This window comes from Chitinophaga sp. 01L420 (assembly GCF_056399985.1).
This window is the reverse complement of record NZ_JBFTSK010000059.1, coordinates 1-52,363: the sequence shown is the minus strand read 5'-3', so window position 1 is coordinate 52,363 and position 52,363 is coordinate 1. Positions and strand designations below refer to the sequence as shown.

General features: G+C 46.1%; 24 protein-coding genes. 15 read left to right on the top strand and 9 right to left on the bottom strand.

Annotation, left to right across the window (positions count from 1 at the left end; all coding sequences use genetic code 11):
* From AC1DP6_RS32950 to AC1DP6_RS32935, 4 genes are all read left to right on the top strand, one after another.
* Positions 1-2,859, top strand: a 2,859-nt coding sequence (locus AC1DP6_RS32950) for an RHS repeat-associated core domain-containing protein (protein ID WP_477058672.1), incomplete at its 5' end; no start/stop codon positions are given.
* Complete coding sequence (locus AC1DP6_RS32945; protein WP_477058673.1) at positions 2,783-11,599, top strand: Tc toxin subunit A-related protein; 8,817 nt, start codon at positions 2,783-2,785, stop codon at positions 11,597-11,599. The genes AC1DP6_RS32950 and AC1DP6_RS32945, both read left to right, overlap by 77 nt.
* Positions 11,600-11,638: 39 nt before the next feature.
* Positions 11,639-13,507 carry a hypothetical protein gene (locus tag AC1DP6_RS32940; protein WP_477058671.1) on the top strand — a complete coding sequence of 623 codons (1,869 nt, stop codon included), beginning with the start codon at positions 11,639-11,641 and terminating at the stop codon, positions 13,505-13,507.
* A gap of 11 nt (positions 13,508-13,518) precedes the next feature.
* Complete coding sequence (locus AC1DP6_RS32935; protein ID WP_477058670.1) at positions 13,519-14,049, top strand: hypothetical protein; 531 nt, start codon at positions 13,519-13,521, stop codon at positions 14,047-14,049.
* A 124-nt stretch (positions 14,050-14,173) separates the two neighbouring features.
* Here the strand turns inward: AC1DP6_RS32935 and AC1DP6_RS32930 are convergent, their stop codons facing one another.
* The 3 genes from AC1DP6_RS32930 to AC1DP6_RS32920 all read right to left on the bottom strand — a co-directional run bounded on the left by AC1DP6_RS32930 (position 14,174) and on the right by AC1DP6_RS32920 (position 16,601).
* Positions 14,174-14,680, bottom strand: coding sequence for a cupin domain-containing protein (locus AC1DP6_RS32930; RefSeq protein WP_477058669.1), 507 nt, complete (start codon positions 14,678-14,680; stop codon positions 14,174-14,176).
* A gap of 79 nt (positions 14,681-14,759) precedes the next feature.
* On the bottom strand, positions 14,760-15,329 hold the full coding sequence (locus AC1DP6_RS32925) for a Crp/Fnr family transcriptional regulator (RefSeq protein WP_477058668.1): 570 nt from the start codon (positions 15,327-15,329) through the stop codon (positions 14,760-14,762).
* 57 nt (positions 15,330-15,386) lie between these two features.
* The gene (locus AC1DP6_RS32920) at positions 15,387-16,601 is read right to left on the bottom strand and encodes a winged helix-turn-helix domain-containing protein (RefSeq protein WP_477058667.1); all 1,215 of its coding nucleotides are present in this window, start codon (positions 16,599-16,601) and stop codon (positions 15,387-15,389) included.
* A 291-nt stretch (positions 16,602-16,892) separates the two neighbouring features.
* Between AC1DP6_RS32920 and AC1DP6_RS32915 the strand changes: the two genes are divergently transcribed.
* Positions 16,893-18,509 carry an Ig-like domain-containing protein gene (locus AC1DP6_RS32915; RefSeq protein WP_477058666.1) on the top strand — a complete coding sequence of 539 codons (1,617 nt, stop codon included), beginning with the start codon at positions 16,893-16,895 and terminating at the stop codon, positions 18,507-18,509.
* Positions 18,510-18,619: 110 nt separating this feature from the next.
* Here AC1DP6_RS32915 and AC1DP6_RS32910 read toward each other — a convergent pair whose 3' ends face one another.
* Positions 18,620-18,772: a hypothetical protein gene (locus AC1DP6_RS32910; RefSeq protein WP_477058665.1), complete on the bottom strand. Its 153-nt coding sequence runs from the start codon at positions 18,770-18,772 to the stop codon at positions 18,620-18,622.
* 378 nt (positions 18,773-19,150) lie between these two features.
* Between AC1DP6_RS32910 and AC1DP6_RS32905 the strand changes: the two genes are divergently transcribed.
* The 4 genes from AC1DP6_RS32905 to AC1DP6_RS32890 all read left to right on the top strand — a co-directional run bounded on the left by AC1DP6_RS32905 (position 19,151) and on the right by AC1DP6_RS32890 (position 23,145).
* On the top strand, positions 19,151-20,614 hold the full coding sequence (locus AC1DP6_RS32905; RefSeq protein WP_477058664.1) for a hypothetical protein: 1,464 nt from the start codon (positions 19,151-19,153) through the stop codon (positions 20,612-20,614).
* A 40-nt stretch (positions 20,615-20,654) separates the two neighbouring features.
* Positions 20,655-21,653, top strand: coding sequence for a beta-ketoacyl-ACP synthase III (locus AC1DP6_RS32900; RefSeq protein WP_477058663.1), 999 nt, complete (start codon positions 20,655-20,657; stop codon positions 21,651-21,653).
* 90 nt (positions 21,654-21,743) lie between these two features.
* Positions 21,744-22,325 (top strand): Crp/Fnr family transcriptional regulator, encoded by a 582-nt coding sequence (locus AC1DP6_RS32895; RefSeq protein WP_477058662.1) that lies wholly within the window; start codon positions 21,744-21,746, stop codon positions 22,323-22,325.
* Positions 22,326-22,410: 85 nt separating this feature from the next.
* Positions 22,411-23,145, top strand: coding sequence for a hypothetical protein (locus AC1DP6_RS32890; protein ID WP_477058661.1), 735 nt, complete (start codon positions 22,411-22,413; stop codon positions 23,143-23,145).
* A gap of 107 nt (positions 23,146-23,252) precedes the next feature.
* Here the strand turns inward: AC1DP6_RS32890 and AC1DP6_RS32885 are convergent, their stop codons facing one another.
* The 4 genes from AC1DP6_RS32885 to AC1DP6_RS32870 form a co-directional block, all read right to left on the bottom strand.
* Positions 23,253-24,434 (bottom strand): metallophosphoesterase, encoded by a 1,182-nt coding sequence (locus AC1DP6_RS32885; protein WP_477058660.1) that lies wholly within the window; start codon positions 24,432-24,434, stop codon positions 23,253-23,255.
* Between the two features lie 187 nt (positions 24,435-24,621).
* The gene (locus AC1DP6_RS32880) at positions 24,622-26,205 is read right to left on the bottom strand and encodes a Na+/H+ antiporter (RefSeq protein ID WP_477058659.1); all 1,584 of its coding nucleotides are present in this window, start codon (positions 26,203-26,205) and stop codon (positions 24,622-24,624) included.
* Between the two features lie 137 nt (positions 26,206-26,342).
* Positions 26,343-26,828, bottom strand: coding sequence for a VOC family protein (locus AC1DP6_RS32875; RefSeq protein WP_477058658.1), 486 nt, complete (start codon positions 26,826-26,828; stop codon positions 26,343-26,345).
* Between the two features lie 61 nt (positions 26,829-26,889).
* Positions 26,890-27,399, bottom strand: coding sequence for a VOC family protein (locus AC1DP6_RS32870; protein ID WP_477058657.1), 510 nt, complete (start codon positions 27,397-27,399; stop codon positions 26,890-26,892).
* A gap of 225 nt (positions 27,400-27,624) precedes the next feature.
* Here AC1DP6_RS32870 and AC1DP6_RS32865 point away from each other — a divergent pair, with 225 nt between their 5' ends.
* The 3 genes from AC1DP6_RS32865 (at position 27,625) to AC1DP6_RS32855 (ending at position 32,788) form a co-directional block, all read left to right on the top strand.
* A complete protein-coding gene (locus AC1DP6_RS32865) occupies positions 27,625-30,807 on the top strand; it encodes an Ig-like domain-containing protein (protein ID WP_477058656.1) in 3,183 nt (1,060 codons plus the stop codon).
* Positions 30,808-30,967: 160 nt separating this feature from the next.
* The gene (locus AC1DP6_RS32860) at positions 30,968-31,939 is read left to right on the top strand and encodes an aldo/keto reductase (RefSeq protein WP_477058655.1); all 972 of its coding nucleotides are present in this window, start codon (positions 30,968-30,970) and stop codon (positions 31,937-31,939) included.
* Positions 31,940-31,981: 42 nt separating this feature from the next.
* On the top strand, positions 31,982-32,788 hold the full coding sequence (locus tag AC1DP6_RS32855) for a helix-turn-helix domain-containing protein (RefSeq protein ID WP_477058654.1): 807 nt from the start codon (positions 31,982-31,984) through the stop codon (positions 32,786-32,788).
* A gap of 11 nt (positions 32,789-32,799) precedes the next feature.
* Here AC1DP6_RS32855 and AC1DP6_RS32850 read toward each other — a convergent pair whose 3' ends face one another.
* Positions 32,800-33,573 (bottom strand): hypothetical protein, encoded by a 774-nt coding sequence (locus AC1DP6_RS32850; protein WP_477058653.1) that lies wholly within the window; start codon positions 33,571-33,573, stop codon positions 32,800-32,802.
* Between the two features lie 918 nt (positions 33,574-34,491).
* Between AC1DP6_RS32850 and AC1DP6_RS32845 the strand changes: the two genes are divergently transcribed.
* The 3 genes from AC1DP6_RS32845 to AC1DP6_RS32835 all read left to right on the top strand — a co-directional run.
* The gene (locus AC1DP6_RS32845) at positions 34,492-36,510 is read left to right on the top strand and encodes an AMP-binding protein (protein ID WP_477058652.1); all 2,019 of its coding nucleotides are present in this window, start codon (positions 34,492-34,494) and stop codon (positions 36,508-36,510) included.
* A 92-nt stretch (positions 36,511-36,602) separates the two neighbouring features.
* Complete coding sequence (locus AC1DP6_RS32840; RefSeq protein WP_477058651.1) at positions 36,603-43,022, top strand: amino acid adenylation domain-containing protein; 6,420 nt, start codon at positions 36,603-36,605, stop codon at positions 43,020-43,022.
* Positions 43,023-52,363, top strand: a 9,341-nt coding sequence (locus tag AC1DP6_RS32835) for an amino acid adenylation domain-containing protein (protein ID WP_477058650.1), incomplete at its 3' end; no start/stop codon positions are given.

The window sequence follows — 52,363 nt, the reverse complement described above, 5'->3', positions numbered from 1 at the left end:
TTCGATAACTTCATCCCGCAAATCACTGCACTGTTAAAACAAAACTGCCTGACAGCGCGCTATGATACAGATATTAGCAGCCGGGTCACCACCGTCATCGATGCACGGTTATATTATTCAAACGTTACAAAAGCAACGGACTACTACAATTTCAGGTATGGTTATATGATGGGAGTACAGGATGCTATACTGACAGACAGCATAGACGCAGGCAAACCGTACAACCTGAATAACATCTTTGGCAACCTGGTGTGGTCCTGGTCTCCACGCAATTACAACCAGTTAATCAGCTATGATCGCCTGCAACGACGTATAGCCCTAAGGGTTAAACAGATGCAGCCGGCCGATAAGACAGCGTTGGCCAATCAGTATCCGCTGGTAGAAGTATTTACCTACGGAGAAACACAGCCGGACCCGGCAGCGAAGAATCTTCGCGGGCAGCTGTACCAGGCAAATGACCTGGCAGGTATAGCGATTCGTCATGCTTACAATATACAAGGTCACTCCCTGGAAGATTCCCGACAGCTTACCAGCGATTATAAATTGCCACCTGACTGGAGCGATCCGTCTTCCGTGCCGATGGCGCCGGAGGTTTATAACATCGCCTATTCCTACAATGCACTGGGACAAACACTGACCCAGCAAACTCCCGATGGCGCTGTTACCACTACTGGCTATAACACCCAGGGACTGATTAACGCCATCTCCGTTACCTACGGCGACAAAACAACCCAACAGGTAATAACGCAGATCGATTATGATGCCAGTTCGCAGCGTACCAAAGTGTATTATGCAAACGGGGTGAGGACAGCATTTACCTATGAAGACACTACCTCACGACTGCTCCTGCTGAAAACTACCAGGCAGAACAACGATGTGTTGCAGAACATCGGGTACACCTACGACCCGGTGGGTAACATCACAAGAATGACGGATACCAGCATCGATATTGTATTCAGTAACAACCAGAAAGTAGAACCGGTAGCGGACTATACCTACGATGCATTGTACCAGTTGATCAATGCCAACGGCAGACAACATCCGGGTATCCTGGCTACTACCTACCAGAATAATGTTGCTGATGGAGATTTCAAGCAGAGTAAATTCAGTCAGCTACCGGCGGATCAATCTTCTCTTGAAAACTACAGAGAGCAATATAGTTACGATGATGCATTCAACCTGATAGCCACCCGTCATACCGCCGTTTCTGCTTCATGGACAAGAAGCACAGCTGTGGAAGATAACTCCAACCGGCTGCAGGGATTTACCTATGACGCATCGGGTAATCTCAGGCAGTTGCAGATCAACGACATGGTGCCTCTTTCCTATAACTGCTGTGAAAACCTGGTGAAAGCAGGTGTCATTGAACGTCCGCAGGAACCGGATGATAGTGACTACTACAACTACAGCAGTGAGGAGATCCGTGTCCGGAAAGTGTCTGAGCTGATGGCTCATGGTGGTGGTGCTTTGAGTATTACAGAGAAAGTATACCTGGGTAATTATGAAGTTAAATACGAGAAGACAACCGGCGCGCAAAATATAATGACCACTACGCTTACCCGGCAAACGCTGCGAATAATGGATGGTGATGCGTGTGTGCTGATCATCCACTACTGGAAGCAGGATGATAATAAGAAAGAAGCCACACCTGGTACCCGGCAACTACGCTGGCAGTTGGGTAACCTGCTGAATTCCGTTACCATGGAACTCGATACAACTGCACAACTGATCAGCTATGAAGAATACTATCCCTATGGTGGCACCAGCATCATTGCGGGCAGCAGCGAGGTAGAAGTTTCCCGGAAGGATTACCGCTATGCAGGAAAAGAATGTGATGACAGTACTGGTTTGTATTACTATGGTGCGCGGTACTATGCCCCCTGGTTGGGACGATGGCTGAAACCCGATCCTGTCGGGCCTGTTGATGGCATTAACCTCTACACTTTTTCGGGAGATAATCCGGTGACGTTCACCGATCCCAATGGTCAGACAAGGAGGGTAGCCGTAAGCCAAAGGGTCAGAAGACGGCTGGAAGATGCACATGCTGCCATCAACTACACGAGGACGGTTGTCCCATATGCCGGAAACGTTCATGATGATGTAGTGACTACCTATGCGGAAAGTACGGCGCGTTTCGGTGTTTCCAGGGATATTCTTCGTACAACATTTCTTGATGCGGAAGGCACTAGTGCTACAGATGCTTTTAACAGGGCTTCTTCCGCAGTCGCGGCACATGGGGGAGCATGCAACGAATTCAGTGCGCTTACCCACAGCTACCTCATTACCCACGCTTCGACTGAACCTGTAATGCGGGTATGGGATGCAAATGCACATCACTCCTTTACCCTGATAGGAGATCCCAGGGTATCGGAAAGGGAGACGGTGGTCGCCGATGCATGGCCGTCCCGATATCAGGCGTCGACCTTTGCGGATCTGGCATGGAGCCATGACTTTAGTGCCACCGGACTGAGTGTCACCACACAAACCCCTCCGGTTTCCGCCCAGCAGGCGGCATTAAACGTACAGACATTTAACACTGCGTTCGGGACAATTCCTGCTCAAGGACAAGCGGGTGGCGCCCTGCCGCAACATGCTCCGGGCGGCACAACCGGAAGGGACGATCCGAGAGGTGGACTTGCCCTGGGTGAATCATACGATCAGTATTACAACAGAACGATCACCTGGCACGGGATCTTTGGCAACACGCATAGCACCACACGGCAAGTACCACACGATTACTACAGCCGCAGCACCAGAGGAACAGGTGTTGTCGTCGCGCCGCATGTTGAACAAACGCGTATTACAAGAACCTTTCATACAGGTCATTCAGATTTCTACCTTGGACGAAGGAATTTCTGATCTGAATGGACGCTTTACATTACCTCAATACAAAATAACCATGAACACCCAAAAGAAATTAACTCCGGTTATACCCGCTTCTCTAAAGGGGTTCTATCACCGGCATCCTGAATTTGATATACTTACTGTCAACCTGCTCGATACAGATGTGCTCAAAACGCACGGATTGAAAACAGCATCTGAAGAACTACAGCAGCTCCGGAAGTGGCAGCGTCTATCCCGCGTCTCACCGGACGAAAAGATAGCACACACGCTCTATACAGCAGGCATCGACTCTGCACAGCAGCTCACCACCATGAGCCGAACCACTTTCCTGCATGAATACCAGGAAAAACTGGGAGATGCCGAAACGGCCAACAATGTATACGACAGGGCATTGCGCGTGAAAGACCAAACGATGCACCTGCTGGCTACTGTAAACGGGGTGGTCGCCAACAACTACTTCCGTAACATGGCGGTGAATCATATCAGCGATGAGGTAACCGGTTATTTTGAAGCCCTGTCTGATTACCAGCAAATTTTTGGCAGCCTCAATTTCTGCTCCTGTGAGGAATGCAAATCCGTATTAGGCGCCGCCGCTTATTTCGTGGATCTCATGCGGATTATAGACAAGGACATTACTGTTCCCAACTCACACAGTGCTAATCCTGTTCCTCCGGGTCTTACTTTACAGGCACGACGTCCGGACCTCTGGAGTATAGAACTCACCTGCTCCAACACCAACACCATGGTGCCTTATCTTCAGATCGTCAATGCTATTCTTGAAAACACCGTAGAAGATGCACTGATCAATGAAAATCCAGGTACTTATCCGGTAGTGTGGCAGGCGATGGCCACATCTGTCTATCCCTTTAATATACCCTATAACCAACCGCTCAACCAGATACGCGGGCTGCTTAAACAATTCCAGCTCACACTGAGTACCATCATTGCCGCATTTGATCCTAAAGAGTTGCTGCCTATAGGTTATGCCGTAGAAGAACTGAACCTCTCTTATGAAAGCTATCGGCTCGTAAAAACCCCTGCTACCACCGGCGCTGATCTGACCGCTGCCTATGGTACTCCCGTTGGCAACAGCGATAACGGCGGATTGGAGGTGCTCACCAAAATGCTGGATCAGACAGCCCTTGAGCGTAGTGACTTTATGTTCCTGCTTCACCAGCAGCTGTCCCCGGAAGAACGCGCAGGCGTGGCATATAGCTATATCCCCACCATCTTCGGTACCAGGCTGGTACTCATTTTTTTCGGAGATGAAGTACGTGGTTCTTTTAATGAAAATTATGGTACGCTCGAAGGCACCATTAAAGATAATGTCATCACAGGGACGTGGTCACAGGCCGGCATAGATCCTCCCGACAACCAGGGCAGCTTCCAGTTTACCATGGCTGCCAATCTTTCTTCCTTCACCGGCAAATGGATGAAAGGATACGAAAGCGAATGGGATCCCACTCCCTGGAACGGTACACAGACGGGTGATGCGCAGGCTACTACGCTCGCTCACCAGTTATTCATCAACCAGGGACTGTCAGCAAACGCATACATGAATGTAGTAGTGAACAAGACCGATCCGGATCATCCCTTCGAACAGATCACCAACATCAATCATGATACGCTGGACCGCCTGAACAGGTTTCTGCGACTGGCCGCAGCCATCGGATGGGATTACCCTACACTCGACTGGCTCATGACCTCTTTCGGTTATACAGCTGTTACCGACGAAATGTTGGTGACACTGGCAAATGTGAAAGCGTTGTCAGACAGGCTGAATATTCCTCCGGTGAACCTCGCCGCATGCTGGTTTGATATTAAAACGATAGGCATGGGCGATGGCACTTACTCTGAAGCGCTCTTCGATACCATCTTTAACGATCCGGCATTGATCCGCAATGGCGAAGACCTGGACTACTATCATCCTATCACCACTATTAGTGGTGATAATAAAAACGCGCTGTTCAATAATTCTCTTTACCTGAATACGCCTATCGACTGGATTGTTAGCCAGTCGCTCTATGATACCGAAAATGCCCAGGTAGCCCAGTCTGTACAATCCTCTCTTACCTATGCGCGCAGGATCGTTTCCGGTATTAAGGCCAGCAACAATGATCTTACGGCTATTGCTGCCAACTTCTTTCCTAAAACATCAAAGTTGACGCTGGGGGTAAGTACCCTGTCTCTCTTATACCGGCATACACTGCTGCCTGCACAACTCGGCCTCCCAGTAGCGGATTATCTGATCTTACTGAAGCTGACAGGCATGTCAGACAAACAACGTTTGTTGCCGGCAGATATCACGCAAATAGCAGATGTGTCAGACTGGATGAAACTTGCCGGTTTCAATGTATATGAACTGGATTATATTCTTAATAGTGTAACCAGTCTGTATGTCAATACTGGTTATACCAGGGATTCGCTGAGTGCTTTTCTGAAATCCCTTGTTCAGTATATACAGCCGCTATTGGCTACCAGTGGCAGTTTTATCTCCAATATCATTACGGCAGATGTATCTACTGCTTTCTTCAATTATTTTACCGCCAACAGTTTCATTGACGCCAAAGGGGTGGTGTTGAAGCAGTTGACGGATGCAGAAAAAGTTAACATCAAAACGATCACTTTACCTGATAACAGTTCTTACACACCTACGCCGGAACAGCTCAATGATGTACAGAAAAGATTGAATCAGATTTATACGGATCAGCAGCAGGCGGTTACGGGTAACCTGGCGGGGTTCTTCGGTGCAGACATACAGCTGACGGCGGTGATGATCAACGGCATTGGTACCATACAGAAAATACTTTCTGTAGTGGCGTTACTGATTAGTGATACAGGTGTTGATAACCCGGTCACGGAGCGCTTCATTCTTATGTTCTCGCAGCATCTGCTGTTATCTGTCAGGCTGTCGCTTACGCCGGATGAACTCAGCAACATTTACCAGTATCCGCAGGCATATCTGAACGGCAGTGGAGACGTATTTAATTTTACGCCCCTGCTTCTTTCCAATGTGATTAATATCTGGAAGATGAAAAGCCTGGTATATACTTTCCAGGATACAAAAAATCAATTCATCAGTTTCCTGGCGCTGGCAACTGCGGGTAAAGTGAACAATGATGAGCTGGCAAAGCTGTGCGCACTCACGGGCTGGCCGCTGGATCAATGTGTATTTGTGTGTAATCTGCTTTTCGGCGATGGCAATTTGTGCAGCACTGTCAGCCAGATTTACCAGGTAAATAATTGTTTCGTACTTGGGAAACAGTTAGGGCTGGATATGTATTTCATGAAATCGCTGGCATCACTTCAGCTGCTACCAGCCGCTGATAATAATAACTGGCTCGCCTTTACTGACAGGGCCAATGCGCTGACAGGTGCACTGCGTGCACACTTCGGAGATCAGGCATGGGTCACTGTTTACAAGCAATATAATGGCCCACTGCTCGAACAGCAGCGGAATGTGCTGGAAGCATTCAGTATATGGAAGCTCCGCAAAATATATGCAGACATCTCCAATTCAAGGGCACTGTACGAGTACCTGTTGATTGATGTGGATATGGGAGGATGCAGTGAGATATCGCTGATCCGGCAGGCGCTGAACTCTGCACAGTTATACCTGCAACGTTGCCGTCTGAATCTGGAGATCAATGTCAGCATCAGCAAAGATGATATTCCTGACAGCTGGTGGCCCTGGCTGATGAGCTACCGCGAATGGGAAGCGAACAGACAGATTTTCCTTTATCCTGAAAACTATCTGAACCCGGCGCTGCGAAGAACCAAGACCAGTCTTTTTACCCAGTTGGAAAATGATCTCTCACAGAATGAAGTGACCAAGCCGAGTGCAGATTTGGCATACAAAAAATACCTGGATGGTTTAAGTTACCTGTCGAAGCTGCAATATGTAGATGCCTGTCAGTATGTTGTACATGATCCTACTTTCGGTGCTACAGATACACTCTATCTCTTTGCCCGTTCACAAACCGATCCGGCCAACTTTTATTACATCACCCGGCAATCCGGAAGTATATGGTCCGAATGGAAGGAGATCAAGATCACGATTCCATCCATGTACATCACCCCGGTATATGTATTCAACCGGTTATTCATTTTCTGGACGGAGTTGTCCTCTGCGCAGGTAACAGATCCTACTGCCAGCAGTGACAGCACCCGGGCTACCGTTACTACTGCATCCGTTAATTATTCCTTTATCGATTTTAATGGTAACTGGACGCAGCCTCAATCACTCATCAGCAACCAGCCAATTGATGTTGCCAGCAAAACAGATCTGCATGCACCTTTCCCTGCTGCGCTCTTTGATGCTGATCAGCCTTACTGGCATAAAGTGGCTGCCATACCAGTTAGTAGTGATCATTACGCAGATGCTATTATCGGAAGATTAAGTGGCGAAAAACTGATGATCTATTATGGTCCTTTGCTGTCCGTAAATGGGCGCAGTACTGTCTTAACGTCATCCAGTGTACCCGTTAATAATGCCAGCATCACCGATTTTGAAAACACGCTGAGCACAGCTGTCAGCGACTATAATCAATTAGTCTGGGGGCCTGAAAATGCACAATTGCCGCTGATGGGGTCATCGGTAGTAGATGATATGCTGAATTCATCCTGGCTGATCAACCAGCAGGAATTCCGGTACCTGGCAAATGATATTTTCGGAGACAATTCCACACCTGCATTCCAGGCCGGATTTGACGATGTGTCTGGGGCACTGGTGTTGATTCCCGTTCCGAATACTATTGGCGCCAACTATACAGCAGGCATGGGCCTTCAACCTATTACGGCATTTCCTCCTGCCCAAACGGCCAATCTGTTGTCCTTCTACTGGCCGGAAGGGGGCATCTCTGCGGAAGATTCAGAAACCTATTTCTATAATCTGCAGGCACCGCAGGGACCACTCAACCTGGAGGGTGTTATTGATCCGGATATCGTGGTGTACAAAGTAAATATGATAGAAGCACTCATACAGGCGAAGGATGAAATGGTGGCCCGGTATGTACTCGATACGTTGTTACAGCTTTTCCTGGGCTCTCCATTAATCCTGGGTAACCCACAGGGAGCTGGCGCCGGGGTGATTCCCGTAAGGAACACGCCCTGCAGTTTCATTTTCCTGCATCCCGGCGGTACTTTTCTCATTGAACCGGAGGCGATTGTTCCGGAAATAACAAGCGCGCTGCAGGTGGCCTCCACTTTCGGATGGGTGGCCTCCAATGCTTTTATCAACAGCGGAATAAACATTGATGCAGCCAAATCGACCAGCATTTACCAGGGATTGCAAACAAAGGTAGTGGCACTCGTAGATCAGAACGGAATCGTTGACATGGAAGCCGTCTCCATTCTAACCCCCGCGTTGATTTACAGACCTTTGGCGATTACACTGTTGCAGGCACAATGGGTACTGAATGTGCTCATGTCATCCGGGCGTACCGGATTACGATACAACAGTACGACCGTCAATGAAGATGTGGATTACAATACCATGAAATTTGCTTCTACCAGATTGAATACCGGAGCTGTACAGGATCTCAGCAGGCGGTTGTTTACAGGAGGCATAGATGCCGTGTTGGCGCTGAGCGCCCAGCAGGCCCCCGTTAATATCGGGTATAGCTTCAGCGATTATCAGCCGGGTCCGCAGGTATCGCTGCCGGCAGCCAATTACAATAACCAGGTAGATTTCACGGGCCCCTACAGTCTGTATTACTGGGAACTTTTCTACTATACACCTACCATGGTGGCATCCCTGTTAAACAGTAACCAACAGTTCCTGGAAGCAGAACAATGGTATCAATACATCTTTAATCCAACATTACCTCCGGTCAGTTTAAAGCCGGATGCTTTTATCAACCGCGACATCACTAAAACACAGTCAGAACAATTTTATGCTGCACTCGTTACTGCCGGCTATATCGCCAACGGAGCCGTAACCGCTGCCGGTAACAGTGCTACGGTTCCGCAGATAGCACAGGTACTTGGACTGAATCTCAACAGAGATCCTGATGGCACCAATTTGAGAATAGCACGGGAAATGCAGAATATGCTGCAGAATAATTATCTGTCTACGCCGCTGGTGCGCTACTGGCAGTTCAATCCTTTCAGAAACCATACCATCGCCTCTATACAGAGTAATCTTCAAAACCCTGTACAGATAAAGGTTTACAACGATGATCCTTTTGATCCGGATGCCATTGCAAGACTGAGAATTGGTGCATATGAAAAGAATGCTGTCATGCAATATATAGATAACCTGCTGGACTGGGGTGATATGGAATTTACACAATACACGTGGGAAAGCATTACCACGGCTACGATGCTATATGTATATGCCTACGATCTGTTGGGACCACGCCCCGAAGACCTCGGCCCCTGCAGCAGTCAGCCTGCTGCGAACTTTGCGGATATCCAGGCAAAATATGGTGCGGACATACCACAGTTTCTGATAGACCTGGAAAGTACTGCCGGAAACCGGTTAGATCAGAATACCGGGAAGTCAGGTATTGCGTATAATGACCTGAATGTGTATTTCTGTGTTCCGGACAACAGCCAGTTTATGGGCTACTGGGACCGTGTAGAAGATCGTCTTTACAAAATCAGGCATTGTCTGAATATCAATGGCATCGCGCAGCCGTTGCCGTTATTCGATGCTCCGATTGATCCGAATCTGCTGATCAAGGCCGCTGCCGCCAACAATGGCGTATTAAGTGTTCAGTTTCCTTTCCAGCCGGCCGTTCCATATTACCGCTTTGAGGCCATGCTGACCCGTGCATACAGTATTACCAGCGCCGTGATACAACTGGGCAGTACCCTGTTAACGGTATTACAGAATAATGATGCTGAGGGACTTTCCCTGTTGAACGCATCGCAACAGATAGCGTTGCTGAACATGATCACCGTCATGAAACAACAGCAGATTGAAGAACAAAAAAATACCATCACTTCATTAAACGAAGCACTGCAAAGTGCGCAATACCGGCAGACATACTACATTGATCTTATTGACAATGGTTTGAGTGGAAATGAAAAAGCCTCGCTCATCCTGTCAGGAGCAGTGATAGCACCTCAGGAGCTGGCGGTAGGCATCACCGGCATAGCGCTTGCCGGCTACCTGTTGCCTAATATCTTCGGCTTCGCAGATGGTGGTATGCAGTTTGGTGAGGCCGTCAACTGCGGTGCACAGGTCAGCGATGGCGTAGCTTCCATTCTCAATCAGAGTGCGGCCATATTGGCAACCATGGCACAATTCGACAGAAGGTACGAAGACTGGGTCCTTCAGCAGCGAACTGCCACCTTTGAAGTAGCGCAGATGACTGCGCAGATTGCAGCTGCACACTCACAACTTTCTTTCTATCAGCAGGACCTGGCCGTACACCTGAAAAGCATAGAACAGGCAGCACGTGTATATGATTTCATCCGGACAAAATTCACCAACCAGGAATTATACCAGTGGATGATCAACCGGGTATCTTCCATCTTCTACAACAGTTACCAGCTGGCTATGACCACCGCCCTGGCAGCACAGACTACCTATCAGTATGAGTTGAACAACAGCGATACCTTTATCACCTACAACTACTGGGACAGTCTGCGTAAAGGGTTACTCTCCGGAGAAGGGCTGCTGCTTTCCCTGCAACAGATGGAGACTTCTTATCTTAATCATAACTCCCGCAATCTTGAAATTGAAAAGACAATATCATTGCGGCAGGCGTTTCCGCAGGAGTTCCTGAAGTTTATCTGGGGACACAATAACGGGCAGCAGGGCGTGTTCAATTTTACCCTGAGCGAACGCATGTTTGACTTTGATTATCCCGGTCATTACTGCCGGAAGATTATGACCATTTCCATATCCCTGCCTGCTGTAGTAGGGCCTTATCAAAACCTGAACGCTACGCTGACCCAGCACGCTAATTATGTGCTCCTCAAGGCAGATGCGCAGGATGTATCACCGGTCAATTACCTGGTCTATCTGACGAGTGCCGACTTCCAGGGTTCGGTACCCGCTGCACCATCTTCCAATGTGCTGCGCACCAACTGGATGCCGGGACAACAGATTGCAGTGTCAAAAGGTGTGGACGACAATGGTCTGTTCCAGCTCAACTTCAACGACGACCGTTATCTGCCGTATGAAGGCACCGGCGCCGTGTCCAGCTGGACATTCCAGTTGCCGCCTGATACCAACCGGATCAATTTCAACAGCATCTCAGATGTGATTGTGAAGATAAAATATACCGCCATTGACGGAGGGAATAGTTTTGCAACGAAAGTGAAAGCACTCTATAAAACCCCGGCGCCACAATATGTAAATCTGCTGGCGAAAACAATGGAGATGAACCAGACTTATGCCGACGCATGGTATAAGCTGTTCAACACACCACCGGCAGATAATAAGCAATCTATCACTTTCAATGTAACAGACAATTATGTCCTGACCACTCTCCGGAATATAAAACTGCATGCGGTGTTGTTACAATTTGAAGCAGCCGATAATGCATTGGTCAATGGCAGTGATTTTATGAGTCTGACGATTGGTACGGGCAGTCCTCAAAATATTTCCATCATAAATAATTTCGGCGAAACAGTACCGGCAGGTGTTACGGATGATGGATCAGCCGTTATATGGAAACTTACTTTCGATATTACTAAAACTCCTGCTGTCCTCCTCAATAACAATTCACCTAAATCACTGGATCCGGCCAAACTGCTGAATCTTGCGATGGTGGTGGTTTACGAGGCAGATGTATTCTGATGAAATCTTATTTTTTCACCCTCAAAATAACATACGACTATGGGTTACGATCCTACCACATGCTTTAATTCTCTGCAGTCCCAGGGGCTGGGACCATGCCCCAATGACCTCGGCACCGCATCTTCCTATCACTGTCTGGATGCCCAGGAAGGTGGCGCCACGCATGCTTTCTGCGCTCAGGAGAACAAGTATTATGAGCCCTTTCCGTTCAGCGAAGCTTATAATCCTTCTAAATGCGCTCCAAAAGAGTACAATGCCGTGAAGTGCGAGGAGAAAGTATTTGCGACAGTCACTGAACTCGCAAAATATTTGAGAGCACACCCGGAGATGGAGCCCCGGGACTGTTTTTGTTGTTGTTCCTGCCTTGCCTATGGTACGCCCATTGCCATTCCTTCAGGATTGAAAGCCATCGAAAAAATCAGCGTTGGTGAAGATGTGATGGGTGGGAGTGTTACCAGCAAGGGCGGGAAGCTCTCTTTCTCCTGGGCGCCGGCACCCGTGACATTCAGCCAGGGAACACCACCATCAGATCACCAAAGCGGTATTGCCTCCACGATGGTCTTCGTCTACTGTAACGATGATCTGGGGATCATCTCCACAGAAGATCAGTTGTTCATGACGCCGGCAGGTATACTGAAACAGGCCAACACGCTGAAGCCGGGAGATGAGCTGGTAACAGTATCCGGTGAAGCGGTGGCTATCATGAGCATCAAGATTGGGAACTGGTACGGAGGCGTTCATCACATTACTGCAGGCCCTCCTTTTACCGGTGATCTCAATGGTCACCTCATCAGCGCCGGAAGTTTTGTAGTAGCTGACTTCTCTGTTCAGCTGGATCCCGTGGCACTGGGCAAGAAGTTTGAAGCAGGTCCTGTTATTGGCTCTAAAGAATATGATAAGGCCAATAAATCGATGATGCTTAAAACAGGGGTGTATACGCATAAAAGCGCAAAAGGTAATAAGGAAAACCTACCCAAACACTTTAAGTTGTTTAAGGATGAACCAGCACATATCCCCGCTGATGCATATTCATTCATCACCAATAAACAGGCTATCGACATTGTAGGAAATCCGGAGGTGCACTTCCGCCCTTATGGTAACAAAACCGGTATCGACACTATCAAATACCTCTTCAAGCTGTATAACGCCTTCTATCCGGATTACAACTTTTATCTTGACTGGGAAAACCTGTCCCCCAACGCCTATGCATTCGAATCTTACGGCGTAAAAACGGTAGTGATCTCCGGAGGGCTGGTAAGAATGCAAGGGCTTTATATTGAGGGAATTGCCTTTATTATAGCCCAATGTGTTGCACGTCTGGTTGATCTGCCAATATCCGTTTATCAGGGTCCGCGGCCATTACCGACTATCCAGGCCGACTATTACGGAATGGGACTGGTGATGTTGACCGTTTGGCATTTCAACGCTTTCTCCATTGATGGCCAGGCTATCAAACAGATGCAGCAGTTCTGGGGATATATATCACCGGAAAATCAGAAAGGCGATCCGGCTAATCCACAGGAATACCCGTCTATTGAATGCAGAGAAACTACCATGTTATATGCGCGGCTGGGAGGTAATCTTCCTCCATGTGCAGCGCTGCCTCTACAGCCGCTGCAGCTCCTCACTGAAGAAGTAGGTGTACTTGCTGATGATTCGCCATTTGTGAGGTTATATTTCAACGAAAACCTTGACCAGGAAAGTGCATTGCAGCCAGGCAATTATTCAATTGAACCTGAAGTTAGCATCAGCTCAGTTGTGGTGCCGGTAAACAATGAACATTCTGTACAGATTGTAGCGAATTTCAAAGCAAAGGTAAAGTATAAGGTTACCGTTACCGGTGTTAAAGGCAACAAGGGAGAACCGATCGATCCTAAGAAAAATTCGATCAACTTCATCGGACAGTAAAAAGGAAAGCCATGGATAATACGCTCATTGAACAACGGAGCCAGTTCGCTGAAATACTGGGACTCGGAGAACCGGTTTCAGAAGAAGTATTGAAGGCAGCTGTGGGAAATGAAAGTTATGCCCGTAACCTGCTTTTGAGCAAAGAGAATCCGGAAATGCTGGAAACTTTGCTGAACAAACCAGGCAGACAGGGTACGCAGGAATTTTCTCATGCAACACTTGTCAGGAAAGCCGCTACGGCATTGCTGCGCTGGGGTAAAACAGGATTCGCACTGGTAAATGCAACCGTGCTTGAACAGCGTGAAAACGCCTGTCTGAGCTGTCCGCATCTCCGCAGTCCCAAGGGCACCCTTCAGCAGATAATGCCATCGGCCCAGGAGAAGGACAAGCCAGGGTATCGCACGGGTAAAAAGGTTTGTGACCTCTGTGGCTGCAACATCTCCAACAAGATACGCCTGCCTTCGGAAGCCTGTCCGGATATACATCCCGAACATTACCAGCTGACACGTTGGGGCGAACCCGCTGAACATCCACGTAGTTAACCAGGTTGGGTATCAACAGGGCTTCGTATAAGCCGGTTCGATATCAGGCCCGGCGAGGTTAGAGACGAAACAAAAAACCTGCACTGGTTGCAGGTTTTTTGTTTCGTATATTTTATGGTAAGTATCATTTCACCGGTAACATATTATTGACATCCACCGGRAAACTGTCGTACTTGTTATACAGTTTCAGATATTTGGCCGGGTCAACGGGTTGTTCGCTGAGTATATCCACCAGTCCGCGGAAGAAGCCCTCCCTTTTCTCTGCCGGATTGAAAATGAGCGTGAGTACTACCTGTTCGTCTGTATCATTGGCAAAACCGTGTGGCGTGAAACGTGGTACATACACAACTGATCCGGGTTGCAGGTGATGTGTATCATCACCGGCATATACCGTGAGGACACCTTTGCCTACCATAAAGGTTTCATCCATAAAACGGTGGTAATGCAACCTGGCGCCGATGGTATGTGGTGGCAGCGTGATCTCGTATACGCCGAGGTGGCTGTTGGACATTTCGCTGGTCACTTTAAAAACGAAGGAAGCACCTCCCATTTCCAGTCGCTCTCCTTCGCCCGGATGATGTATGGTGGCCTTGTTGGTGAGTTGGTCTTCCAGATAGTCTATCTTCTTCATAAATTTCATTTTTATGAAGACAAAATTCCGACATGCCAACCTGAAAAACATTTACAAATGTTGACACTTTAAAAAAAAACTACAGCTCGGCACGTATGCGGCTCAGTTGTGTAGGTGTAATACCAAGATAGGAAGCGATCTCGTGTTGCTTCAAGCGTTGTTCCAACTCGGCAAATTGTTCCAGGAAGGCAGTATAGCGGCTTTTGGCAGTGTCATAGCGCAGTGATATTTCCAGTGGTTCTTTTTCCACCACCCAATGTATTTCCAGGTAGCGGATATACAATGCGGCCATATCAGGGCAAAGCATTGTCAACTTTTTAAATTCATCGAAATGATATTCGAACACCGTGGTGTTTTCCAGTGCACGGATCGTAAACTGGCTGGGGCTTTGGGTCAACATGGCACTCATAGAGCCTACCAGGAATGTTTCAGGAAAAAAGCGTTTGATCACCACATCTCCATTCGGCGCTGTATAGTACTGCGAAAACAGCCCTTTCACCACATAGGCCACCAGCCGCGGCACCTGGCCTTCCATTACCAACGTTTCATGACGTTTATAGGTACGACTTGTAATGATATTCCCCCACGCCTGTCGGCTTTCATCCGACAGCGGATGATACATGGTTACTTTTTCCCAAAAGTTGTTCATGAGCGTAAATTTAGAAACAAAAAGCTACAAAGTTGAGTTATAGGCAACTCCATATTTCTACATGGGCTTAACTGTTTCACTGAGGCGATCCCTGATAGTTTTAAGCAGCTGTTTATTATTCGATTTCTTTATGGTAACCTCTCTGCATTGATTGAAACCTGCGAATGTTTTAATCGCCTCAACGATTTTGTTGATCGTATCCGGGGATGGTTTCAACGATTCAAAGTGTAGGTTATGGATCGTTAGTATGCGATGTTTCCTGTCGGCTTTTGAATCCATCCTGGCGACAAAGGTGTCGCCCACTAACACCGGCAAAGAGAAGTATCCGTATTTCCGCTTTGCCTGGGGAACAAAGCACTCTATCTGGTAGTCGAAATCAAAGAAGTCCTTTAAGCGGTGCCTGAGCACATTTAATATGTCGAAGGGAGAGAGAATGAATGCATTGTCGCCCAGTTTTATTTTTTTGCTTTTGTACTCAGGCAACATATACAGGGGAGCGGTGTTCAGTCCTTCGATGCTTACCTGGCAAACTTCACCTTCGGCGGCCATCTTTTCCAGCGCTGTTTTTACCAGGTTATCCTTTGCGTAATGTGCCCGCCAGGCGATGTCTTTTGCGTAGGCAATCCCCAGGGATTGCAAGGAACGCCGGATCACATGCCGTGCAAATTCTTCCGGGGTTGGCATGGTAGTATCGACATCACCCGGAATCAGGTTGATGGGCAGGTCATATACTTTCTGGAAGTTTTTCTGACGGGTACACATCAGGCTTCCATCGAGGAACAGTCTTTCTAGTGCGACCTTTGCCGGCCGCCAATCCCACCAACCGGAGCTTGCCACCGGGCGGTCATTTTCAAAATCCTTTACCATGAGAGGGCCTTCACGGGCAATTCTATCGAGTACCTTTTTCATAAGACTGATCTCCGGTGGTGTCAGGGGCTTTCTCCGGGATAAAAAACCTTCCTTAACAGGCAATGAAAAACGGAATTCGTGTATGGGAATATATCCTGTGCCGTAAGTGAAAAATTCAAAGATGTGTCCATCCGCCTGCAGCTCATCAATCCATTCCGGTTTATAGTCAGGTACGCGGGATGCAATGGCATGGTGATGCGCCCGCTCAACAACATAGTTTGTATCTATCTGAATAAAACCAAGGTGGTCGATGAGTTTATAGACTGCCTCGATTCCTTTCCCGAACTGCCCGGGTTGAGCCAACCCTGCCGCATGAAGGATTATTTTTTTTGCCTGTGAACTGCTGAGGATATGTTGCTTCATAATGAAAGCAAAATAAGAAAAAAAGTTCTGCCACCTTTGTTCGATTTTTCTGCCATAAGGTTCACAGGAGGATGTCTTTTTGAGACATCCTCTTCTTATTATGTATAGTTATATGACTGCGCCTTCCTTTCAACTCAATCTACAGACCTTCAAATAGTATTAACCCTATTGAATTATAATCATCTTACCTGGAAAGTTATTTTACATACATGCAAGGGATGATGATAGTCCCTGTTGTATTTCTTTTTCATTTTAAACCCTCATCATTATTAGGTCTTTAAATTTACATTTATGAAAACAAGATGGTATTTCTTTAAAACAGCATACCTGCCGATATTGCTATTGTTATTTTTTCTTGTATCCCCGTCTGATAGTTCTGGGCAAAAAACTTATGCCAATAGTCAGACAAACCAGGTAAACGGGATTTGCTTATTATGTGGAGTCACCAATCCCAATAATCCCGTGGATGGCAGCAGTCTCGATGATTACTCCACTTTTGTTATTAATGTCGGATTGTTGGGAGTAAGTGTGGAGCAAACCCTGATTTTTCCGGCAGCCAGTAATGGAGGTTGTGATTCACTGATTATCGGGATTGGTAGCAGTAACACGGTATTATCTGCCAATCTGTTTGGTGGTGTTACCGTGGAAACATATAATGGCGCTACAGCCAATAATGATGCGAAAACCGTATCATCCGGTTTACTGAGACTGGTGAACTGTAATACCCGTGCGGAAGTATTGCTTCGTCCCACTGCACAATTTGACCGGGTAAAAATTAAGTTGAGTAGTACACTCCTTGGATTACTTACTTCTTTCCGCTTATATTATGCCTATAAAAAGAACAGTATTGCCAACCCGGTTTATTCTCCGCAAGAAGGGGTCGTATGTGGTGCATCTCCCATGGTTATACAAAATCATCAACAAGGTATCGACTATCATGTCAGGATCATTTATAGTGGCCTTTCTACCATATTCCTGGATACTTCTTATGTTGTGCAAAATAATGATACTGTGCTTTTACCCCCTTATGATAGGTTTGCGAGTGCACAAGGAGATATCTATATACAGGCAGTAAATCCTGTTACGGGTTGTAAATCCGATTCTGTACATCACGCCTATTGGGCAGGCAGTGCTTCCGCTTTACCTAACGTAGATGCCGATAGTGTACATATCTGTGAGGGAGATAGCGTTATGCTACATGCCACGCAGGTACTTTTTAATCCACTTTATACTAATGTATGGTATAATGCAACTACGGGTGGAACTCTCTTGCATACCGGAGATTTTTTCAAGGTAAGTCCTGCTACTACCACTACCTATTTTGTTACAGGCAGGGCCTACTGTGAGTACCCTTCCCGACGGCCGGTAAAAGTACAGGTAACACCGAGGACACCGCCAGTACTCCTAAACAATCCTTTGTTGGTAGTATTGAATACAACAGATACACTTAGGGCTATCGCTCCTGCAGGTGCCACTTTCCGCTGGTATAATGCGCCTATTGCCGGCTCGCTGCTGTTTATAGGTAGTAAGTTTGCGGTACATCCTGTAACAACAGATACCCTGCATTATTATGTAGCGTCTGTGGTAAATGGTTGTGTTAGCAGCCGTACACCTGCAATTGTAGTGGTTACACTTGCCTATGGCTTATCAGGTAATATGGAAAATATGGCAGATCAGTTAGCATTATATCCTAACCCCACTACCGGGCAGATATGGTTTAAAGACAACAAAGCATTCAAAAATGGTATCGTTGTGATCAATAGCATGGATGGAATACCTGTTTATCAAACCACATTGAAGACAAATAGTGTGCAGTTACCAGCTTCGCTACCAGCAGGTGTTTATTTAATACAGGTGCGTACTAAAACAGGAAAGGTATTTTCGGGGAAAGTGCTGGTAAGTAAATAATTCTGCCAGGTTAGGTGAGCATTTCAAAGGGGAGTATATAAACTAAAATCAGCTACTGTAGCTGATTTTAGTTTATATACTGTTAAATCATTCGAACTTTTTTGTCGTAATCAACATAAATCATACGAAGTCCCGCAGGAACCGTTGATTTGAGTCCAATGACAACGTTTCTTACCCTGAAGCTCAATCTTCACAGCAGTAGGTTTTGTTAGTGCAAGGATTTTGATTTTCTTCAGGCTTAATTTTTTTTCTTCTTTTTTCATAGTGATTAGTTTAACGTTTGATGATAATACAGGTTTATGGTTTATACGAATAAGGTTAGCATGTAGTGAAATGCAAGGCGCATTTTTTTTGATATTATTAAGATACAGAAAAATCGCAATAGTCTTTACTATACCAGGGAAATAATTGCAATACCCATAGAATAAATTGTGAATTGCAGGGTCTGCCGGATGAGTCACAAATTTGCGAACAAATGAATTGATTAGTTGTGCTAACTTGTATATGTCCGTTATCTGCTGTTCTTTTGCAGTTGCCTTTACTATTTTTACTTTAAAGAAGTATTAACCGGGAACCCCGTAATGTTTGTTGACCAATAGCTAATAATGCTTTACTATCCGGCAATTTATTAAATCAGTAGTATGACAGCCCATAATGACTTACCCCCGCACGCGTATACTTATTTGTCGGAGATCAGTCGTCAGGATGTGTATCATTCTGACATGAGTCGTGACGAAGTGATAAATACTTTTTTCCCTCCAACCGTTACTTCACTGGTAGCTGGGTTATCAAATATTACCAGTGCATTTTATGGAGTTATGCTCGATAAAGCGGCGTTGCTGAAGGGAAAACATTTGATAGACCCGTTGTCGCAGGCAACTATTTATGAGTTAGGCCGGTTAAGAGTAGCCGCTGCCGTGCAGGCAAATCCGGACCTGGACAGGGATGCACGGGGAATATTACTGGTACTGCTATCTGCTATTTTCACTTCCAGCCCTGAGTTCAGGTTTAATGTTGTTGAATTCAAACCAGACATGGTTAAAGTGATTTTTACGGGTGTGGACAGGTATCATAGAATTACCCGTCAGTTGGGTATAGCGGACGAAATTACCTGGCCGTCTATTTCCCCGTTTATACAGGCCGTTAGCGAGGAGCTGACTCCGATGTATACCACCGGCATCACTTTAGTTGAGCTTAACGCGGAAAGCAGTGAATGTGTTTACGAGATATTGATTTTTAAAAAAGAATCTGAAAGCACCGCAATACCATTACAAAACTTAGGTATATCGGCGCCTTTTTTTCAACTGCCTTCCGGCAAGAAGCAGGTATTCGGACATTTACTGCATGCAGTGCTAGGCAAAGCAGATGATTTTATGGTGGATAGTTTTGCGCTGTTAATACGGTATTGCATTTCCCTGGAGGCCTGGAATTTCGGCAGATTAAACCAGCCATCCGAAAATCACTACATGATGGGAGAGAAATTCAGGGTGTTTAGATGTGGTGAAGTAAGCAGGGATATGATTTATACAGCAGTCATTGAAAGTATGCCTGTTGAAAAACAGAAAAGAAGAAGTATATTAAATATTATCAGTGATAAGGGAGATCCTGTTTATATGATGATGTTTGATTATTATATGCTGGATGCGGAAAAGTTCCTTGCTAAGTTTGCTACACTTAAAGCTTCTGAAGAGCTGGCAGCAGCTCATCCGGTGGAACCATTGTCCGGAATTACACGGCATTTATTCAACAACCCTTACCAATATCAGGCGGTATTACCTCCTTTTTCACACGCCCAATGCAGCGGGCATTTTACAGGTTATCCCTGTGTACCCACCTTGCTTATTTATCAATGCCTGGCTGTTGAAGCGGAAAAGTGGCTGCAGGATATCATGCACCTGCCTTTATTACGGCGCCCGGTACTGGATGGAATAGAACTTTTGCCTATAAAAATAATCCCTATTGATTGCCCCTGTATTGTCAATATATCAGTGAACCGTTTATCAAAGAAGTGCTTTAAGTTTATTTGCCACATCATATCACCAAAAGATCCTACCGTACTTTATTCAGTTGTAACCATCGATTTAAATTTACCTGCTATCCTCTGAAGGTCCATTGTTTTTCAGAGATAGCGTAAACTGATTATTTATGAAAGAAATAACTGCAGCCATCACCGCTGTTGGTGGCTATGTGCCCGACTATGTGCTATCCAATAAGGAGTTAGAGCAATACGTTAATACTTCGGATAAATGGGTTTATGAGCATTTGGGTATCCGGGAAAGGCGGATCCTGAAAGGAGAGGGTCGTGGTACATCTGAGTTATGCATCCCGGTGGCTAAACAGATTTGTGAGAAACGTGGAATTGATCCGTCAGCAATTGATTTGCTGGTAGTTGCTACCAGCACACCAGATATGATTGTACCCAGTACTTCCAATATTGTGGCAGCAGCCATTGGTGCAAAAAATGCCTGGGCAATGGATATTAATCTGGCCTGTTCCGGCTTTTTAGCTGCACTGGATGTTGGCGCCAGGTTCATTGAAGGTGGTAAATATGCAAAAGTACTGGTGATAGGAGCAGATAAGATGAGTGCCATTGTAGACTATACCGAGCGCATGACCGCCAGCATTTTTGGGGATGGAGGTGCGGGCGTGCTATTGGAGCCTGATTACAACGGTTACGGATTAAAAGACAGTATATTGAAAACAGATGGGGAAGGTGGAAAACACCTCTTCATGCCAGCAGGAGGTTCTGCCTTACCTGCCAGCGAAATCACTGTTTCGGCGCGGCAACATTATATCCGGATGAATGGGAAAGAAATTTATAAACTTGCAGTAAAACATATGGTATCGACCATGCAGGAGTTGATGGCAAGAAATGACATTTCCGGAGATGATATTAAATGGTTGGTTCCACATCAGGCAAATAAACGAATTTTGTTAGAGGTAGCGAGGCAGTTATCCTTTCCGGAAGAGAAAATAATGATTAACATTCATCATTATGGCAATACCACTGCGGGCACTATTCCGTTGTGTTTATGGGATTATCAGAAGTTGCTGAAAAGAGGGGATAAGATTTTAATGTCTGCGTTTGGTGCTGGTTTTACCTGGGGGGCAAATTATTTGATATGGGCTTACGATGGGGCATAGGCGCTGAGTACTTTTAATAAATGAAAGATCAATCATAACTTTTTCTTTATTAAATTCATCAGGAGAAAATTTCCTCCTAATTCATTATCAATGAACAAAGATATTTTAGTTCGGTTCATTCAACAGGTATTGCCTATGGCCCCTGTTAAGGTGGAGCAGATTGCAGAGAAATTCAATCCGATGGAAATCGAAAGGAATGAATATATTTTGAAGGCCGGCAAGGTTTGCAATGCATATTATTTCATCGAAAAGGGCGTCATGCGGTCCTATACTTATAACCTGGATGGCGACGAGGCTACCACCGCGTTCTATTCGGAAAATTCCTTTGCAAGTGATCTGTTGTCATTCTTCAATAGAACCCCTTCAAAAGAATATATCCAGACAATAGTCGATTGTGAAACCTGGTATATTACTTATGACGACATGCAGGAAATTTTTCACGCGCTGCCCGAGTTTCGGGAATTCGGCCGGCTGAAGCTTGTCAACAGCTACAGTATCCTGAAAGAGAGAATGCTGTCTATGTTACAGGAAACAGCGGAACAACGGTATATCAGGCTGATCAATTCGAGTCCGGAAATTTTTCAGAATGTACCTTTAAAATATATCGCTTCTTATCTGGGAATTACCGATACTTCGTTGAGCAGAATAAGAAAGGAGTTTACGAAAAAATAGCTGCTTGCTGATTTCTTGCCATTTGCTAAGTGTAAGCTGAATGATATGGTTTTCCTTTGTTTTCTAAACCAAGGCACTATTTCAAATGGAAAATCACATATCAGGAATGCCTCTTTGGGCCATCTTACTATTTATCGGGAGTTTTCTTTTTTTTATCGCTTTCATCACCGGGAGAGTAAGGGAAGCAGCGCTGGACGTCGGTATGACGCCGCGCAAGGCAGTGAATATTCAGATCAGTATTTTTAGTTTTTATGTTGCTTTTCTTGTCTACGTTTCTTTTTTTTCTTTGAAAGGTACATTTGAAGTCAATTCCCTGCCACCTAAAGTAACGATATGGGCAGGGTTGCCGTTAGCTATCTTCTTGTTCGGTTTTATCGGGAATACCAGGCTATTTAAGACCTTACTTTATTCAATTAAACTGGAATCACTGATCTCCTTACATATATTCCGGGTTCTTGGCGTATTTTTCATCATTCTTCAGAGCTATCGCCTGCTTCCTGCAACATTTGCTTTTTTTGCCGGCTTCGGAGATATTATTACTGCAATTTTAGCATTGCCGGTGGTAAGGATGGCTGCAAAGCGTAGCCCAGGGTGGAAAATAGCCGTTTATGCCTGGAACATATTTGGTATCCTGGACATCGTTGATTTGCTGACGATTGCTGTAATGATTGGTGCCAACGGGAATCTCAGGGAAATGACTGTATTCCCGTTCTCATGGTTTCCTGCATTTGCTCCCGCCACCATTTTATTTTTGCATACCGCGGTTTTCAGAAAATTATACCAGTTGAAGACGTCCGCAAATAGTTTAGTAGTTAGCTGAGATCATTTTCCGGTTTGATTGCCGCCAACAATTTCAAATCACCACTTAAAGGCGACTCAAATGTATGTTGTGCCTGAACAGTAAGGCAAGGATGTTCAAGTAGTGGATCATGATTTACGCTTTAAGGTAATCACTGCCACTTCCGGCCACATACCGATTCGCCCTTTTAGTCCAAGGAAGCCAAAGCCGCGGTTGACATACAAAAAACGCCCGTTGTCCTGGTAAAGCCCGAGCCATTGCTTGTATACGTATTTGATGGGGCTCCACTTAAGACCAAATAACTCAATGCCGAACTGCATGCCATGTGTATGGCCAGATAATGTGAGATGAATGTGTTGATGATGCTCAAGCGTTACGCCTTCCCAGTGCGAGGGATCATGTGACATCAGGATCTTAAAAGCATCATCGGGAACGCCGGCAGTGGCTTTCTTTAAGTCACCGTATTGATGGAAGCCACCCTTACCCCAGTTTTCCACGCCTAACAGCGTAATGGACTGACCGTCCTTTTGAAGGGTGATTGCCTCATCCAGCAGCAGACGAAAACCGATTTCGGCATGTACTTGTTTTAGCCGGGCCAGGTTGGTACGTTTGGCCTCAGGCGTCTCCCAGTGAATGTAATCGCCATAATCATGGTTCCCCAACACCGAGAATTTACCCATCGGCGCTTTCAGTGCTGCAAAAGCAGGTATCCATCTGGCCATTTCTGATGCCTGGTTGTTAACCAGGTCACCGGTGAACAGAATGACATCGCTGTGCTGGGCATTGACCAGGTCCAGCCCTTTTTGTACTCCGCCGGCGTTGGTAAAGCTGCCGGAGTGAACGTCTGTTATCTGTGTTATAGTAAAACCATCAAAAGCTTCGGGCAGGTCCGGGAAAGAGATTGTTTCACGCCTTACGCGATAAAAATGCCGCCCGCGCGTAATACCGAACAGCACGATGAGCAGCAGCACAGCAGCTGTGGCTAAAGTCAGTTCACTTACCCAGAGTGCCCTCGGCGGAAACCCACGAAAGAGCCGGGTAATATCCTCCACCAGTAAAACCGGGAGCGAAAATAAACGGGGAACAAAAGCTAGCAGCATCAGTCCCATGAGCCAGGTAATCAACGTTTGCTGCGAGCGGGAGCCACGTCGCGCAAAAATTACAGCTACTATGCCGCTCATTAACAGCAGATCGATGAGCCAATAGCTCCACAACAATGCACCGGAATTTACAAGAGTTTGTATAGCCTGATAAAAATAAAGATCGGTACCCAGCCAGAGCAGGATGATCAGCGGAAGTCTTTTTGCCATTTATAAAGTAGATATGTCAAACATATATTTTGTTATTCCAGAAGACGTTTGAACAGGGAAGATATTTTAAAAGAAGGAGAAAAACATCTCCTTTCGCTGTAAATAGTCATTCCTGATTAGCCATTGAGCAACTACCAGCAGTTTTTTTATTTTTAGTGGTAAAGAAGGAGATCATTTTTTTTCATCTCTATAAAAGCTTGATACGCTCTTCTTCCAGGTCGATCTGGAAGATCAGCCAGTGGATGATTTCATCTGGCCATTCAGGCTCCTTGTTTATACCGATAAGGAACTTTCGTTGGTCTTCGAGCAATTCCAGGTAGTGTTGTTTTGCTGCTTCACTTAATCCCAGGTTTTCCGGTTCCTTGAGTTTATGTTCCCATTGTTCGATCATGCGTTGCAGCTTGTGGTCTGTGAGCTGGCCTTTCTCCTGTTTTTCTCTCAGCAGTCTTACCGTTTCGATCACCATAAGCCGCTTTACCCTCGCTTTAAGTTCGTCCTTCGGCTCCTCGATGAAGTGACTATTGATATTGGAGCGCCTTATAAAATAGGGCAGGGTGAGTCCCTGTATCAGCAGGGTAAGCAGGATGACGATGAAGGTGATGAACAGAATAAGGTTCCTGTGGGGAAATGGTGCGCCATGCAGTGTAGTTGGTATGGCCAGTGCGGCGGCCAGGGAAACCACGCCCCGCATGCCGGTCCAGCCCATTAGCAGTGGCAGGATCAATGCCCGGCGCCGGTTGTTGTTTATTATGTTCACCGCCACCCCTGGTCTGAATATACGTGTGGCCAGCATCGCCGCGTAGTAACTGATGATCCTTGCTATGATGAGCACGGCAGTTGCCAAAAGACCATAATAAACCGCTTCACTTAATGGGGTTCCATCGGCACGAAGTCCGGCCACAACTTCCGGCAGTTCCAGGCCTATCAACATAAACACCACACCGTTCAGTATAAAGATCAGTGCCTCCCAAAAACTCTGGCCCCTTACCCGGCTGGAACTTGATAGAAAGGAGAAACGCCGGTTGGCCAGGAAAAGGCATCCTGTCACTACCGCCAATACGCCGGAACCATGTACCTGCTCGGCGATCCAGTAAAGGAAATAGGGTTCGATGAGTGAAAAGACAATGTCTGAAGGAGCGTCTGTAGGCAGGTATTTATGTGCCTGCATGAAGAGCCATCCAAATATCAACCCAAGACCTACTCCTCCCATTATCATCCAGGAAAAATCCAACAGTGCTTCGTGAAAAATGAACTGCCCGGTGCCTACAGCTACCAGTGCAAACCTGAAAATGATCAGTGAGGAGGCATCATTGAGCAGGCTTTCGCCTTCCAGTATAGCTGCCGTTATTCTGGGGATTTTTACAAATTTCATGATCGCGCCCGTACTCACCGCATCAGGAGGGGATACAATGCTGCCGAGCAGTAAGCCAAGTGCGAGCGTAAATCCCGGGATGAGGTGGTTGGCCAGCAGGGCAACGGCAAATGCGGAGAAGAGCACTACCAGGAAGGCAAAGCTGCCGATCATGCGCCACCATTTTTTCATTTCCTTAAAGGAAACGCTCCAGGCTGCATCAGAAAGCAGTGGTGGCAGGAAAATAAAAAAGATCATGTTGGGATCGATCTGCACTATTGGAAGCCCGGGTATAAAACTGACCAATAGCCCGGCTATTACCAGCAACACAGGATAGGCGATCCTTAATCTGGTAGCCAGCATCTCAATCAAAACGATAGCGGCTACCAGGGCCAGAAGAAGGGGTAGTTGTTGATGCATATGGAAATCATAAGGCTACTAAAATAAAGTCAATTTTTTGAATTTATTGTAAGTATTCCTAAATGAGAGGCGGACTAAGATCGGTGTAACGATCTCGTTTTGCCATACGTTAGATCTGGGGCAATGAGTTCGTCCGCCTACTCTTCATCTTTAGCTTCCCATAATTCAATTTTGTTGCCTTCCACATCAAGAATATGAACGAACTTTCCGTAGTCATATGTTTCTATTTTATCTAACACTGTCACCCCTTCCTTTTTTAATTCTTCTACGAGTGCTTCGATGTTTTCAACCCGGTAATTAATCATAAAGTCTTTTGAGGAGGGCTCGAAGTATTTGGTCTTATCAGCAAAAGGAGTCCATAGCGTATATCCTTTCTTAGTTGAATCCGTTTCCTGCCGCCATTCAAATTTTGCCCCGTAGGGGCCTGTATCCAGACCGAGATGCATTTTATACCATTCTTTGATTTTTTTAGGATCGTTACATTTAAAGAAAATGCCTCCAAGTCCGGTTACTCGTTTCATTTTGATTTGGTTTTTATTTGTTTTAGCCCAAATCGAATTGAATGCGAACCCCAAACCAAATGATGCTGCAAGTGATAAAATGATTAGTTTGTTTTTCATCATTTGTCAATATGTTTTGAATGTTGTTTACGCTAAACGCTACTACACGACGTCGCTTAACTCATCACCGGGTTTTCTCCATTTCTTTGATGGCGTCCCAGCCTTCAGGGGTGATGCCCATAATCTCGGTGGCAACGCCCAGTGTTTGATAAGTATCGAAGAAGGCCATCCGCGCAATTGGGTGATCCACTTCGCTGATGACCGCATAACCTTGTTCGCGCAGCTCGCCGGTGACCCGTTCGAAATCGCTTACCGGCAAACGGAAGGCAAGGTGCTGTGTGCCGCCTGCGGGATACTGAGCGAGGTAGTCATGGAACATACTTTGACCGGATAGCGGTTGAATGAGTTCGATGAAGGTACTTCCATTATAAGTCTGAGTGGTGAGCCATTCGCCAGCAACCAGCTTGCCGTAATAGGTCATACCCAGATCCTGTGCACGGAAATGTTCCGGCTCAGGAAAGCCAGCGATACCAAGGGCGTTCGAAAGGAATTTCACAGCGGCGTGAATGTCCGGGACCACCCAGCCAATTTGTGCGAGTTCAAGTCCGGTGATGGTGTTGTTGATACTGCTCATATTTATTTGCGATTAGGTTTGTGGCTAAACAAAGTTAAACCAGATGTGTTTCTTATGCAAGGGCATTCACGGCAATATGTGGGGCATTTGCGACTTTCAGCTGCAAACTGATTTCAGTTCCTCTGCCGAACTTCGCAAAGCCCGAAGTGTATTGTTATCTCTATCCACGTTAATGACTGTTAGCCAATTACCACGTTATTCCACTAAGAACATAAAAATTCCATTATGAAAACAAACATTTATCCTATTATTCTTTACCGTGCCCTTGCCAGAGGAGTCGGTATCTTCACACTTTTACTATTTTCGTTTGTCGCCAATGCCCAGCGGTTGCTGGTTTGGGAGGAAAACTTTAATACTGCTACCCTGAACCCATCCTGGTGGACTTACGAAACCGGTGATGGATGTGCCAAAGGAAATTGCGGCTGGGGAAACCAGGAATTAGAGTACTATACCAACCGTACAGAAAATGTTCGCGTTGAAAATGGGCAGCTTATTATTGAAGCACGCCGTGAGGATATGGGAGGGAAGCCTTTTACATCCGGCCGTATCAAAACTGCGGGTCGCGTTAACTTCCGTTACGGTGCGCTGGAAGCACGCATCAAAGTTCCAAAGGCTGCCAATGGCCTCTGGCCTGCGTTCTGGCTATTGGGTGCTACCGGTGGTACCTGGCCTCATAACGGCGAAATCGATGTACTTGAAATGGGTTCTGCTGCTGCCGTTACTGCCAATAAAGCCAATAAATTACTTAATGCTACCTTACATTGGTGGACGGAAAATCCGGGTGGATATACCGGTCATGCCGCGTATGGAAGAGATACCACTACCGCCGTTGATCTCAGTGATGACTTTCATCTCTATAAATTGGAATGGTCTCCTACTGTCATTACCGTGTATCTTGACAATAGTCTTTTTTATACCATTAACACGACCGGCGGCAATGGACTGGATGCATTTCAACATCCGTTTTACATCGTCCTGAATCTGGCGGTGGGCGGTAGTTTTACAGGCATCCTGGCTGCTAACAATATTACGGCTCCGCTACCCGGACAGTTACAGGTAGACTATATCAAACTTTACCAGGACATCACACAAAACGAGTCCATTACTTATGGTACGGACGATCAGCCGGAAGGTACCTATGGCATCTTCACTGATAATACCACGGTGAATGATAAGATTGTGCTGGGCAGTGGTGCGCAGCTTTATTTCTGGAATAATATTACAAATATTACGACTCCGGTTCCGGTACCTTTTGAAGGGCCGAATGTTTGGGCGCTGCATGCCAATGCCGGCGCGTGGTATGGGCTGGGGGTTGCCAATGATGCAAAGAACATGAGCAACTTTTCGTCAGGAAGTCTGAAGTTCCAGATGAAAACCAATGCTACCGCACCTTTCAAAGTAGGCATTGCTACGGATGCAGGCGAAGGATGGGTACAGTTCAATGGCGCCAATGGTGAGCATGGCCTTGTTCGTGATGGACAGTGGCATGAGGTAACGATACCCGTGAGCGAATTTGCACTTGCCGACATGACGCTTACCACTCAGCTGTTTATGTTGTCTGGCGATGCGCCGGCAGCTGCTTTGGACTTTTATCTCGACAATATTTATTATACCGGCGGAACTACGTCCAACCCGGCACCGAAGGTCATCATCATTAAACCAGTGGCAGATACCGTATATAAAACGCCGGCAAGCATCCAGGTGAATACGAATCCTACTGATCAGAATGGCAGTATCACCAAGGTAGCATTCTATAGTAATGATAATTATCTGGGATCATCCACAGCAGCTCCTTTCAGCTATACCTGGAATACATCAGCTACAGGGGTGCAATTACTAACGGTAAAGGCCACAGATAATCAGAACAAAACCACCACTTCCAAACCCGTGCAGATATTTATTACGAAACCTACGAATACTGCTCCTGCCATCAGCATTACATCTCCTACGGTTTCATCGGACTATATGAAACCTGCTACTGTCAATATCACTACGAATGTTACCGATGATGGTGGCATTTACAAAGTAGAATTTTTTAATGGCAATACCCTGATAGGGACGGTTAACAAGGCTCCCTACAACTTCAGCTGGACAAAGGTGGATCAGGGGACCTATACCATCAAAGCGAAAGTATATGATGATGGCAACCTGAGTACTACTTCTTCTTCTGTAACCTTTACGGTGAAAGATAATAATATACTTTCTGATCGATACGGCATTTACACAGATACCGCCTGGATCAGCAGCAAGCTGACATTTGGCGTGGATGCAAATCTGTATGTGTGGAATAACCTGACCACCATCGCAGGAGCAACGCCAAAGGAGGGGGCTAACGTGATGGCCTATACGGCGGCTGCCGGAAACTGGTTTGGACTGGGCGTATCTCATGATGTGCGTAACCTTTCTCATTTCAGTAATGGTTATCTGAAATTCTGGTTTAAGACGAGCTACCAGGGCATGTTCAGGTTTACTGTTATTTCAACAGGCGGTCAGTATGAACTTCCATTTGCTGCCGGAGAACAGAAGCTGGGATTATTGAGAGATGGACAATGGCACCAGGTAATTATTCCTGTGAATACCATGACAGGTATCGATCTTACCAATATCACGCAGGGCTTTACCTTTAGTGGCGATGCGCCTGCTACCACTGCCAGTTTTTACATCGACCAGGTTTATTATACCACGCAGCTAAATGAAACGGGTACACGAAGTAACCTGGCATTGAACAAACCAGTTACGGTTTCTTCTACCGAAAATGTTGGTACACCCGGCCCTTATGCAGTTGACGGCGTGATCACCTCCCGGTGGTCCAGTGCATTCTCCGATCCGCAATCCATTTTTGTGGACCTTGGTGCCACCTACCATGTAGATGAAGTGAAAATTACCTGGGAAACTGCCGCCGGAAAGAATTATGAAGTACAGATTGGCGCCAGCAGTACCGGCCCCTGGACGAGTCTTAAAACCATTACCAACAATGCCGCATTGGTGAATGACCATACTGGTCTTACCGGCAGCGGGCGTTATATCCGTATCTATGGTACGGCAAGAACTACCGTGTATGGTTACTCCATTTATGAATTGGAAGTATAYGGTACAAGTACAGGTGCAAGAGTGGGAGCACCGGTGACAACTGCGTTTACAGCGAATCATCATGCCGATACAACGGAATGGAATGTGACAGTGTCTCCCAACCCTGTTGCGGGTGGGGAGTTGCAGCTATATAGTAATCAAGCGTTGCAGCAGATGATAATCGTGGACCTTTCAGGAAAGGTATGGAGTGCGCATCGTGGCTTCAAAGCTTCAAATGCCTATACGCTTGATGTCAGAAAGCTGCCACGCGGATTATATTTCGTGCAGGTTTACAATGGGAATCAGCAGCGACAGGTATTGAAATTCATCAGGCAATAACTCATTTCTTTCCCCCGGGTAGGCTGTTTCAGGTTTATCCGGGGGATATACAAATGGCGGAAAAGCTGAGCCGCCCAGACAAGTAAATTGAGCCATGAGAGAAAGCAGTCATCGCATCTAAAAGTGGATCTTTGTGTTCTTAATCAATAAAACAGCAGCTATGACAGCAATAACAAAGATAGCACTTGGCCAAAACGGGYCACTCGTGTCTAAACTCGGATTAGGTTGTATGCGGATGTCGCCTGTGTGGGGAAGTGGGGGGAATGATGAAAGTGAAAGTATTGCTACCATTCAGCAGGCATTGGACAGTGGGATTAACTTTTTGAATACCGGTGACTTTTACGGCAGCGGACACAATGAATTGCTTGTAGGAAAGGCCATCAAAGGCAGGAGGGACGATGCTTTCATAAGTGTCAAGTTCGGCGCAATTTTCTATGGTGGTCAGTGGCTTGGACTGGACCTGCGTCCCGTAGCCATCAAGAACTTTATCAATTACTCCCTGGTGCGCTTAGGGATAGATACCATTGATCTTTATCAACCGTGCCGACTTGACAACAGTGTTCCTATAGAAGATGTGATCGGAACTGTTGCCGACCTGATCAAAGAAGGGAAGGTCCGCTATCTGGGCGTTTCTGAAATAACCGCGGATCAACTGCGCAAGGCGAATAGTGTTCACCCGGTAACGGCATTGGAAATAGGCTATTCATTGGCAGATCGACAGATAGAAAGTGAGCTGCTTCCTACGGCTAAAGAATTGGGTATAGGAGTGGTGGCATTTGCTAATACGGCCGAAGGATTACTCACTGGCGAGATGAAAGCACCTCTTCCCGTTAATGACTATCATCATCACTTCTCGCGCTTTCAGGGAGAGAACCTGGTAAAGAATCTCGAGAAAGTGGAGGTATTAAAGCAACTGGCTAAGGAGAAAGGATACACGCCAACGCAACTGGCGATCGCGTGGGTGAATGCACAGGGAGATCACATCATGCCATTAGTAAGTATGAGCAGGAGGTCCCGGCTGCCGGAAAATATGCAGGCCATGGGGATTGAGTTCACGCCTGATGAATTGAATACACTTAACACACATTTTTCAACGGGATCGATACTTGGAGGYACCTACCTGCAGCGGTAGTGGGGTTGCAGATAAACCCCGGCTGTTTTATATCTTTGCATTATGACAAACCCAACTGAAATAATTCCCGGGGTTATCTTTTACTCTTATTTCTCCGCCATGAGAAAGGAGAAGGTGGCATTTATGGAGCACAATATACTGGTGTTGCAGGTTGCAGGGGTCTTTACTTTGGAAACTGCCAGCCAGCAAATCTCCATGAGTCGCGGCGAAATGTTGCTGATACAAAAAAATCAATTGGGAGAAATTACTAAAACTCCTTTGGATGGTGAGGATTATCAAACCATTGTCATTGTGCTGAAAGAAGACTTCCTCCGGAAGATTGCCCTTGAGGAGCAAATAGWGACAGGGCAAAAATACAGTGGCCCTTCCAACATTCGTATCCCCGGGAGCGTTTTTTTGCACGCTTTCTTTCAATCTTTGCTTCCATATGTTCAGCATCCGGAAGAAGAAATAACCAGGGCGATGGGAATGCTTAAAGTAAAAGAGGCGGTATATCTCCTTATGAATACGATGCCCGGGCTCCGGAAATTCTTATTCGACTTTTCGGAACCGTATAAGATGGATTTGGAAAAATTCATGCGCAGCAACTTTCACTACAATATTCCGGTTGATCAATTTGCACGACTTACAGGAAGAAGCCTGGCAGGGTTTAAGCGTGATTTCCAAAAGATATTCGGGATGGCCCCACGACAATGGTTATTAGAAAGGCGGCTGGAAGAAGCCCGGCATCTTATAGAAAAAAAGAACAAAAAATCATCTGCCATTTATCTTGACCTGGGCTTTGAAAGCCTCTCTCATTTCTCGCATTCTTTTAAGAAGAAATTCGGCAAAGCACCTACCGAATGGTAGTCCTTTTTTTATCAGGTATATTCCAGGCAAATCACTGCTTTTTTCAGCTGATCATCATGAAATAAGTAAATCTGATCAGCGGCATTTTCCTGAAAATGATATCCTTCCATACAGGCTATATAGCTAAAAAGACGCCCATCTTCCCTGAGAGGCTTATCCATCAGATTGGTGCCTGAGTATTCACATTCATCAAAAGGGAGATGGTCTGTATTGATTTCATCTATTACACCGTTGATCTTTTTATTGATGACCTCTGCCAGGTAATCTGAAGGCGCATCATTGCGCAGATCTTCTATTGTTAGCTTCAGCAGCCTTTCTAATTTTCTGATCCCCTCTACGGTTAAACCGGGCCTGTGAAAATCCCGATCATATAATTGTCCGAATTTTTTGTAGTACGACTTCTTTAACTGATACATCGCCTCATTAAAATTAAATTGTATCTCCTCATCGGTATATTCGAGGTGGTAACTATCCGGGGGGATTTCGGTGGAAACGGTAAAGTATTCCCACTTCGCATCAAACTTATATTTCCCGTCGATGATATCAAAACCGAACATATCGCATTTGGTATAGGCGGTGTGAAACTCCGTAGTGTTTTCACCCACGCGACCATCATATATTTCTTTTACAGACACAAAATGCAGCCACTGATCCTTGTCCGGTGAAAGGAACCCCAAATTAATAGAACATAAGGGCAGAAAGTATTTCCGGTGATTTTCCACATCATCAAAAAAAACATCCTCGTATTCCGGGAATATTTTAATGAAGCTACCTGGTATTTCCATTCTCAATTGATTTTATTTGTTTGAACCGTTAAAGATAGTTTTTTACATCCTGGTGATAGGGTGTAATTATATTAAGATATTGTGAAGAATCGCTTTTTTTTTCTTTAAAAGTATTTAGTGCTGAATTAGTTAGATCTATTTCTGAAATATATGGTTTGTGATCCTAACCCAAACGTATAGACCAATCTCGGGATTTATCCTATTTTAGTTGAACATCCGCGAATGAAAAATGCGAATGAATATCAGTGCCACAGTTTTGCAGTATATGCATTACTCCAGATCTGGCTGCGGGGATGCTGCAGTAGGTGGTGGAAATGAATACCTTGAAATATACTGCTACATTATGTTTTAGGGGATTGTTTCCCGTCCTGACTGCTGCGTTTATCATCCTGTTTGGGGCCGTTGTATGATCAGGAAAATATAATCTGTCATTATTTATCAAACTTCAGCATAACGATTATTAATAGAACAGATTTTTTTTTGTGATTAAATAATTTACCTTAAATTGAAAACGGATTTATCTAGCTACATTAAAAATAGCGGATAGAAGTGGTTACGACGATCTGTATATAATAGCCCAACTTATTAGCAAAATGACCCTTTAAACCCTTTTTATCTTTAAACCCTTTAAACCCTTTTTCAACCTTTAAACCCATTGGTACCCTTTAACTTTTAGTGTGTAACTAAGCCATCTGAGTTAATCCTATTGCCAGGTATACGTTTAGTTAACTATTGTAGCATTGATCCATCATAATATGCTGTCAATTAATGATTGAGTCAAATCTGTAACCGCCGCAGGCGGTTGTCGGAAACGCTTATTAGCGGAGTTTTAAACTACCGCATTATTGCTTGATTTCGGAACTGAAAATCCGGTTATGGTATCCTCATGCCGTATTTTTAAATGAGCTATCCAGAGTTATGGAAATGAATATTGTTTATCAATTAATGCTACACGCTTTAAACTGTCCACAAAAAAATGCTTTCATCTATCTGACTGATGGTAGTAATGCCACTTGCATTGTCACATTCGAAGAATTGATGCTGCGGGTAAAGCAACTGGCTACTCATCTTTCCGGTGAAAACCTTTTGGGTAAAAGGGTCATGTTGATCTATCAGGATACGATTGAATTTATTGTGGCTTTTATGGCCTGTCAATATGCAGGCATCGTTGCAGTACCTGTTTTTTTTAACAGGAGCAGCAAACTCAGAGAAAGACTTACAAATATTATAAAGGATGCAGAGATCAGCGCCATACTTACGGTAGCTGAACTCTCTGTACTCCTGCAACAGACTATTGACACCGATATTGAATTTGTGTTGACAACGAATCTCCCGGAGCAGGAAACGGATTCGCTGTTATCAGCACCACTATATCATCCCATTTCTTTTATACAATATACATCGGGTTCTACAGGTGTTCCGAAAGGTGTTGTTATCAGCAGCAACAACCTGCTGCATAACCAGGAGGTGATCAGGAATACCTTTGGTTGTGATGAAAATTCCGTCATCATGTCGTGGTTGCCTTTTCATCATGACATGGGCCTGATTGGGAATATCCTGCATGCAATTTATGTAGGCTGTACCTGTGTACTGATGTCCCCGCTGCATTTTATGCAACGGCCGGTCAACTGGCTGAAAGCTATTTCAAACTACAAGGTAACGCATAGCGGTGGACCCAATTTTGCATTTGATCTCTGCGTTGATAAAGTGGCTCCTCATGAACTTTCTGCGCTGGATCTCTCCAGCTGGATACTGGCTTACAACGGATCAGAACCCGTAAAAGCAGATACCATTGCACGTTTCACACACTACTTTGCTTCGACCGGATTTACTGAACAGGCTTTTTATCCCTGCTATGGACTGGCAGAGGCTACATTGATGGTGTCAGGATTAAAGGATAATGCAACGCCACATGTGGTGTATGCAGATAAAATTGCTTTGCAACAGGGGAGGTTACAGTTGCTTGAAAATGGGAGTGCTGCTGCGAAATCACTGGTGAGTTCCGGTAGGATCTGCGCGGGCATGGACGTAAAAATAATAGCTGCACAAACACAGCAGGCAGTAACGGAAATGGAGGAAGGAGAGATCTGTATTGCCGGTGACAGCGTTACAGCAGGGTATTGGAGGAAAGATAACAGCAATACTTTTTATACAATAGATGATCGGCTTTATCTGCGAACAGGTGATATTGGATTTCTATATGGAAATGAACTTTTTGTGAATGGCCGGCAAAAAGAAATGCTGATTATTCGTGGTGTAAATTATTATCCCTACGATATTGAACAACTGGTAGCAGACTCACATCCGGCCATTGCTACAAATGGTATGGCGGTATTCAGTATTGATGAGGATGACGCACGTATTGTGGCAGTCGCAGAAATCAACAGGATAGCTGTCAAAGGGCTGGACGCCGGCCAGGTAATTAATATGATCGATACTGCTGTCATGAGCGTATTCGGAATCGCGTTGTATGATATCATCTTAACCACGCCACTGGGAATCCCCAGAACAACCAGTGGTAAACTGCAGCGGGTTAGATGCAGGGAACACTATCTGCAGGACCGGTTTAATGTTATCGGAGCAAAAACGCGTATGGAGAAAGATGCGCGCGTTGATATTGATGTAGGGATGCTGCTGAATGAAACACTCAGAAATGGGGACTATGACGTTATCCGGAACTATCTGACAGGAGTGATTATTTCGAGAACGAATCTGCAACTGACAGGAGCGCCGGATGAAAACGCAGGACTTGCGGAGATGGGATTGGATTCTCTCCGCGCAATGGACCTGATTAATACGGTTAACAGGGACCTCAACATAAACATAGACGCAACTCAAATATTTCAACACTGCACATTTTCAGAACTCATAGTCATGATTGAAAGCATGCTATGGCTTAAAAAAGAACACAACCGGGAAAAGGGTATTGTTTTATGAATGTAATAGATCTTATAACTGTCTTAAAGCGGAATAAAGTTATTCCGCTACTGGAAGGAGCACAACTTAAATTGGTAGGTGAAACGAGAAATTTGTCAGAAGAATTTCTGGTGCAGATAAAGGAACACAAGCAGGAACTGATCACTTTCCTTAGGAATGCTATGGATCAATCCTCTTTTGCGCCTATTCCTGCCATACCTCCTGCGGAGCACTATCCTGTGTCCAATGCGCAACAGCGGATCTGGGTACTCAGCCAGTTTGAAGGAGGAACAGCGGCCTATAATATTGTAACCAGTTTTTATCTTAAAGGAACGGTTATCGTAGAAAACCTGAATGCCGCCTTCAAAAAATCTGTTCAAAAGCATGAGAGTCTTCGTACTGTTTTTAAAGAAGCAGACGGTGAACTGTTGCAGGTAATAAAAGCCAATATTCCATTTGAAATTGAGTACGAAGATATCAGTCATCGCGCGGATCTGAGAGCATACCTGATCGCCGCATCGCAGGAACCTGCCCGCTGGCAATTTGACCTCGGGAATGGTCCGTTGCTCAGGGTAAGATTGCTGTGTTTGTCTGCCGATGAACATGCACTGATTTTCGGCGTACATCACATTATCAGTGATGGCCGGTCTATAAGTGTATTCATCCAGGAAGTGATGCGTAACTATGAGGCCTGCTGCCGTGGACAGGAACTGGTGACTGATCCACTCCGGATCCAGTATAAAGATTACGCCGACTGGTTGCAACATAAGATAGATGGTCCGAAAGGAGCGGCAGCAAAGGATTTCTGGAAGCAACGTTTTGAAACGATGCCTGAGCCATTATCCCTGCCGTATGACTTTGCCCGCCCTGCAGTGAAGAATTATGAGGGCGCATTCTCCCGTTTTTATATGGACGCCGGATTGTATGCCGCCATCCTCGCATTCTGCAGAAAAGAACAGATTACTACTTTTAACTTCTTCCGGGCAACTGTTACGCTCTTACTGCATAAATTTTCCAGACAGCAACATATTGTTACCGGAACACCTGTTGCCGGCCGTAATCATTTTGACCTGGAAGAACAGGTAGGGTTATATGTAAATACCCTGCCACTGTCTGTTACCGTTAATCCCGAGCTTTCTATCAGGGATTTCCTGAAGGAGATATCTGATAGTTCTTTTAAAGCCTTTGAATTTCAGGATTATCCTTTTGACAGGATCCTGGAGGAGCTTGATCTTACAAGAGATACCGGGAGAAATCCATTGTTCGATGTAATGATCGTATTACAGAATGCGGCATTGGGAGATGGATCTATGAATTTTAGTAAACAGCATGGCTTTGAGTTGAGCCTGCTGGGTAACTATCTCTATCCTTCCGGTAAAAGAGAAGATGAAAAGAGAGGTGCCAAATTAGACCTTAGTTTCTACTTTGATTTTGAGCCCGATAACAGGTTTGTTATTGAGATAGAATATGCCGTGGGCCTGTTTAAAAAGGAACGCATAACGGCGCTCTACGGGGCCTACCAGGAGATCATTCGCCAGGTAATGGAACAACCTGAAATCAGGATCGCTGACATTGAAATTGTGAACGCAGCAGAGAAAGAACAGCTACTGACAGTTTTTAATAAGCCTGTGGAAGATATTGAAGAACAGGATGTGCTGGTATTATTAAACAATTCCTTTCAGCATAATCCTTCCCTTACTGCGCTGATAGCAGGAGAGAAGGAACTCAGCTATGCTGTGCTGAACAGTCTTTCAGACCGCCTTGGCGCTTATCTTTCTGCCGGGAGCGAACACCCTTTTGTGGGGTTACTGATGGCACGAACTGAATGGATGGTGATTAGCATGCTGGGCATCTTAAAAGCAGGTAAGGCATATGTTCCTATTGATCCTTCCTATCCTGCAGCCAGGATAAAATATATACTGGAAGATGCCGCCCCTGCTATGTTGCTGGTGGATGAAGCCAGTGTTGCCCTGATACCTCCTGACTATAAGGGACAGGTAATCAGGATAACGGATATTTCTTTGGATGAACCGGCTGTACCTGTTAACAGGGGAGATATCAGGTCCCAAACAGCTTACCTGATCTATACTTCCGGCTCTACCGGGAAACCCAAAGGAGTAGAGATCAGTCACCGGAATGTGACCGCATTTCTGAAGTGGGCAGACCAGGAATTCAGCAATACGCCTTATGATATTTTATACGCCACCACTTCTTACTGCTTTGATCTTTCCGTGTTTGAAATTTTTCTGCCATTGATACAAGGCAGAAAAATCCGGCTGCTGACATCGGCCCTGCAGATTCCCTCCTTTGTGGAAACAGACCGCCATGTGCTGGTCAATACAGTGCCTTCTGTTGTGAATGCATTGCTGGATCAGGGAATGAACTGGGATAATGTGGTAGCACTTAATATGGCCGGAGAACCGGTGCCCCGCAAGATTATACAGGACCTGAAGCATACAGGAATGGAGCTGAGAAATTTATATGGCCCTTCCGAAGACACTACCTACAGCACCATGTACAGGTTTGGTGGAGAAGATCATACACTGATTCCCATAGGTAAGCCTGTAGGCTATACGCAGTTGTATATCCTGGATGAATACCTGCATTTACTGCCGCCAGGCGTGGAGGGAGAAATATTTTTAAGCGGACAATCAGTAGCAAAAGGATACTATGGTAAACAGGAGCTGACAGGAGAGAAATTCCTGGAAAATCCTTTTGTGGATGGCCTCATGATGTACCGGACAGGTGATAAAGGATACTGGTTGGCAGATGGTAACGTGGCATTTACAGGTCGTGCAGACGACCAGGTGAAAGTGAGAGGTTACCGGATCGAGCTGGGCGAGATACAATATATGCTGGAGCAACACCCTATGATACAACGGGCTGCTGTGCTGATCAAAGAAGTGAATGGTGAACAGGAGATCGTAGCCTACTATAGCGGTGAAGCGCAAACCAGGTTGAAAGAATATTTGTCTGCTTTACTGCCGGCTTATATGATCCCGGCGTACTGGATAAAACTGGAAGAAATCCCACTGAATAGCAATGGTAAGGTAGATAAACAACTGTTGCCATTACCATCTGCAACGTCAGATGATGCCATCACCATAGTGCCGCCGGCCAACTCCCTGCAGCATTTATTGCTTGGTTTATGGGAAACGGTATTGCACAGAACAGGCTTCGGCATAAAAGATAATTTCTTCAGCCTTGGAGGACATAGTCTGAAAGCGGCGAGATTAAGGTCGCTCATTGCGAAGGAGTTAAAAAAGGAACTCAGTCTTAATGAAATATTTAGTTCCCCAACGATTGAAGAACAGGCGTTGCTGATTGATAACCGTGCAGAACAAAGGTTTCAGCAGATTGTTCCTGCGGAGGAAAACGCGTATTACCCGATCTCTTTTGCACAGGAGCGGTTGTGGGTACTTACAAAATTCAGGGATGCTTCAAGGGCATATAATATGCCGGCTGCATTCCGGATTGAAGGCCACCTGGAGGTGGAACGACTGGAACAGGCGTTAAAATGGGTGATAGCAAAACATGAAAGTCTGCGCACAATTTTCGCAGAAAGGGATGGATCACCGGTGCAGCTGATTCAGGATGCGGCAGCTGTTGAATTGCATATAGAAGAGATCACGATTCCCCGTTCCTTATCATCAGCAGGAATAGCGGGCATCCTTCAAAATAAATGGCAGGAACCTTTCGATCTTGAAAAAGGGCCACTGCTGGCCTGCTTCGTGTTGAATACAGCAGACAGCAGGATATTGTCTTTCAATATGCATCATATTATCAGCGATGGCTGGTCGGTGGCAGTATTGTACAAAGAAGTAATGACAGCCTATCGTATGGGGACGTTAACACCGGCGTCATTGCAGTATAAAGACTTTGCAGTATGGCAGCAAACCCGGTTTACAGGGGGGCAACTGGAAACGTTGCTGGATTACTGGACAGGTGTATTCAAAGAGGAAGTACCTGCACTGGAATTGCCGGCAGACTTTCCCCGGCCTGCAGTAAAAACTTATGAAGGAGCAGTTCATCGTGCTGTCATTAACAGTAAGCTGACTGATCTTGCCGCAGGATCAGGTGTAAGTTTATTCATGCTACTATTGGCAGGAGTAAACGTGTTGCTGAAAAAATATACTGACCAGCGGGATATAGTGATAGGTACGCCTGTAGCTGGCCGCGATAACGCTCAGTTGCATGATCAGATAGGATTTTATGTGAATACACTGCCTGTACGCACTACATTAAATACCTCAGATAGTTTCAGCACATTGTTGCTTCAACTAAAAGAACGCCTGTTACAGGCATTCAGTCACCAGGATCTTCCATTTGAAATGCTGGTAGATCATCTGAAGTTAAAACGCGACATGTCCCGGTCTCCGCTGTTCGACGTGATGGTGGTATTACAGAATATAGAAGGGTTGGAGATGACGGATAATGAGCAGGTGACACCTGATATGCGACTGGAAAGACTGCATGTTGCTGCGGGCGTGGCAAAATATGATCTCACGTTTATTTTTACAGAAGTAGCTGGTAAACTGCAGCTGGAGCTGGAATACAATACAGGTTTATTCAGAAATGAAACGGTGCAGCAAATGGCCATACACCTGAACCGGGTGTTTGAACAGGTATGCCGGGAGCCGGACATTTTGCTCAAAGATATTTCGTTACTGGATGAAGCGGAAAAGCAGCTCCTGTCTTCAAAAGCGGATCAGACACATGTTGGTTATGATCAGCAGGCCACTATCAATAGCCTGTTTCGTGCGGCAGTAGCGCGTTTCCCGGATCATATCGCGGTGAAGTCAGGTGAAGCTACCCTTACTTACCAGGAACTCGATCGCCGCAGCGGACAACTGGCACACCTGCTGGTGAATAGTTATGGCGTACAGCAGGAAGACTTGGTAGTACTTCATTTTGAGCGTACAGAGTGGATGTTGATCAGTATCCTGGCCGTATTAAAAGCCGGTGCGGCCTATGTTCCTGTAGATCCTGGCTATCCGGTGGAAAGAATCCGTTACATCACCACCGATAGCGGCAGCCGGCTTCTGCTGTGTGATGCACTCCCTCCTACAACGATAGAAGATATTACTGCTATAAATATTACGACCGCTGACTATCCGGAAGATACACTGGAGATAGCAGTCAGGCCAGATAACCTGGCGTATGTGATCTATACTTCCGGTACAACCGGGAACCCAAAAGGGGTGCTGATAGAACATGGCAACGTTACCAGGTTGCTATTCAACGATCAGGATTTGTTTGACTTCAGCAATGCAGACCGTTGGTCGTTATTCCATTCTTACTGTTTTGACTTCTCCGTTTGGGAAATGTATGGGGCTTTGCTGAAAGGCGGAATGGTAGTGGTGGTGCCTAAAGAAGTGGCACAGGATAGTATTGCTTTCTACGATTTCCTGGGTAAGGAAAAGATTACAGTACTCAACCAAACGCCCACTGCTTTCAGAAGTCTGGTCAACAATAACCGGCATCGTTTTTCGCGTCAGCAGCTGGCGGTGCGCTATCTCATTTTTGGTGGGGAAGCCCTGATGCCGGAAATTCTGCGGGAATGGCAACAAACATTTCCGGATTGCAGAAACATTAACATGTATGGCATTACAGAAACTACGGTACATGTCACCTTCAAGGAAATTACCACAACAGAAATTACTGCCAATAAAAGCAATATAGGATTGCCTATTCCTACCCTGAGCGCTTATGTGCTGGATGCCGACCTGCAACAGGTGCCGGTGGGTGTAACAGGAGAACTCTGCATAGGTGGCGCCGGCGTGGCCCGTGGTTACCTGAACAGGCCGGAATTGACGGCACAGAAATTTATCCCGCATCCGGCACGCTCCGGAGAAAAACTATACCGTTCCGGCGACTATGCGCGCATTCTTCCTTCAGGAGATATAGAGTATATCGGCCGCAAAGATGAACAGGTAAAGATCAGGGGGCATCGCATCGAAATCGGCGAAGTAGAAACAGCATTGATCAGACAGGAGGGCGTAAAAGACGCAGTGGTGATTCCCTTAAAACAAGCCAACGGCGAATATGAACTGGCGGCGTATCTGATCGCACACGAAGGAGCTGATATCCGCCATTTGCGGGAAAGTTTGAGTCATTCACTACCCGTATATATGATCCCCTCGTTCCTGATTTCCCTGCAGGAATTTCCGCTGAACAGTAATGGTAAACTGGATAAAAAGGCGCTTCCCCGACCGGAAGATGCGGCAGTATCCAATAACAATTACGTGCCTTTCAGAAATGAGATTGACAGGCAGGTGGCAGCTATCTGGGAAATGATACTGGAACGCCAACAGATCGGTATCCGGGATAACTTCTTTGATCTCGGTGGACACAGCCTGAAAGCTACCCGCGTGATTTCAAAAATACATGAGGTCTTCGGAGTACAAATTGACCTCAAGAACCTTTTTATTGATCCCACTGTGGAACATCTGTCTAACTACATAGAGTCTGTACAGTGGATGGATAACAGTGATGAGATACTTGTAAACGGTAACGACGAAATAATCTTCTAGATGAAAGATATCTTAGCCATCCTGCTCAGCTGCAAGAGCAAAGGAATTATCATTGCGCCGGATGACAGCGGCAACAACCTGCGGATCAGAGGTAATGTTCAACAACTGAGTGAGCAGGAAACTGCGTTTCTGAGAACACGCAAAGAAGAAATTCTTTCCTTGCTCAGGAATACACGGAATACTGCATACCGCAATATCACACGGCTTCCGGAACAGGTGCATTATGAACTATCTTCCGCGCAGAAAGGCCTCTGGATGGCCAGTCAGCTCGAAGGTGGTGGTGGGGCATATAATATTCCGATGAGTGTTATTTTTGAAGGTGCGCTCCACCTGCAGGAACTAGCTGCTGCTTTTAACCGCCTGATAGAAAGACATGAAATCCTCAGAACGGTTTTCAGAGAAGACGAACAGGGAGCAATCCGGCAATATGTATGCACACCAGAAGCATTGGATTTTAATATTCACCAAGTTGATCTTCGCGGCAATACTGCTTCGGTAGAAGCGCTGGTACGGCAGTTTTCGGCACAGGCATTTGATCTGACATCGGGTCCACTGTTAAGGGCTTCGCTGCTGCAGATCAGCGATGATCAGTGGGTGTTCACTTATGTGATGCATCATATTATCAGCGATGGCTGGTCTATGAGTATCCTGATCAATGAACTCACGACATCCTACTTCAACGCATTACCATTAAGTGCTTTGAACATCCAATACCGCGACTATGCATCGTGGCAACAGGAACAACTGAAGGGCCCTGTTATGCAATCGCATGAAGCCTATTGGAAGGAACAGTTTAGTACCCCAATCCCTGTGCTGGCGTTTCCCGTAGATAAAGCACGTCCGCAGATCAGAGGCTATGAAGGAGGTATTGTAAAAAGAGTGATCCCGGCGGAACTGGGTAAAAGATTGAAACAACTTTGCCAGGAAAGCGGCAGCACACTTTTTATGGGTCTGCTGGCATTGGTGGATGCACTACTGTATCGTTATACTTTCCAGGAAGATATCATTATCGGTACACAGATCGCTGGTCGTGAACATGCGGAACTGGAAGACCAGATCGGGTTATACCTGAACACATTGGCATTGCGCGCCAGGTTCAAAGGAGCGCACAGCTTCCGGGAATTACTGCTGCATGTAAAAGAAATTACGCTGGAAGCATATGCACACCAGGCCTATCCCTTTGATACGCTCATACAGGAACTGCAGCTGCAACGTGACATGAGCAGAAACCCATTGTTCGATGTGAGCGTGGTATTGCAGAATGCAGATGTGAACAGCACGACAAACCGGAAGGGTGCAGGGGCGCTGCAAATAAAGCCTTACCTGGGTGATACACTTCTGATCAGCAAGTATGATTTCTCTTTTGATTTTACAGAGGAAGGAGATGAGATTAAAACAATTTTAGTTTATAACAAAGGCATCTATACGGACCGGACAGCTGAACAACTGGCTGACCACCTGTTGCAATTGCTGACGGTGATCCTGGATGAACCGGAGCTGTCCATTCAGGAATTACAATTTCTGTCAGCAATAGAACAAACGTTGCTGATCCACGGCTTAAATGATACGGCCGCAGCTTATCCGGAGGATAAGTCCATCGCAGCATTGTTCGAAATGCAGGTGGAAAGAACACCGGATAAAATCGCGGTAGTTGCGCGTGGACAAAAACTCACCTACTCGGAACTGGACAAACGCGCCGGATTACTGGCAGCCTACCTGCGTACACATTATGAAGTAGTACCGGGGCAGCTGATTGGTATTATGCTGGACAGATCAGACTGGCTGATCATCGCTATCCTTGGTGTACTAAAGGCGGGCGCGGCATATGTACCTGTTGACACAGATTATCCGGATACCCGTAAAAAATTTATTCTTCAGGATACCGCCGTTAAAGTGCTGATCACAGAAACGGAGTACATGTTTGACCTGCCGGATTTTACGGGAGATGTTTTTGCAATAGATGTACAGCTGGATACGATTGAGGAGCCACTGCTTCCATCCGTAAACGGGGATTTGGCTTACGTGATGTATACCTCCGGATCTACCGGTACTCCCAAAGGAGTGATGACGGATCAGCGTGGTGTGGTAAGACTGGTCATGAACACAAACTATGTACAGTTAACCGGAGAGGAAGTGTTGCTGTGTACAGGCGCCATCGCTTTTGATGCAACAACTTTTGAATATTGGAGCATGTTACTGCATGGTGGTACGCTGGTGATGTGCAATAAAGAGGTACTGCTGGATACAGACCGGCTGTCTGCCCTTATCCGCCAGGAAAAAGTGGACACCATGTGGTTTACTACCGGCTGGTTTAACCAGCTGGTAGAACGCAATATAGCGGTGTTTGAAGGCCTCAGAACAGTGCTGTTTGGAGGTGACAGGAATTCTCCTTCACATGTTAATGCCTGTCTGCGGCAATATCCATCTTTACAGATTATTCACTGTTACGGCCCTACGGAGAATACTACTTACTCGCTCACCTACCCGGTGGTAGCCGGATTGTCTGATATTCCCATCGGAAAGCCTATTAGTAATAGTACTGTTTACATCCTGGATCACCTCCTACAGCTTTGTTGTACGGGGGTAGTGGGAGAAATTTGTGTGGGTGGTGACGGCCTGGCAAAAGGCTATCTCAATAATCCTGAACTGACCAACGAAAAATTTGTGCCGCATCCATTTGAATCAGGCGCCTTCCTATACCGGAGCGGTGATCTGGGTCGATGGCTGCCAGACGGTAATATCGAATTTATTGGGCGTAAAGATGAGCAGGTGAAGATAAGAGGGTACAGGGTGGAACCAGGGGAGGTAGAAAGTGTGATACGGGAACATCCTGAAGTGGCGGTGGCGGTTGTACTGGCAAAAGGAAACGCCTCCGGCGAAAAATTCCTGGTGGCTTATGTGGTAGGTAAAAAAGTACTCCATGCAGGGGACCTGCGTTCCTGGCTGAAGAATAAGCTGCCCGTGCATATGGTGCCGGACCAGTATATACAGTTGGAGAGCATGCCTTTGAGGAGCAATGGTAAAGTAGATACGTCTGCATTGTTGCAGCTGGAAGGGCAGGATATGGATACGGGCGTTGCTTTTGAAGCACCGCAGCGTGAAACGGAGAAAAAACTGGCGATCATCTGGGAAGATATCCTGGAGAAAAAAAATATCGGGTTAAAAGACAATTTCTTCGAATTGGGTGGCCATAGTCTGAAAGCTACGTTGTTATGTAGCCAGATATTTAAAGTATTTGAAATAAAGATAGAGCTGAAAGATGTGTTTGGAAAGCCCGTACTCGAAGAACAGGCGGCGCTGATTTCAAAGGCTGCCTATGCTGCTTATTCGGATATTGAAAAGGCGCCGGAGCTGGAATATTACCCCTTGTCATCTGCGCAGAAACGGCTTTTCTTTATGCAGGAATTCGCGCCGGAAAGCACCAGCTACAATATTCCCATCGTGAATTACCTGGGCAGGCATGTTGACCGGGAGCGCATCGCTGTCATTCTTAAAATGTTGGTGAGCCGGCACGAGAGTTTCCGTACATCTTTTGAATTGATAGATGGTGTGGCCTTTCAGAAGATCCATTCGGAAGTTCCTTTTGAACTGGATGAACATACCTGCAGCCAGGAGTCGTTCGCTGCTTTTGCCAGGGACTATATCCGTCCTTTCGATCTGGCAGCAGCACCATTATTCCGTTCGGCGCTTGTGCAAATAGCAGATGCAGGATATGTCTGGATCATCGATGTACACCACATTATAGCTGATGGTACCTCTTTCCAGGTGCTGATTGATGAATTTATGCTGTTGTATCATGAGAAGGAGTTACCGGCACTTAAACTACAGTACCGCGACTTCTCCACCTGGCAGAATAGTCTGCTGGAAAGTGGAGATCTTGATCTGCAAAAGCAATACTGGTTGTCCCGTTTCAGCGATGGTATACCAGTGCTGGACTTCCCGGCAGACCGGCAACGCCCCGCCACTTTTACGTTTAAAGGTGAGCATATCATTTTCAGTATTGATGCGGCGACTACGGCGCGGATGCGTGAGCTGGGCAAAAAAGACAATGCTACATTACAGATGACCTTACTGGCCGTGCTGAATGTATTATTTTATAAATATACAAATCAGGAAAGTATGGTGATCGGCTGTGGTATTGCCGGCCGCCGTCATCCGGACCTGGAACGTATTGTTGGGATGTTCGTTAACTCACTTGCTGTAAAAAGTCAGTTACAGGGTGATATGAGTTTTGACACTTTCCATAAAACAATTATTGCAGATTGTATTGCCGCCTATGGCAACCAGGATATACAGTTTGAAGACCTGGTAGATATGCTGCAGGTCAATAGGGATGCTTCCCGTAATCCCTTGTTTGATGTATCACTGGTCGTACAGAATTTTTCAAAGTCTAAGTCCGACCGTTCTGCGCTGATAGATGACAGTGATACGCCCCTGCAATGGGAAGGTTCCGGCACTGCCAAGCTGGATATGGATTGGCTGGTAGAGGAAAGAGACGAGGACTTATTGATCACCCTCGAGTATTATGCAGAGATCTATGATCATTCCCGTATTGAACGCGTAGTGAAACACTTCCGGCATCTGCTGGATATTGTACTCGACAATCCTGATATATCGTTGTCGGCCATCCGTCTGCCGGACGAAGCAGAAACCCAACTTTTATTTGATCAATATGTGAGTGGGGTGCAGCAGGACGTACCTGCCACAACGGTGCATGCACTGTTTGCAAAGCAATGCCAGCTCACGCCGGATAGCATTGCGGTATCCGATAGTACAGGTTCGCTTACCTATAAAGAACTGGATCAGGCATCCAATCAGCTGGCGCGTTATCTGAAACAGGAACTGGGTTTACGTGAAGGCGCCGGCGTAGGGATGTTGAATGCCGGCAGCAGGGATGTATTGGTATCCATGCTCGGTATCCTGAAGGCCGGTGGCGTTTATATACCGCTGGATCCTGAACATCCGGAGAAACGTGTACTATATATGCTGCACGATGCGGCGGCCAATATCCTGCTTGCCGGTAAAGACCTGATAGAAATGGCCAACCGGCTGCTATGGCAGTGTGCAGCACTGCAGCACATCGTGTGTATAGACAGTTTGAATGTGTACGCAGAGCGAGGTGCTCTAAGAAGTGAATTGATGCGGAAAGATCTCTGGGATCAGATCGGCGGTTTAGCCGTTGATGCGATTGCACAGGGAGGTTGGATAGACAGTTATACCGGTGAAGACTTTAATGAAACGGAGATGCGGGAATATAGTGAGAACGCTTTCCTGAAGTTGAAAGATTCCCTGCATAAAGATATGCGTGTATTGGAAATAGGTTGTTCGTCCGGACTTACCATGTTCAGGATAGCTCCGGAAGTGGGCTACTACTATGGAACAGACCTGTCGTCTACCATCCTGGAAAAAACACAGGAAGCAGCAGTTGCCGGTCAGCATCACAATATCACGCTGGCGTGTATGCCGGCACATGAAATAGATCTCATCCCGGAAGGAGATTTTGACCTCGTCATCATCAATAGTGTAATCCAGTGTTTCGATGGGCATAATTACCTGCGGGATGTGCTGGTAAAAGCAATTGGAAAGATGAAGGATAAAGGGCTGCTTTTCCTTGGTGATCTGATGGATGAAGATAAACGGGAGGAGATGATCGCATCGCTGACCGCATTTAAGAATGCGCATCCTGAAACCGGTCGTTTCACCAAAACGGATTGGGGTGTTGAACTGTTCGTTTCCCGTGATTATCTCCGGGATATGATCAATGACCAGGTAGGTATTGCTGCTGTTACCTGCAGTGATAAAATACATACAGTATCTAATGAACTTACCCGTTATCGCTTCGATGCCTTGTTAAGTATTGACAGGCAGGCGGTGGTAGCGCCGGTGAAGAGAAAAAAATATCTGCACGACGGGCATCATATCGCCGCGCAGGACAACAGCGGTTTTGATGTAGTAGAGAATAACAATGCACTGGCGTATGTGATCTATACCTCGGGCTCTACCGGTGAACCTAAAGGCGTTATGGTAGAACATGGACCGCTGCTGATGCGTTTACTGGCGGAACAAACGCTACTCCATGCGGATGAGCGACTGGTAACGGCCATGACAACAAATTTCTGCTTTGACGTATCGTTGCTGGAAACACTTTTTCCTTTATTGACAGGAGGCAGAGCGGTAGCGCTTTCAAGAGCGGTACTGCAATCGCCTGAAGCGGTGATAGCCGTACTGATCAAAGAAAAAGTAACGGTGTTACAAGGTACACCCGGTTTTATCAAAGGGATATTTTTAGATACGCCGGTTGATCTTGCCGGTCTTTCGCTGAGCCATATGGCCATCGGCGGTGAGTCCATGAATGGTAAACTGGTAAGTGAGTTACGCAATAAATTGCCGGGAGTAGTGATCAATAATCATTATGGTCCTACAGAATCAGTTATTGATGCCATTGTACTGGAAGATGTACAGGTATTTACGCAAAATATTATCGGACGTCCGATAGCGAATACGCAGGTATATATCCTGGGAGAAGCGCCCGGTCTGTTGCCGGTAGGCGCCACCGGTGAGATCTGTATCGGCGGACCAGGGCTGGCGAGAGGATATCTTAATCGTCCGGAACTGACAAACGAACGATTTGTTCCCGATCCATTTATTCCTGGTCAGCGGATATACCGGACAGGTGATCTTGGCAGATGGCTGCCAGATGGTAATATCCAGTTTACCGGCCGTAAAGATGAGCAGGTGAAGATCAGAGGATATCGTATTGAATTAGGGGAGATAGAAAAATCTTTACAGCAGCATACTGCTATTAGTGATGCAGTGGTGATTACCCGGCCTACCGGGAATGGCGACAAAGAGCTGGTGGCGTATATCGTTAGCCAGGAAGCCCTGGATGCTACTAATCTTCGGGCATTCCTGGGACAAACACTGCCTGCCTATATGTTGCCCACTCATTTTATAACACTGGATCAGCTGCCTGTTACATCCAGTGGAAAGGTAGATAGAAAACGGTTATCTGATCCCGGCTCAAACGGTATAGCAACCGGGGTGGAATACGTATTCCCCCGTAATGAAACGGAAATGAAACTGGCGCTCATCTGGCAGGAAGTGCTGGGGAAAGATAGAGTAGGCGTGAAAGATAATTTCTTTTCACTTGGTGGCCACAGCTTAAAGGCCACAAGGCTCGCCAGCCAGATCCACAAACAGTTTGACGTGAAGCTGGCGCTGAAGGATCTGTTCACACATACAGAACTGGAGCAACAGGCGCAGCTGATCAGGCAAACATCCAGAACCGCTTTTGCTACTATCCCCGCCATCCCGGTACAGGATAGTTATGTACTGTCTTCTTCCCAGCGCAGACTATGGGTGCTGAGTCAGTTCGAAGCCGGTAATATTGCCTATAACATGCCTGCTGTATATGTGTTCGAAGGAGAACTACAGCAGGACAAGCTTGCAGCAGCGTTTAACAACCTGATAAAAAGACATGAAAGTTTGCGGACCGTATTCCGTGAAGTGGAAAGTGGTGAAGTGAGGCAATTTGTACTGCCGGTGGCATTGAACGGGTTCCATATAATAAATGAGGATATCCGCGGTATGGAAGACCAGCAGCTGCAATTGCAGGAAAGGGTAAAGCATACTTCTTTGGCGCCTTTTAATCTTTCTGAAGGACCGTTGTTAAGAGCCGGATTATTCCAGGTAGCTAATCAGCAATGGGTATTCTGTTTTGCGATGCACCACATCATCAGTGATGGCTGGTCAATTGAAGTGTTGATCAGGGAACTGCTGACGCTTTATAATAGCCCGGATGATGCCCTTCTGCCGCCTTTACGTATTCACTACAAGGATTATGCAGCCTGGCAGCAAAGCCTGCTGCATGCGCCTGCATTTAAGCAGCATACCAATTACTGGATGGAACAATTCTCCGGCGACTTACCAGTACTGCAATTAACGACCGATAAGGTACGTCCTGCTGTGAAGACCTACAACGGAGGGAATATTAAAAAACGTTTTTCTATTAAAGAACTGAAAGCATTTTGTCAGCAGGAAGGAGCCACCCTATTTATGGGATTGATGACAACGGTAAATGCTTTGTTGTATCGCTATACAGGTCAGGAAGACATTATCATCGGCAGCCCTATTGCCGGCAGGGAACATGCTGACCTGTCTGATCAGATCGGGTTCTATGTAAATACCCTGGCACTACGGACACGTTTCAGCCGGTCGGCCGGTTTCAAAACTTTACTGGAACAGATCAGAGAGATTTGTTTACGTGCTTACGAACACCAGGAATATCCTTTTGATGAACTGGTAGATGCACTGCAACTACACAGGGATTTAAGCCGTCATCCGCTGTTTGATGTAATGCTGGTATTACAGAATGTGGAGAATGGTAAACAGGGCACATCACAGCAATTAAACGCACTACAGGTAACGGAGTATAAAAATGATGGAGATGCTTTCAGCAAATTCGAATTGTTGTTTGAGTTTACGGAAGATGGAGACGAGGTGATATTAAGCTTGTCTTATAACAGTGATCTTTTTTACGCTGCTACAGTGGAACGTTTGGCAGATCACCTGCTATCTATATTGTCGGCTGGGTTAGCCGCTCCAGATGAACCGCTGTCTACGCTCTCTTATCTGAGCATGGCAGAACAGCAGCAATTGCTGACAACGTTTAATGATACGCAGGTACCATATCCTTCTCACAGTACTATCCATGAACTGTTTGAGGCACAGGTGAAAGCTACACCGGATCGTGCCGCATTGTATTTTGAAGAGCAGACACTTTCCTATCAGCAGTTGAATGAACGCGCCAACCAGGTAGCGCATTACCTGCATGAACAATATCATCTTCAGCCGGATGAACTGGTAGGGTTGCAGGTGGAAAGAAGTGAATGGCTGCTGATCGCTATCCTGGGTATCCTGAAGGCCGGCGCGGCTTACGTGCCACTGGATATGGATTACCCGAAGGAAAGACTCAGTCATATGCTGGCCGACAGCAACTGCAAATTATTGCTGGATGAATCATGGCTGCAATCGCATCAGGAAGAAATATCCGCGCAGCCACAAACGGATCTTTCCGGCAGGGCATCTGCAGATAGCCTGGCTTATGTGATGTATACCTCCGGGTCTACAGGCGTTCCCAAAGGCGTGATGGTTTGCCACCGGAGTGTGGTACGACTGGTACGCCCGGGCAGTTTTGCAACGCTGGATGGCAGTGAAATATTATTATCTACCGGAGCGGTATCCTTTGATGCCACTACGTTTGAATACTGGGGCATGTTACTGAATGGTGGCAGCCTGGTGCTGAGTAGCCGGGAAGTATTACTGGATACGCAACAGCTGGG

Bases quoted from the DNA above. Each gene is read 5' to 3' on its own strand.
- AC1DP6_RS32945 (WP_477058673.1), top strand. From the start codon at position 2,783: ATGTTGAACAAACGCGTATTACAAGAACCTTTCATACAGGTCATTCAG.
- AC1DP6_RS32940 (WP_477058671.1), top strand. From the start codon at position 11,639: ATGGGTTACGATCCTACCACATGCTTTAATTCTCTGCAGTCCCAGGGG.
- AC1DP6_RS32935 (WP_477058670.1), top strand. From the start codon at position 13,519: ATGGATAATACGCTCATTGAACAACGGAGCCAGTTCGCTGAAATACTG.
- AC1DP6_RS32925 (WP_477058668.1), bottom strand. From the start codon at position 15,329: ATGAACAACTTTTGGGAAAAAGTAACCATGTATCATCCGCTGTCGGAT.
- AC1DP6_RS32920 (WP_477058667.1), bottom strand. From the start codon at position 16,601: ATGAAGCAACATATCCTCAGCAGTTCACAGGCAAAAAAAATAATCCTT.
- AC1DP6_RS32915 (WP_477058666.1), top strand. From the start codon at position 16,893: ATGAAAACAAGATGGTATTTCTTTAAAACAGCATACCTGCCGATATTG.
- AC1DP6_RS32910 (WP_477058665.1), bottom strand. From the start codon at position 18,772: ATGAAAAAAGAAGAAAAAAAATTAAGCCTGAAGAAAATCAAAATCCTT.
- AC1DP6_RS32905 (WP_477058664.1), top strand. From the start codon at position 19,151: ATGACAGCCCATAATGACTTACCCCCGCACGCGTATACTTATTTGTCG.
- AC1DP6_RS32900 (WP_477058663.1), top strand. From the start codon at position 20,655: ATGAAAGAAATAACTGCAGCCATCACCGCTGTTGGTGGCTATGTGCCC.
- AC1DP6_RS32895 (WP_477058662.1), top strand. From the start codon at position 21,744: ATGAACAAAGATATTTTAGTTCGGTTCATTCAACAGGTATTGCCTATG.
- AC1DP6_RS32890 (WP_477058661.1), top strand. From the start codon at position 22,411: ATGGAAAATCACATATCAGGAATGCCTCTTTGGGCCATCTTACTATTT.
- AC1DP6_RS32885 (WP_477058660.1), bottom strand. From the start codon at position 24,434: ATGGCAAAAAGACTTCCGCTGATCATCCTGCTCTGGCTGGGTACCGAT.
- AC1DP6_RS32880 (WP_477058659.1), bottom strand. From the start codon at position 26,205: ATGCATCAACAACTACCCCTTCTTCTGGCCCTGGTAGCCGCTATCGTT.
- AC1DP6_RS32875 (WP_477058658.1), bottom strand. From the start codon at position 26,828: ATGATGAAAAACAAACTAATCATTTTATCACTTGCAGCATCATTTGGT.
- AC1DP6_RS32870 (WP_477058657.1), bottom strand. From the start codon at position 27,399: ATGAGCAGTATCAACAACACCATCACCGGACTTGAACTCGCACAAATT.
- AC1DP6_RS32850 (WP_477058653.1), bottom strand. From the start codon at position 33,573: ATGGAAATACCAGGTAGCTTCATTAAAATATTCCCGGAATACGAGGAT.
- AC1DP6_RS32845 (WP_477058652.1), top strand. From the start codon at position 34,492: ATGGAAATGAATATTGTTTATCAATTAATGCTACACGCTTTAAACTGT.